Origin of the sequence: Nostoc sp., from assembly GCF_036917155.1 — a bacterium.
Classification (GTDB): domain Bacteria; phylum Cyanobacteriota; class Cyanobacteriia; order Cyanobacteriales; family Nostocaceae; genus Nostoc.
In genome coordinates this window covers 1-57671 of sequence record NZ_JBALDZ010000202.1, presented here as the reverse complement: position 1 = coordinate 57671, position 57671 = coordinate 1, and the positions used below count along the sequence as shown (strand labels likewise).

54 protein-coding genes and 1 CRISPR repeat array (1 of these 55 running past the window's edge) are annotated in these 57671 nt (G+C 43.9%); of the genes, 20 read left to right on the top strand and 34 right to left on the bottom strand.

The features are described 5' to 3' along the window. A protein-coding gene (locus tag V7K67_RS26050) for a hypothetical protein (RefSeq protein WP_334731458.1) crosses the window boundary here: on the top strand, positions 1–180 show its 3' portion. It extends 243 nt beyond the left edge of the window; 180 of the gene's 423 nt are visible here — the last part of the coding sequence; its start codon lies off the left edge, out of view; the stop codon is at positions 178–180. 102 nt (positions 181–282) lie between these two features. Here V7K67_RS26050 and V7K67_RS26045 read toward each other — a convergent pair whose 3' ends face one another. The 3 genes from V7K67_RS26045 to apcB all read right to left on the bottom strand — a co-directional run bounded on the left by V7K67_RS26045 (position 283) and on the right by apcB (position 1746). Continuing rightward, the gene (locus V7K67_RS26045; RefSeq protein ID WP_334731459.1) at positions 283–618 is read right to left on the bottom strand and encodes a XisI protein; all 336 of its coding nucleotides are present in this window, start codon (positions 616–618) and stop codon (positions 283–285) included. Continuing rightward, positions 606–1025 (bottom strand): element excision factor XisH family protein, encoded by a 420-nt coding sequence (locus V7K67_RS26040; protein ID WP_334731460.1) that lies wholly within the window; start codon positions 1023–1025, stop codon positions 606–608. Before V7K67_RS26040 ends, V7K67_RS26045 begins: the two co-directional genes overlap by 13 nt. Positions 1026–1236: 211 nt before the next feature. Beyond that, positions 1237–1746, bottom strand: a complete 510-nt coding sequence (gene apcB / locus V7K67_RS26035) for an allophycocyanin subunit beta (RefSeq protein WP_179065502.1) — start codon at positions 1744–1746, stop codon at positions 1237–1239. Positions 1747–2103: 357 nt separating this feature from the next. Between apcB and glnA the strand changes: the two genes are divergently transcribed. Beyond that, a complete protein-coding gene (glnA, locus tag V7K67_RS26030) occupies positions 2104–3528 on the top strand; it encodes a type I glutamate--ammonia ligase (RefSeq protein ID WP_334731461.1) in 1425 nt (474 codons plus the stop codon). 112 nt (positions 3529–3640) lie between these two features. Here glnA and V7K67_RS26025 read toward each other — a convergent pair whose 3' ends face one another. Beyond that, positions 3641–3841 carry a hypothetical protein gene (locus tag V7K67_RS26025; protein WP_179065504.1) on the bottom strand — a complete coding sequence of 67 codons (201 nt, stop codon included), beginning with the start codon at positions 3839–3841 and terminating at the stop codon, positions 3641–3643. A gap of 447 nt (positions 3842–4288) precedes the next feature. On the opposite strand from V7K67_RS26025, the gene V7K67_RS26020 reads away from it, so the two are divergent. Further along, positions 4289–4459, top strand: a complete 171-nt coding sequence (locus V7K67_RS26020) for a hypothetical protein (protein ID WP_334731467.1) — start codon at positions 4289–4291, stop codon at positions 4457–4459. Positions 4460–4519: 60 nt separating this feature from the next. Here the strand turns inward: V7K67_RS26020 and V7K67_RS26015 are convergent, their stop codons facing one another. From V7K67_RS26015 to V7K67_RS26005, 3 genes are all read right to left on the bottom strand, one after another. After that, positions 4520–4699, bottom strand: coding sequence for a hypothetical protein (locus V7K67_RS26015; protein ID WP_335168988.1), 180 nt, complete (start codon positions 4697–4699; stop codon positions 4520–4522). A 722-nt stretch (positions 4700–5421) separates the two neighbouring features. After that, positions 5422–5646 carry a heterocyst-inhibiting protein PatX gene (patX, locus tag V7K67_RS26010; protein ID WP_334710070.1) on the bottom strand — a complete coding sequence of 75 codons (225 nt, stop codon included), beginning with the start codon at positions 5644–5646 and terminating at the stop codon, positions 5422–5424. A gap of 107 nt (positions 5647–5753) precedes the next feature. Further along, entirely contained in the window at positions 5754–7589 is a 1836-nt protein-coding gene (locus V7K67_RS26005; protein ID WP_335168986.1) for an FAD-dependent oxidoreductase, read from the bottom strand. A gap of 212 nt (positions 7590–7801) precedes the next feature. Between V7K67_RS26005 and V7K67_RS26000 the strand changes: the two genes are divergently transcribed. From V7K67_RS26000 to V7K67_RS25985, 4 genes are all read left to right on the top strand, one after another. Then, positions 7802–8818 (top strand): Gfo/Idh/MocA family protein, encoded by a 1017-nt coding sequence (locus V7K67_RS26000; protein ID WP_334730983.1) that lies wholly within the window; start codon positions 7802–7804, stop codon positions 8816–8818. Then, complete coding sequence (gene map, locus V7K67_RS25995) at positions 8818–9594, top strand: type I methionyl aminopeptidase (RefSeq protein WP_334710073.1); 777 nt, start codon at positions 8818–8820, stop codon at positions 9592–9594. The genes V7K67_RS26000 and map overlap by 1 nt, the downstream gene beginning before the upstream one ends. A gap of 33 nt (positions 9595–9627) precedes the next feature. Then, the gene (locus tag V7K67_RS25990; protein ID WP_334730982.1) at positions 9628–10257 is read left to right on the top strand and encodes a restriction endonuclease subunit R; all 630 of its coding nucleotides are present in this window, start codon (positions 9628–9630) and stop codon (positions 10255–10257) included. Positions 10258–10326: 69 nt separating this feature from the next. Next, positions 10327–10941 (top strand): Uma2 family endonuclease, encoded by a 615-nt coding sequence (locus V7K67_RS25985; RefSeq protein WP_334730981.1) that lies wholly within the window; start codon positions 10327–10329, stop codon positions 10939–10941. A 59-nt stretch (positions 10942–11000) separates the two neighbouring features. Here V7K67_RS25985 and V7K67_RS25980 read toward each other — a convergent pair whose 3' ends face one another. The 3 genes from V7K67_RS25980 to chlP form a co-directional block, all read right to left on the bottom strand. Beyond that, positions 11001–12380 (bottom strand): pentapeptide repeat-containing protein, encoded by a 1380-nt coding sequence (locus V7K67_RS25980; protein WP_335168983.1) that lies wholly within the window; start codon positions 12378–12380, stop codon positions 11001–11003. Between the two features lie 233 nt (positions 12381–12613). Then, positions 12614–13978, bottom strand: coding sequence for a DUF3370 domain-containing protein (locus V7K67_RS25975; RefSeq protein ID WP_334730979.1), 1365 nt, complete (start codon positions 13976–13978; stop codon positions 12614–12616). Positions 13979–14578: 600 nt separating this feature from the next. Then, positions 14579–15799 (bottom strand): geranylgeranyl reductase, encoded by a 1221-nt coding sequence (gene chlP / locus V7K67_RS25970; protein WP_334710078.1) that lies wholly within the window; start codon positions 15797–15799, stop codon positions 14579–14581. Between the two features lie 352 nt (positions 15800–16151). Between chlP and yidD the strand changes: the two genes are divergently transcribed. Together yidD and V7K67_RS25960 are read left to right on the top strand one after the other, a co-directional pair. Next, on the top strand, positions 16152–16658 hold the full coding sequence (yidD, locus tag V7K67_RS25965) for a membrane protein insertion efficiency factor YidD (protein WP_334730978.1): 507 nt from the start codon (positions 16152–16154) through the stop codon (positions 16656–16658). 102 nt (positions 16659–16760) lie between these two features. Next, positions 16761–17777, top strand: a complete 1017-nt coding sequence (locus V7K67_RS25960; protein WP_334730977.1) for a sulfate/molybdate ABC transporter ATP-binding protein — start codon at positions 16761–16763, stop codon at positions 17775–17777. A 107-nt stretch (positions 17778–17884) separates the two neighbouring features. Here V7K67_RS25960 and V7K67_RS25955 read toward each other — a convergent pair whose 3' ends face one another. After that, positions 17885–20680, bottom strand: coding sequence for a pitrilysin family protein (locus V7K67_RS25955; RefSeq protein WP_334730976.1), 2796 nt, complete (start codon positions 20678–20680; stop codon positions 17885–17887). A gap of 249 nt (positions 20681–20929) precedes the next feature. On the opposite strand from V7K67_RS25955, the gene V7K67_RS25950 reads away from it, so the two are divergent. Continuing rightward, positions 20930–21145 (top strand): hypothetical protein, encoded by a 216-nt coding sequence (locus V7K67_RS25950; RefSeq protein WP_335168980.1) that lies wholly within the window; start codon positions 20930–20932, stop codon positions 21143–21145. On the opposite strand, the gene V7K67_RS25945 is transcribed toward V7K67_RS25950, so the two are convergent. Both V7K67_RS25945 and V7K67_RS25940 read right to left on the bottom strand, forming a co-directional pair. Further along, entirely contained in the window at positions 21142–21717 is a 576-nt protein-coding gene (locus V7K67_RS25945; RefSeq protein ID WP_335168978.1) for a 2'-5' RNA ligase family protein, read from the bottom strand. The genes V7K67_RS25950 and V7K67_RS25945 overlap by 4 nt on opposite strands. A gap of 159 nt (positions 21718–21876) precedes the next feature. Beyond that, the gene (locus V7K67_RS25940) at positions 21877–22401 is read right to left on the bottom strand and encodes a phosphoribosyltransferase (RefSeq protein WP_334730973.1); all 525 of its coding nucleotides are present in this window, start codon (positions 22399–22401) and stop codon (positions 21877–21879) included. A 178-nt stretch (positions 22402–22579) separates the two neighbouring features. Between V7K67_RS25940 and V7K67_RS25935 the strand changes: the two genes are divergently transcribed. Further along, positions 22580–24031 carry an MFS transporter gene (locus V7K67_RS25935; protein WP_334730972.1) on the top strand — a complete coding sequence of 484 codons (1452 nt, stop codon included), beginning with the start codon at positions 22580–22582 and terminating at the stop codon, positions 24029–24031. Between the two features lie 79 nt (positions 24032–24110). Here the strand turns inward: V7K67_RS25935 and V7K67_RS25930 are convergent, their stop codons facing one another. Together V7K67_RS25930 and V7K67_RS25925 are read right to left on the bottom strand one after the other, a co-directional pair. After that, positions 24111–24923: a class I SAM-dependent methyltransferase gene (locus V7K67_RS25930; protein WP_334710087.1), complete on the bottom strand. Its 813-nt coding sequence runs from the start codon at positions 24921–24923 to the stop codon at positions 24111–24113. Between the two features lie 576 nt (positions 24924–25499). Next, positions 25500–25715 carry a hypothetical protein gene (locus V7K67_RS25925; protein WP_335168975.1) on the bottom strand — a complete coding sequence of 72 codons (216 nt, stop codon included), beginning with the start codon at positions 25713–25715 and terminating at the stop codon, positions 25500–25502. A gap of 10 nt (positions 25716–25725) precedes the next feature. Here V7K67_RS25925 and V7K67_RS25920 point away from each other — a divergent pair, with 10 nt between their 5' ends. After that, positions 25726–27576 carry a hypothetical protein gene (locus V7K67_RS25920; RefSeq protein ID WP_335168973.1) on the top strand — a complete coding sequence of 617 codons (1851 nt, stop codon included), beginning with the start codon at positions 25726–25728 and terminating at the stop codon, positions 27574–27576. 352 nt (positions 27577–27928) lie between these two features. On the opposite strand, the gene rtcA is transcribed toward V7K67_RS25920, so the two are convergent. The 4 genes from rtcA to V7K67_RS25900 form a co-directional block, all read right to left on the bottom strand. Continuing rightward, on the bottom strand, positions 27929–28975 hold the full coding sequence (gene rtcA / locus V7K67_RS25915) for an RNA 3'-terminal phosphate cyclase (RefSeq protein ID WP_334730959.1): 1047 nt from the start codon (positions 28973–28975) through the stop codon (positions 27929–27931). A gap of 144 nt (positions 28976–29119) precedes the next feature. Beyond that, positions 29120–30466: an FAD-binding oxidoreductase gene (locus tag V7K67_RS25910; RefSeq protein ID WP_334730958.1), complete on the bottom strand. Its 1347-nt coding sequence runs from the start codon at positions 30464–30466 to the stop codon at positions 29120–29122. 106 nt (positions 30467–30572) lie between these two features. Then, positions 30573–30959 carry an ABC transporter permease gene (locus tag V7K67_RS25905; RefSeq protein WP_335168992.1) on the bottom strand — a complete coding sequence of 129 codons (387 nt, stop codon included), beginning with the start codon at positions 30957–30959 and terminating at the stop codon, positions 30573–30575. Between the two features lie 32 nt (positions 30960–30991). After that, positions 30992–31405 carry an ABC transporter permease gene (locus V7K67_RS25900; protein WP_335168971.1) on the bottom strand — a complete coding sequence of 138 codons (414 nt, stop codon included), beginning with the start codon at positions 31403–31405 and terminating at the stop codon, positions 30992–30994. Between the two features lie 105 nt (positions 31406–31510). Here V7K67_RS25900 and V7K67_RS25895 point away from each other — a divergent pair, with 105 nt between their 5' ends. Further along, positions 31511–32740, top strand: a complete 1230-nt coding sequence (locus V7K67_RS25895; RefSeq protein ID WP_334730956.1) for an ABC transporter substrate-binding protein — start codon at positions 31511–31513, stop codon at positions 32738–32740. A gap of 13 nt (positions 32741–32753) precedes the next feature. Here V7K67_RS25895 and V7K67_RS25890 read toward each other — a convergent pair whose 3' ends face one another. Both V7K67_RS25890 and V7K67_RS25885 read right to left on the bottom strand, forming a co-directional pair. After that, positions 32754–33521 (bottom strand): ABC transporter ATP-binding protein, encoded by a 768-nt coding sequence (locus tag V7K67_RS25890; protein ID WP_335168969.1) that lies wholly within the window; start codon positions 33519–33521, stop codon positions 32754–32756. 159 nt (positions 33522–33680) lie between these two features. Beyond that, positions 33681–34475 carry an ABC transporter substrate-binding protein gene (locus V7K67_RS25885; protein WP_335168967.1) on the bottom strand — a complete coding sequence of 265 codons (795 nt, stop codon included), beginning with the start codon at positions 34473–34475 and terminating at the stop codon, positions 33681–33683. Between the two features lie 42 nt (positions 34476–34517). On the opposite strand from V7K67_RS25885, the gene V7K67_RS25880 reads away from it, so the two are divergent. Then, positions 34518–36527: a serine/threonine-protein kinase gene (locus V7K67_RS25880; RefSeq protein ID WP_335168965.1), complete on the top strand. Its 2010-nt coding sequence runs from the start codon at positions 34518–34520 to the stop codon at positions 36525–36527. On the opposite strand, the gene V7K67_RS25875 is transcribed toward V7K67_RS25880, so the two are convergent. Together V7K67_RS25875 and V7K67_RS25870 are read right to left on the bottom strand one after the other, a co-directional pair. Beyond that, positions 36524–37591: an ABC transporter substrate-binding protein gene (locus V7K67_RS25875; protein WP_335168963.1), complete on the bottom strand. Its 1068-nt coding sequence runs from the start codon at positions 37589–37591 to the stop codon at positions 36524–36526. The two genes, V7K67_RS25880 and V7K67_RS25875, sit on opposite strands and share 4 nt — an antisense overlap. A gap of 21 nt (positions 37592–37612) precedes the next feature. Next, on the bottom strand, positions 37613–38095 hold the full coding sequence (locus V7K67_RS25870; RefSeq protein WP_334707378.1) for a tetratricopeptide repeat protein: 483 nt from the start codon (positions 38093–38095) through the stop codon (positions 37613–37615). 1662 nt (positions 38096–39757) lie between these two features. Between V7K67_RS25870 and V7K67_RS25865 the strand changes: the two genes are divergently transcribed. Then, positions 39758–40159 (top strand): DUF2294 domain-containing protein, encoded by a 402-nt coding sequence (locus V7K67_RS25865; protein ID WP_335168961.1) that lies wholly within the window; start codon positions 39758–39760, stop codon positions 40157–40159. Here the strand turns inward: V7K67_RS25865 and V7K67_RS25860 are convergent. Further along, positions 40144–40527, bottom strand: coding sequence for a response regulator (locus tag V7K67_RS25860; protein WP_335168959.1), 384 nt, complete (start codon positions 40525–40527; stop codon positions 40144–40146). The two genes, V7K67_RS25865 and V7K67_RS25860, sit on opposite strands and share 16 nt — an antisense overlap. 292 nt (positions 40528–40819) lie before the next feature. Then, entirely contained in the window at positions 40820–42136 is a 1317-nt protein-coding gene (locus V7K67_RS25855) for a CCA tRNA nucleotidyltransferase (RefSeq protein WP_334734019.1), read from the bottom strand. 86 nt (positions 42137–42222) lie between these two features. Between V7K67_RS25855 and V7K67_RS25850 the strand changes: the two genes are divergently transcribed. The 3 genes from V7K67_RS25850 (at position 42223) to V7K67_RS25840 (ending at position 45594) form a co-directional block, all read left to right on the top strand. Beyond that, a complete protein-coding gene (locus V7K67_RS25850; protein ID WP_334707373.1) occupies positions 42223–42471 on the top strand; it encodes a Ycf34 family protein in 249 nt (82 codons plus the stop codon). A gap of 310 nt (positions 42472–42781) precedes the next feature. Continuing rightward, a CRISPR array of direct repeats spans positions 42782–43110; the repeat unit is 35 nt; unit sequence GTTTTAATTCCTTTACCCCTCACGGGGATGGAAAC. Between the two features lie 221 nt (positions 43111–43331). Further along, the gene (locus V7K67_RS25845; protein WP_334707372.1) at positions 43332–44762 is read left to right on the top strand and encodes an esterase-like activity of phytase family protein; all 1431 of its coding nucleotides are present in this window, start codon (positions 43332–43334) and stop codon (positions 44760–44762) included. A 646-nt stretch (positions 44763–45408) separates the two neighbouring features. Then, positions 45409–45594: a hypothetical protein gene (locus V7K67_RS25840; RefSeq protein ID WP_334734018.1), complete on the top strand. Its 186-nt coding sequence runs from the start codon at positions 45409–45411 to the stop codon at positions 45592–45594. Between the two features lie 160 nt (positions 45595–45754). Here V7K67_RS25840 and V7K67_RS25835 read toward each other — a convergent pair whose 3' ends face one another. Further along, positions 45755–46744 (bottom strand): glycosyltransferase, encoded by a 990-nt coding sequence (locus V7K67_RS25835; protein WP_334729071.1) that lies wholly within the window; start codon positions 46742–46744, stop codon positions 45755–45757. Positions 46745–46886: 142 nt separating this feature from the next. Further along, positions 46887–48227, bottom strand: coding sequence for a carboxyl-terminal processing protease CtpB (gene ctpB, locus V7K67_RS25830; RefSeq protein ID WP_334729070.1), 1341 nt, complete (start codon positions 48225–48227; stop codon positions 46887–46889). Between the two features lie 311 nt (positions 48228–48538). On the opposite strand from ctpB, the gene V7K67_RS25825 reads away from it, so the two are divergent. Then, on the top strand, positions 48539–49237 hold the full coding sequence (locus tag V7K67_RS25825) for a YdcF family protein (RefSeq protein WP_334710599.1): 699 nt from the start codon (positions 48539–48541) through the stop codon (positions 49235–49237). Positions 49238–49609: 372 nt separating this feature from the next. Here V7K67_RS25825 and V7K67_RS25820 read toward each other — a convergent pair whose 3' ends face one another. The 7 genes from V7K67_RS25820 to V7K67_RS25790 form a co-directional block, all read right to left on the bottom strand. Then, positions 49610–49867 (bottom strand): hypothetical protein, encoded by a 258-nt coding sequence (locus tag V7K67_RS25820; protein WP_335168956.1) that lies wholly within the window; start codon positions 49865–49867, stop codon positions 49610–49612. A 402-nt stretch (positions 49868–50269) separates the two neighbouring features. Next, a complete protein-coding gene (locus V7K67_RS25815) occupies positions 50270–51277 on the bottom strand; it encodes an aldo/keto reductase (protein ID WP_334730565.1) in 1008 nt (335 codons plus the stop codon). Between the two features lie 455 nt (positions 51278–51732). Then, positions 51733–52569, bottom strand: coding sequence for an SDR family oxidoreductase (locus V7K67_RS25810; RefSeq protein WP_335168954.1), 837 nt, complete (start codon positions 52567–52569; stop codon positions 51733–51735). Positions 52570–52741: 172 nt separating this feature from the next. Then, positions 52742–53521 (bottom strand): carboxymuconolactone decarboxylase family protein, encoded by a 780-nt coding sequence (locus tag V7K67_RS25805; protein WP_334729495.1) that lies wholly within the window; start codon positions 53519–53521, stop codon positions 52742–52744. Between the two features lie 344 nt (positions 53522–53865). Further along, positions 53866–54849, bottom strand: coding sequence for an aldo/keto reductase (locus V7K67_RS25800; protein WP_334729746.1), 984 nt, complete (start codon positions 54847–54849; stop codon positions 53866–53868). 27 nt (positions 54850–54876) lie between these two features. After that, positions 54877–55935, bottom strand: coding sequence for an NAD(P)-dependent alcohol dehydrogenase (locus tag V7K67_RS25795; RefSeq protein WP_335168951.1), 1059 nt, complete (start codon positions 55933–55935; stop codon positions 54877–54879). A 12-nt stretch (positions 55936–55947) separates the two neighbouring features. After that, the gene (locus V7K67_RS25790) at positions 55948–56385 is read right to left on the bottom strand and encodes a (R)-mandelonitrile lyase (RefSeq protein WP_334710605.1); all 438 of its coding nucleotides are present in this window, start codon (positions 56383–56385) and stop codon (positions 55948–55950) included. 182 nt (positions 56386–56567) lie between these two features. On the opposite strand from V7K67_RS25790, the gene V7K67_RS25785 reads away from it, so the two are divergent. Then, complete coding sequence (locus V7K67_RS25785) at positions 56568–57551, top strand: AraC family transcriptional regulator (RefSeq protein ID WP_334729750.1); 984 nt, start codon at positions 56568–56570, stop codon at positions 57549–57551. Positions 57552–57671: the final 120 nt, after the last annotated feature.

The following is a 57671-nucleotide window of genomic DNA, read 5'->3' as shown; positions in this document are numbered from 1 at the left end:
GCTCGTGCCAGTGTTACTCTCTATGGTGTTAATGGTAAACCTTTAAGTCCAGTTTTCGCTGGTGCTGACGGTGAAGGTAAAAGTTTTCGCCTGCGTCTTTCTAACACAGGTGATTACTATATTGTAGGCGGTTCTGGGCCGAGTAATCATTTATACAATTTCACAATTTCCATTAAATAACAACACTACGGCAAAACCTTTTGGGCATCGAAGAGTGCAGATCATCAGTGGTTAAAACGATTTGCCTCTTTTATTCTTTGGGAATGCACGACATCAAGATAATTAAGATACAGCAAAATCAGTGTATTGCCGTAGTTCAACGGGATGGAAACCCAAGACAATATCTTCGCGCAAGATACCCGCTTCTAATAATGCGTCTGCTACTGGCTGGGAAGTACCATCATATTGAATCCACACTTTATCACCAATAATATCTATATGCACCACCGAACCGTGTACGCGGCGCACTCCATCCCAACCGACGTGTAATACTTCGTAATGATCTCGTTCCGAGTCAATGACGGCTTCTGTCTCTATTTGACCGTTAGCAGGCTTATGAGTAGCATAGTCAAATATCAACTGACGAATAATTTCACGATATCGAGCTAGCTTATCCATCTGATAATCCTCTCTAGTTGCTCGTCAAAAACAATTAGGTTTATTCCTATACTATTAAGAATTAGCTGACCAAAGCGTTCGGAAAATATACCTTCGTAAACCCGCTTGGGAACTGCTAAATAAAGTTGGCGTTTTGGTTGTAGTTCTTTAAGCACGCTGCGATAAATTTCATACTGTCCTACAGCTTCCTGGAGGTCATTCACGGGAGAAGGACTCAGAAAACTTTTGATTTCAACTGCTATTTTTTGATTATCCCTCTCAGCAGCAATGGTAACTCTTTCTGCTCCAATATCTACGTAAAGTTCTCTACCCCCATAAGCGAGGTATAATGGGTCGCTGGTTATTGTCCAACCATCTGCTGTAAGTGCTTTAATGACTGCGGCGTGGTAGATGTCTCTGGCTGGCATTAGTCGAAAGATAGCTCCAAAAACACAGCTTTAATCTAGCAAAACTATTTTACAGAGGCGCGATATTCCCCTTTGGCGGCTAAAACTTGGACAAAGCCCTTTTCAACGCCTGATAGGGTTAATAAAAAAGCGATCGCTCTTTCCCAACACAGACGAAAGTGCGATCGCTATTTATAATTCTTGTGGGGCAGACACCTTGCCCACCTAAAATCTAAATATCAATCTCACTCAACTCGCGTGTGATGTGATCAAATGGTTCGTCCACAAAAGCAGTATTAAGCACACCTGCGGCTGCTACTTGTTCCTTAATCAGATCCTTAAGAATTTGGATACCGCGAACCGTAGGCCCAATAGGTACTCCTAGAGAATTGTAAGTTTCCCGCAGCCCTTGCAGCACACGTTCATCCAATACATTCGTGTTCCCTGCAACCAGTGCATAGGTGGCGTAGCGCAAGTAGTAGTCTAAATCCCGTAGACAAGCCGCATAACGACGAGTCGTATAAGAATTTCCACCAGGACGAATTAATTCTGGTAGTTCTTCATATAACTTTAAACCAGCTTGCTTGACAAGTGCAGCCGCATTAGAATTGATTGCTGCCGCCGCTTGTACTCTTGCTGTACCACTGTCAAAGTAAGACTTCAGGCTATCGATCGCATTCCGGTCAAAATACCGACCAGCTAAGTCATAATTCTTAATTAAACTTGTTACCGCATCGCGCATTCCTTCTTCTCCCAATCCTTGCTATTTATGGTTTGATATTTATTTGGCTGCACTTGGGCACCAGTAAATTTTTGTGCTATTTAAAATAGATTTGGCACAAAAACAATTTATCCACTATTTAAGGATTTTATGCCAAAGTTGACCCCTATGTGATGAACTTTCCAGTTTTGTACAGATGATCGCGGAAAGGTTAATATAACCTGTAATCCAGATATCTGTAGCACAGACTACAAAATCCGCTAATGTCTAGTATTTAAGATATTTCAGGTGTGTCACGGCTGGATTGAGATCAGCAGGGTTAGGATGCTTTGGAAGATTCTGGTATTACTTTAGGAAATTGGTAGAGAAGGAGTAACAATGACAACACCGCAAGAACTCTTGAAGAGAATTCAAGATGAAAAAATTCAGCTGATTGATCTCAAATTCATCGATACAGTAGGGACTTGGCAGCATCTCACGCTGTACCAAAACCAAATCGATGAGACTGCATTCACTGATGGCGTACCTTTTGACGGTTCTAGTATCCGGGGTTGGAAAGCAATCAACGAATCGGACATGACGATGGTACTTGACCCCAACACTGCTTGGATCGACCCATTCATGGAAGTGCCAACGCTAAGTATAATTTGTAGTATTAAGGAACCCCGTACAGGCGAATGGTACAACCGTTGCCCACGCGTTATTGCTCAAAAAGCAGTAGATTACCTGATTTCCACTGGTATTGGTGATACAGTCTTCTTTGGCCCTGAAGCTGAGTTCTTTATCTTTGACAATGCTAGGTTTGCCCAAACCGCTAACGAAGGCTACTACTTCTTAGACTCCGCAGAAGGTGCTTGGAATTCTGGTAAAGCGGGTACAGATGAAAAACCCAACTTAGGTTACAAACCACGCTTCAAAGAAGGTTACTTCCCAGTTTCACCAACGGATTCTTTTCAAGATATCCGTACAGAGATGCTGTTGACAATGGCGCAATTAGGTGTTCCCATTGAAAAGCATCACCACGAGGTTGCGACTGGTGGTCAGTGCGAACTAGGTTTCAAGTTTGGCAAGTTGATCGAAGCGGCGGACTGGTTGATGATTTACAAATATGTCATCAAGAACGTTGCCAAAAAACACGGCAAAACCGTCACCTTCATGCCAAAACCAATTTTTGGCGATAACGGTTCGGGAATGCACTGTCACCAGTCCATCTGGAAAGATGGTCAACCTCTGTTTGCAGGTGATAAGTATGCTGGTTTGAGTGAAACAGCATTATATTACATTGGTGGTCTGCTCAAACACGCACCAGCCCTGTTGGCCATTACCAACCCCAGTACCAACTCATACAAACGCCTAGTACCTGGTTATGAAGCACCCGTTAACTTGGCTTACTCCCAAGGGAACCGTTCTGCTTCTATCCGTATTCCCCTATCTGGTACTAACCCCAAAGCCAAGCGTTTGGAATTCCGTTGTCCAGATGCTACATCTAACCCCTACTTAGCATTTGCTGCAATGCTTTCTGCTGGTATCGATGGCATCAAGAACAAAATCCATCCTGGTGAACCCTTAGATAAGAACATCTATGAACTCTCTCCAGAAGAACTAGCGAAGGTTCCTTCAACACCAGGTTCCTTAGAATTGGCGTTGCAAGCACTGGAAAAAGATCACGCCTTCTTGACAGAATCAGGCGTCTTCACAGAAGACTTTATCGGAAATTGGATTGATTACAAGCTAGGCAACGAAGTCAAGCAGTTGCAGCTACGTCCTCATCCCTACGAGTTTTACCTCTACTACGATGCTTAATTAAGTACCGTATCTCACTAAGTTTATAAGTTTTGCCACCCTAGATTAGAGGGTGGCTTTTTTTTCCAGAGTTGTCAGTTGAGACATTCACTCAAAAAATCAACCTTAAAACTTAGCTCATGGAAGCATGACTGGGCCCATAAATCATCCGAGCGTTAGCATCTACCTTCCCTTGAATCGGGTTCCAGTTGTGGGATGCTTCTTCAGGAAGACCAAGTTCTTGTGCAGCCCGCATCAGTATTGATTGTTGGCGATTCTTGACTTGCTGGTGTTCACGCGCCATTAACGCACGAGATTTATCTGCGATAGACATAACCATAGCCCTCTCTATTTGGTGAATATATAATTTTTGTTTTCTTACGAGACTAATATAACAAAAATTCTGTAGCATAAGCTACTTTTTACAAAAGTTAATATATTCAACTCAAGTAATTAATTTTTGTAACTTTTACTCTTTTTTTCGTGAAGCGGCACAAAAACAGCAGTTGCAAAAACTAAGTTATCATTAAATAAAGATTTACATAATCTATTAGGACTAGTATTTGATTTTTGAAATACACGTAGTGGACTGTCTAGGCTAAAATAGTGCATTAGACGTAGGTTGGGTGGAGCGGAGCGCAACCCAACATATATCAGGATGTTGGCTTTGGCAAAGCCTCCACCCAACCTACAATTTTTTTGCTGCCGAGATTTTTTCAGAAATCAAATATGATTCCTATACATATACTTAGATTTTTTCAGAAATCAAATAGGATTCCTAATGGAACGCTTACCCCAAACATTGCTAGCGCCTGAGTTGCAATTTACTAGGATTCAGGCTGCACAAAAAGCTTGGCAGCGCGATCCACAAACGTTTATCGAGAAGTTTGTGCCAATGTTCCTCAACGGCATCCAGGGAAGAGAAAATAACCGTAAGAAAACAATGGTGTAAAAGGGCATTGGGCATGGGGCATTGGGCATTGGAAAGAAACTTGTTCAATAATTCTCCCTTCTACTCCCAGTCCCCAGTCCCCAGTCCCCAGTCCCTAGTCCCTAGTCCCCAGTCCCCAGTCCCCAGTCCCCAGTCCCCAGTCCCCAGTCCCCAGTCCCCAGTCCCCAGTCCCCAGTCCCCAGTCCCCAGTCCCCAGTCCCTTTTCTTTAAGTAAAATTCATCAAAAAAAACCAAATGCAAAATTTTGCATCTGGCCTTGGGTGTAGAATAATAACAATGACTAAGATGATCTGGCAGACACTGCTTAAATATTTATTTCATCGCGAGCCATCTGCGAGGAGAACGAAGCAGGGAGCAAGAGTAAGTCAAGAATAGTAAGATTTGTTAGCAAGTGCAATAAACCTATACTACTTCTACGAATCCATGTGCTAGATAAGCAAGAGATGAAACGAAAGAGATTTTATGCTTCGGCAAAGGACGCTAAACAAGCGTCGGAGCAAAGATCAATTTCTAGCTGATGTAGATAACCAGCTACTCAATGTATGAGAAGAAAATCTATTGGGGAATAAAGTGAAGTTGCCTTAAGACTGTTTCCTCAACAAGTAAAATGTCTGAATTGGATGTGCTTTAGATTAACTAATAGCCTAAGTAACATCTATGTCTAGAGCCGTTGAGAATTGAGACGCAAAGCTTCCCAGAAATATGAGCAACAGTTGTGTAGCTTTTGAGGAGTTGGTAATGCTGTTGATCAAGGCACTGAATTTGATTTGCGTTTTGATCGGCAGGATTGATGCCAACTATATATATAAAGCTTGCAGTTGAAATACTAAGCGATCGCTGAAGATTTTCGTGTGTCAACTGTATATATTTTTGCCAGAAAAGCTGTGCAAAAGATGTTAGTACAACATCCTGTTTTCTGGTAATTCTGTTCCTTTGGGAAAAGAGGCATTACCCTACAGTAGTTAAACCGCAGCATAGATATTTCTGAGTTTTTGTGTCACTTCTCTACGCCCACTACCGCGATGACGTGGCGCATCATCTGTACTTTGTTCAGATGCCACCAGCCACTGTTCTGAAACAGGCTTAGAAGACAGCCCTGTTGATAAGTGATTGACCATTGCTTGGCGGTTAAAAGCTAAGGGGCCGAACACCAGACTCGATATTAAAAGTGAAATGGCAGCACGCATAGCAAATGTCTATTTTGGAACTCTCCACTTCACTGATACTTAGCTTTTTGATGAATATCCGGATAATTAATCAAAAAGTATTCTGTTTTACTGAAAATAAACTCCTCTTATCCTCCGTTTAAATGTTCGACTAATAACCAATTGCCAGAGTGATTGTAACGACCCCACAATGTAACTAATTGTTCGTGGGGATAGGCGCGTAATTGCTCGTCAATGTGCGATCGCAAAGTCACAAGCTGCCAATTTTGCCCTTGATATGCGGCTGGTGTTGTGACAGTGAATCTGTATTCCTGCTGTGACAAGCGGTAAAAAATGCCTGTAAAACAGTTACTTTCCGGAATTAATGCCTTCCCCGATGGGCAAGGGCAATCGCCACTAACTGGATAGGCTTGTGGGTTCTCTAAGTAATACAGTTGCCAGTGCCGCCAATCCGAATGATTGGGGGGAAGATTAAACAAAGGAATAATTAACGCTTTTGAGCGATTATCTTCTAATAAAGCCGTTTGTAGCGTTCTAACAGGTAAATCCCTCGGCTGGCAGTTTAACTCAACACATATCGCCGCAGCCATGCCCGCTGCTTGACCAATGCCCATAACCATAGGTTGTAATCTGGTAGCGCCATTGGCAATGTGGGAGACAGAAATATTCTTCTCACAGACCAAGAAACCATCTGTTGTAGCTGGAATTAAACAACTGTAGGGAATTGTAAAAGGAGTTCCAGTCCAACGTCCTCCCCAGCGGATCGATTTAGGTTGCAGCGGGAATTGAACACCAGGATAATGATGGTCATTGGCGTAATTACCAACTGCGATTGCTTCTCCTGTCGGAGACACTCCGCGTAGCTTGCTTCCACGAAGTGGTACGCAAACGCCTGCCGTAGGATGCCCGAAGGGCTGTAGGGCGATCGCATCATTAAATATAGATGCAACTCTACCTCTGGCGATCGGCAAAATATCCTGTTCGCGAACAGTAGTTAGCCCCACTAAGCGGCGGCTTTCCCGGTAATAAGGATGCAGTGCAAAAGCTGTAGAGGTGTGAGGAAATACTTTTTCTGCTAAACCATAGCGACTACCAAGCTGATTTTGGATAAAATGGGCAAAATTTTGGCTGTGCCAGCGAGATTCTTGGATGAATTCACCTCTGGATACATCTGACTCTATCAACCTCCCTACCCCTTCGCCGTAGTCATTGCCACAGATTGGCCAATTCATCATAAATAGACCACCAGGCAAACGTCCATAATTTAAAAATGTCTCTGCTCCATAGCCATCCCAAGCACCTGTAAACTGGGATGGATTATAGTTAGGTGCAGCCGGAATTTCTGGGGCAACGGCTTCACCAAAGTCCTTCATGATGACTACATAAGTGGGCGCTTGCACAGGATATCTTTGGGTTAAAGAGTTAAAAGTCACTGGGGCGCTGGGTTCTCCCCACTCCGATTGCAATTCCCAACCCCAACGGTAAGGTATGTCAGCTAAAGCTAATAAATCTCCTAACTCTGTGCCATCGAGAATAATCTTGGCTGTGACAGCAAAATCAGCAAAGCGCACACCAGTAATCGAATCACCTTGTCGGAAGACTTCTAAAGGTACTTGTCCCGAAATCCAGTGCAAATTGGGCAATTCCTGCACCCAATCTGCAAAAATCTTTGCCCCAATCCGGGGATCGTAACTAAAAAAGCTTACCCAGCTGTTATCTAATCCTCCCGGCTGTCGTTGTCGCAATTCCTGCAAAAAGGCACCCCATAAACCCGTTTGAAAGGCTTCTAATTCATTGCCATCAGGTACAGACACTCCAGCCGAAGTCAGCATTCCCCCCAACCAAGGAAATTCACTCACCAAAATAGTTTTCGCTCCCCGTCGCGCCGCTTGGATAGCAGCCGCGATGCCTCCGGTTCCACCGCCAACAACTAAGACATCAGCCGTGTATGTCTGATTAACCATCACTTAACCTCACTGGAGTTCCGACATCTTCTCTCCAGATAGCTTGGCATCAGACAAGAGAATTTATGTAAGTTTGCAAGAATAGCACCAGAAGGTGGTCGATACTTTGAGGGTTCGGACGAATGTTGTAGAGTCTAGACTGGTGAACCCCATGAAGAGAGAATCTTACCACTAGAAGCGTGAGACGATCAAAAACAGAACTAGTGAGGATCATGTATAATTCAGAAGCAGCTTCGGAAAAAGCAAAAGTGCGTGTAGGTTTGGTAGGTACTGGGTATGCGGCAAAGTTTCGGGCTGAAGCATTGCTCCACGATGAGCGATCGCATTTAGTCGCAGTTGTTGGTCATACAAGAGAAAAAACCGAAAACTTTGCTAGAGAGTACCAGATTGAAACATTGAGTTCTTGGCAAGAGCTAGTAGAACGTGGAGATATAGACCTAGTTGCGATCTCTACAATTAATCGAGATCATGGTGCGATCGCTCGTGCAGCGCTGACCAACGGAAAACATGTGATTGTAGAGTATCCTCTTTCGTTGGATGTAGTCGAAGCTGAGGAACTGATTGCTTTAGCCAAAGCAAAACAAAAACTCCTGCACGTAGAACACCTGGAACTTTTGGGTGGTTTGCATCAAGCCTTGAAGCAAAACTTAGCCAAAATTGGTGAAGTGTTTTATGTTCGCTACAGCACCATCAATCCCCAAAATCCTGCACCCCGCAAATGGACTTATAACCACGAGTTTTTCGGCTTTCCCCTAATTGGTGCCCTGTCTCGCCTACATCGTCTCACAGATTTATTTGGTAAAGTATTTACAGTTAATTGTCACCAGCGATATTGGGAAATAGAACCGGAATATTATCAAACCTGTTTCTGCACTAGTCAAATTTGTTTTAACAGTGGACTTTTAGCCCAAGTAATTTATGGCAAAGGTGAAACTATTTGGCAATCAGAACGCAAGTTTGAAGTTCACGGTGAAAAAGGTGGTTTAATTTTTGATGGTGACACAGGATTTCTGATCCAACCAGAGGAGACAACACCTATAGAGGTTGGTCCTCGCCGGGGTTTATTCGCCAAAGACACGAGTATGGTGTTAGATCATCTTTTTGATGGCACTCCTTTGTACGTTACCCCAGAGGAGAGCTTGTATACCCTAAAGGTTGCTGATGCTGCCCAAAGAGCCGCACAGACAGGGTTAACTATGTTTATGAAAGATACTTTAGATAAAAATTAATGAAAACTGAACTAATTGTTATTTTATCCCAACGAGAATTAGACAAAATGCGTCAAGCTGGACGTTTAGCAGCCAAACTTCTCCAGCATCTAGAACCATTTGTGAAGCCAGGGGTTAGCACTCTTGAACTAAATGATGAAGCCGAACGTTGGACACAAGCGCATGGAGCCAAAAGTGCACCTCTTGGCTATAAAGGTTATCCGAAATCGATTTGCACTAGTGTAAATGAAGTAATCTGTCATGGCATTCCCAACGCCAAACAAATACTCAAGGAAGGTGACATCATTAATATTGATGTCACGCCCATTGTTGAAGGTTATCACGGCGATACATCCAAGACATTCTTTGTCGGTACTCCTTCCCCAAAAACGAGAAAGTTGGTGGAGGTGACAGAAGAGTGTTTACGCCTGGGTATTGCTGAAGTTAAACCTGGGGGACGCATTGGCGATATTGGGGCAGCCATTCAAGAGTATGCTGAAGCACAAGGCTTTTCTGTAGTACGAGATTTCGTTGGTCATGGCATCAGTAATATTTTTCACACTGCGCCGGATGTACCCCATTATGGCACTCGCGGTAAAGGCAAGCGCCTTAGACCGGGGATGGTTTTTACTATTGAGCCAATGATTAACGAAGGTACTTACGAAGTCGAGGTTCTGGGCGATAAATGGACTGCGGTCACGCGCGATCGCAAGCTTTCTGCTCAATGTGAGCATACCTTAGCTGTAACTGAAGATGGCGTTGAAATCCTCACCCTACCTGAAGGCGAGAATTACTAAGCTGGTAGATTTTTCTACTACTTGATTAACATTATGGTTCAAACTCTTGCTGCGGAAAATGTCACACTTGAACAACTAATATTGCTCTATGGATTAGAGTTAGTTGACTCAGAAGAATTCTTTCAAGAGTGGCAAGATGACCTACCAGAACTGACAAGCGTAGAAAAGCAGCTATTGGATCAAATAAAGGCAGGTTACATAAATTTGCGAAACTATCCGCCTTTATTAGAAAATACAGTTAACACGATTGTTTTATCGCCACTGCTATTCATTGGCAAGTTTTATTTACCTCCCTTTCACCTCAAATTAGAGAAATCTATCGAGATTGAAACACAAGACAAGCAAACTATTATCAAAGGACGAATTGACTTCTTACTTCTAAATCAAAAATTTTGGGTAACAGTTATTGAGTCTAAACAGGTTGCTTATTCGGTAGAAGCAGGACTAGACCAAATTCTGGCATATATGCTGGCTGCTCCCCAGTCACAAGATGTAGTATTTGGTATGATTACTTCTGGTGGCAGTTTTATGTTCATTAAACTGCTCAAAGGTTATCCTCCTCGCTATGCCACTTCGGATATTTTTGATGTCCGTAACCGTGGCAATGAGTTATATAATGTACTCCAGATTTTGAAGCGTATTAGTCAATTGACTTTTGCCTAATGAAAGCTAGTTAAAATAATTAAGAGCAGTATTGCTGCTCTAGTTCTGAACCTGGAAGGACAAATCTCTATGGTTTCAGCCACTATTAATACATCTACTCTTAGTTCTGAGGCATTCATTGCTGGCTATCTGGATGATGTACGCTACGAGTTAATGGACGGAGAACTAATCGACTTGGAACCCACTGGACTTCATGAACAGGTAGCTGGGTTAATTAATCGTAAGCTCAACGTAGCAATTGATCTGCTTAATTTGCCGTGGTTTATTCCCATGAAATGCCTGATTAAACCATTAGGTCAAAATTCAGCTTTTAGACCCGATGTTGTGATTCTTGATCAGATGAGTTTGGCGAATGAACCATTATGGAGGACTGAGCCAGTGATTACACTAGGCAATTCTGTAAAATTGGTCGTAGAGGTTGTCAGCACCAATTGGCAGAATGACTATGCTAGGAAAGTGGAAGACTACGAAGCTTTAGGTATTGGGGAGTATTGGATCGTAGATTATCTAGGGTTAGGAGGCAAACGCTACATTGGCTTATCCAAACAACCGGTAATCACAATTTATCAGTTAGTTGATGGAACTTATCAAGGACAACAGTTTAGGGGAACAGAACGCCTCATCTCCCAAACATTTCCAGACCTGAATTTGACCGCAGAACAGATATTTGTTGCGGGCCACTAGAGTTAGAGATTGGGGAATATATAACGCTCTTTGGGGAAAAGTATTTAAACTTGGTATAACTATCTTCCCAACTTATTAGGAATACTTTCACAACCACCAGGAATAGTACCTCTAGTTTTTTCGCCACCCCAAGTGCAACAGTAGTGACGTATAGACTCAGACATACGTTGCACATTCGTCAAATCGACATTTTCCACCACAGCGCCAGTTTGTTCGCCGGTTTCATAATCTGGTGGTTCAGTGCGACTGCGGGGTGATGCTTTATCTACTACACCGTAAAATAGACGAATCCCATTGATGTCAGCACCACTGAGATTAGCGTTATATAAAATTGTACGAGAAAGGTTGGCTTTTACTAAATCACAACCGGCCAGGTTAGCGCGGACAAGATTAGCTTCGCTGAGGTCAGTCCAACGTAAATCGGTACCAGAAAGGTCGGCGGCGGCTAGCATTACGCCTAAATCGATGACGCGCACACCTTCGAGGCGGTCTTCTGCGTATCCGCCAGTACCGTCGAGAATGGCTCTACCTAATAGGCGATCGCGTTTTAAAGGCGACAGCAACTTAGAACGTGAGAGAAAACGGAGAATTTTCGCTTTCCCACTACCATCAACACTACTTAAAATTGCCGCTGTACGTCCTTCAGCGATCGCTCTTTCTTGAGGCCAATCTTCTAATAATCCTTCTTCATCTAATACCAAGTCGGAAACGCCTTGGAAATAGGAATCAATGGTCTGTTGCTGGGTGATAATATTTTGCTGAACTGTTAGCATATTTTGCTGAATTGTCAAGTCTTTAGAAATGACATATTGTCGCCAGGCTACGTAAACGGCAATGATGGCGATGAGAATTTGCCCCAAAGCGCCAAACCATTCTGCTAGGGTTCCAGAAACGTCCCAGTTAATTTGGCGTCCTAAAACAAGTAAGCGATCGCCTACACCTGTAAATCTGATCAAGCCAATAATGGCTACTATTAGTCCCAAAAAGGCCACAAACAGGGTACGTTCTTGAGGTGAAAACCACTCGTCCAAAACTTCTTGGAACCAAGGTAATAATATCGCTAGGGATAACACCAAAGCCATCAGCGTTCCGATAATGCCGACGATCCAGTTATTGAGGATAATTCCAATAAAGGTGATGGCGATCGCGATTAGAGTAATCAGCAATGCCCTAGGCTTAACTGTGAATTGTTTGGTAGTGGGTTGCTTGAACTCAGAATGGGCTTGTTGTAAAGCAGTTGTATGCTGCGGAGATTGCAAAGATGCGTAGACGTTTAGCGGCTTGTCGTTAGACATCGCCGCTAATGCTTGTTGTGTTGCTAGCGTTTCTGATCTGAGGTTTTTCTCATTTGCATTATCGTCAAAGTCATCCGACTGCAAATCGTTTTCGGGGCCTGGTTCTGGGGTTGGTAGATTAGAGGAATTGGATTCAATCGTCATGTTTTCTATTTTGCCCCAGCAAACTCAGAACAACATCTGTTTTATCAGAAATTGCACTAAAGCCAAGACGTATATTCCCTGAGATTGAGAAATGCTTGCCCTCTGCCTTGAAAGTGCTGAGTGCTGTACATGGATAGCGGGGCGTTTAGCCCGTGCTGAGTAAAAATACCAGTCCCCAGTCCCCAGTTATTCTTTCATTCAAGGCTTTTGAAACTTGTTTCATCGGGACTGCCTTATGTTTGGTCTACAGTTTGAACTGTCAACATTTGAGGGGGCGTAGCATCAGGTGGGTAGAGAAAATCCACTTCTACCAGTCGCCGCTGGCCAGGAGATATTTTTAATTGAGCAAGCGGTTCTCCCATCTGTCCCCGTTGTTGAACTAAATGCCAGTATTTGGTTCTGGGTAAGCCATTATCGTCATTGTAGCGAATACGAACAGTGCCACGGAAAAAGACAGATGGTTCAGGTGGTGAAAAAAAGCGCAGCCCTGGTTTAGTTAACTCATCTTCTTTAATAGGCGTTTGGAAAAGCACATTTATAGTTTGCGGCTTATCTGTATTATTGAATAATGGTAGAGAGATATTGTATTCAATGCCGTAGTTGCCGTGAGCTTCGTAAGCACTACCAGGATAACGCGCCACTAGTTTCGCAGTTTGGTTTTGTCCAGTACCCATTTTGCCTGCTAAAAGGGTACTTAAACCGTAGGAAAAAGCCTGTCCTGATTTGGGAATTGTCAGGTACGAACTATTAGAGTCGGTAACTTGTGCTTGCCAACGAGAGCCAATAGCTACCCCTGCTACTCGTCCGTAAATTTCTGTTGCCCCTGCAAGCTGATCTGGAGGACTGGGGGCAGGTTCACGGGGCCCTGCAAAATCACCATTTTCTAACAAATTCTCCCATTCTTCTAAAGTGGGCGCTCGTTCACTACCATCGGGATTGGGTTTGGCAAACATGGCTAGGTTAGCTAGATAAACTGGATTATCACTATACAAATGCAACAAAGTAGAACGTCCATTCAATGGCGGGGTTAAAGGACGTACTGGAATGGGATGATTCATTAACATCCGGCTTTGTTTTGGTGGAATTACCAACTGGGCTGGCCATCCTGACTGCCGTCTGAGTCGCAGCATATCATTCATCACGCGATCGCCTGGCCCAGCATAAATGTTTCCCGAATTATTGTCCTGTATGGGGGGAAGCTTGATAAAAGGTGCATCAGGTTGACTAACATAACTAGCTGCTTGCAATATATTGACAGTTGCAGGGCGATCGCTGGGATTGTAAACAATCACCCCCAAATAAAGAGTCCGCAAATCATTTGGAGTCTCAATTGCTCTAGCAATATGGTGAGAAAATAAATCAAAGCGTCCTTGAAATGGAAAGTTCAGGTGGGCGCTGGGCACTTTTTTGCCTTGAGGAGGAAATGTAGATAGCAGAATTCCTTCACTCTGAACTACTTCTGGGTTATTACTGTTAAATACCGGTACTTCGTCAAGATGTCCTGTTAAAGGTCTTGTTTGTTGGGGGACGAAAATTTCCTGCGGTGCAGGAGAAGGCGATGCTTGAGCCAAAAACAAATAGGAAATAAAATTAAGCATTTATTCAAAAAGCAATTTATCGCTGAAGTTCAGAATACAGCATACCTAACCTCCACCCAAGCATGACAAGTTAGAGGAGCAAAACTAAATAGCCAAATTGTTATCCAACATGCATCAAAGTTCATCAGTTTGATCAACTTTAGTTTGCACCCATGTTTCAATCACTTCCCTCAACTCATTCGTCCATTGAGGGATGCCCCTCTCGAAAAAATACGCTTGGCTTGAGCGAAATTTACGCCTCTGGACAAGAAGTAGCCGACTACCTTGGTTGAAGGAGGAAGAAATCTCTATTCTTAGCTTTGACTAAGTTTAGGTAAGTATTTTAGAGCAGGTTTGCCAAAACTTACGCATTGACAGAAAAGACTAAATATTATGTGAAAAACTATGTCTTAGGGGCAATAACCTGTGGGTAATCCGTTGGAGAACTCGTAGAGTAGCCGCAACTCTTGGAGACGCTCTTGTGTTTGTGTCTACATACATCAAATGATAAAAATATATTGTGGGGTGGGCATCTTGCACCCTGATTAATCAGCGTGCAAGATATCCACCCCACAAAATTGAGTAATTTATTTGTTGGAATTCCCAGTCCTTTGCCCTCTATTAAGGTGCAAGGGCATTACCCCGAATTAGACTACCAATGGTTTTGGCAGTAATTTTCAGTTGGGTGATGGGATTAGCAGGGACAACCGTTTTATACAAATAGCTATCGAATGTTAGCCGCTGCACATCAAGGTCATCACACATTTCCACAAAGGCCTCGCGGGTAGCGTTAGAACGATAGAACACGGTTTGCAGAATGTCCAGTACCTTGTAAGTGAGTCCATATCTTTTATCCCAACGCTTCAGGTAAACCTTGAGGTCGCCTTCTGTAGGAATCCGGCTACCACCATTAGATGTTTCCACAATGGTTTCGGCACACATCCGCCCAGATTTAGCGGCAAAATAAATACCCTCACCAGAGGACTTGGTAACATAACCAGCAGCATCTCCCACCAAAGCGATGCGACCAACAACACGACGGGGACGGGGATGTTCAGGAATGGGGTGGGCTTCGACTTTGATGATTTTACCGCCTGCTAGCTTCTCGGATGCACGGGCGCGGATACCAGCTTGTAACTGTTTGATGCTGGCTTTATTGATGTGCATCGTGCCAGTACCGACAGCTACGTGGTCATATTTGGGGAAAACCCAAGCGTAGAAATCGGTAGAAACGTCATCACCGACATACATTTCGGCGAGGTCGTTATAGTAGGCCATTTTGTCTTCGGGTAAGCGAATTCGCTCTTGGAAGGCGATCGCATAATTGTAATCCCCAGCGTCCATTTCTTTGGCAACGCGGGAATTAGCCCCATCTGCCCCAATAATTAGATCCACCTTCAGAGTTTTAGCAATCCCCTGTGATATGCCTTCTGTATGGTCAATGTAATGGATGGTATAGGGGTCAGTATTGTTTCCTGGTATATCGAGTTTATGAACAGTGGCATTAATTAAATTTGCGCCTACTTTTGCCGCGCGATCGCGCAAAAAGCCATCCAGCACTTCCCGGCGGCACATTCCTATATATTCATCTTCATTTACCAAATTGATATCAACCTCGCGATTGGAAGGCGAAATCATTTTCATCTTCCGTACCCGGCGATCAATTATCTCTGGTGGTAAGTCAAATTCACTCACCATACACAGGGGAATTGCACCCCCACAAGGCTTTGCATTGTCTAGCTTCCGCTCAAACAGGTAGGTTTCAATCCCAGAGGCTGCCAGTGTTTCAGCGGCAGATGAACCAGCAGGGCCTGACCCAATAACAGCAACCCGTAGTGTCAAAGGTCTTTCTCCCAATCTTCACATTTACCGAGAGCATACTACCACGGTCTTTCGGGTGATTTGGCGGTTTACCTTCAGGTTTCTGCACAAATGCAATATTCCTTAATGTTTCGATACGAATTGGATGGGGCATTGGGCATTAGGTATTGGGTATTGGGTATTTGGCATTGAGTATTGGGAAGAATGAAAAACAGGACTTACGCAAAATCATGAAAAACGAACCGCATAGATGCGGAGCGGCTTCCCGCAGGGTAGAACGCAAATAAATAAGAGTTTCAGAGAGCTTTTGCGTAAGTACTAAAGAATATTGGTTAGTGCCAATGCCCAATGCCCAATGCCCCAGTTATAAAATATGCAGATTTCCTTATTCGATTCTTTTACTAGACAAGTTGGTACTGCCGCAATTACTGGATATCAAAAACACATTTCCCCACACAAAGGTTTTGCTTGTGCCCACAGAATACTATATGGCGGCGAATCTTGTTCTCAATACATCAAGCGGGTAGTTGCTAAGGAAGGATTAAAAGCAGCTTTTGTCAATTCCCGTGAACGATTTCAAGCTTGCAAGCAAGCTAACCAAATTTTGCGAGCACAAACCGATAACTCAGAAGAATCCACAGAGGAGGAAACAGACACGCCGCAACGACAAGCATCTGGTAAAGTTGCTCAAAAATCCTTATTTATTAGCAATAGCAATACTAACTGTCTTGATTGTGCCGATTTGGGCTGCAATTGTGCTGAAATGGCTACCGTGATTCCTGATTGTGCTTCCCTAGATTGTGGTGCTGCTGATTGCAGTTCCCTAGATTGCAGTGGTGTTGATTGTAGCTTCCTCGATTGCGGCAGTTGCGGTAGCTAAATCTTGTTCTCTTGTTCATCTATAAATAACGATGTATGGTATATGTAAGGCACAGTAATCCTACCAAGGATCTGTAGATTTAGTTGCAGAGGTACAGCGGCAGTGGGCATAGTAGTTGAGAACGTCTCCAAACAATTCGGGAGTTTCAAGGCAGTTGATGAGGTCAGCCTGGAAATAAAGAGTGGTTCGCTAGTTGCGTTACTCGGGCCATCGGGATCAGGTAAATCTACGCTATTACGGTTGATTTCCGGTTTAGAAATGCCAGATAGCGGCAAAATCCTGCTGACCGGTAAGGACGCTACATACCAAAGCGTGCAAGAGCGAAATATTGGGTTTGTGTTTCAGCACTATGCCCTATTCAAGCATCTAACTGTCAAGCAAAATATTGCCTTTGGCTTAGAAATTCGTAAGGCACAGCCAAAGAAGATTAAAGGGCGGGTAGAACAGTTACTCGAATTGGTGCAATTGACTGGATTAGGCGATCGCTATCCATCACAACTTTCTGGTGGTCAAAGACAACGGGTAGCATTAGCTAGGGCACTAGCAGTGGAACCGGAAGTCTTATTGCTAGATGAACCCTTCGGCGCACTTGATGCGAAAGTCCGCAAAGACTTACGGGCATGGTTACGCCGCCTCCATGATGAGGTTCATGTTACCACAGTTTTCGTCACCCACGACCAAGAGGAAGCAATGGAAGTCTCTGATGAGGTTGTGGTCATGAATAAAGGGCGTGTGGAACAGGTGGGGACACCATCTGAAATTTACGATGACCCGGCTACCGCTTTTGTGATGAGCTTCATTGGCCCGGTGAACGTATTACCCAGTAGTTCAAAGATTTTTAAAAGTAGCGGATTTGATGCACCACACCCACAAGTGTTTTTGCGTCCGCAAGATGTAATTTTTGAAACTAGCGCCAACGATGCCACTACACCCGCTACTGTGAGTCGGTTAGTACATTTGGGTTGGGAAATTCAGGTGGAATTAACTTTTGATGATGGGCAAGTATTGACGGCGCATTTAACACGCGATCGCTTTAATGACTTAGAGTTAGAAGCAAAACAGCGAGTGTATGTGAAGCCAAAGGATGCAAAATCCTTCCCAGTGTCTTATTCAATTTAAACTTCTGCCAATTTGCTAAAGAATATCCCCGACTTCTCTAAGAAGTCGGGGATATTCAGCTTGGCGATTTTTACAAATAAAATCCCATTGTTATCTATCTGAGATAATTAGCCACCCTTGGTTACAGTATTTCCTGGGCCAGCGGTAACAATCACTAGATTTTCTGGCTTAATTAAATCTTCAATTGCCTTTTGGATATCAGCCATAGTTACTGCTTGAATCTGTTGAGGAAACTCTCGGATTTCCGATCGTGAAAGCCCCAAGACAGCATTATCCAAAATGATACTTGATACATCACTAGGATTAGCTAAATCTACGGGGTAGCTATTGGTAATTGAGCGTTTTGCTGTGTTAAATTCAGCCTCAGTCACTCCTTGTTCGCGCAACTGTTTGAGTAAAGCGAGAGTACTGGCGATCGCTTTTTGGGCATCTCCAGGAGCAGTTTGCATTTGAATCAAGAATGGGCCGGGATTGATGCCAGCGGCAAAAGCACTGTATATACCGTAAGTTAAACCTTGGCGATCGCGCACTTCCGTACCCAGGCGGCTCGATAAGGTATCACCACCCAAAATTTGATTTAGCACCAGTGCCGCATAATAACGTGGATCTTTCCGAGAGATGCCACTATAGCCGATGTAAGTCACAGCCTCAGATTTACCAGGAATTACTTTGTTTAGACGTGTCAAAGTTTGCGGTAATGGTACGGACTGTATTTTGAGAATAGGTGGCTTACCTGCGGCTTGCCATTTACCAAACACTTGATTTAGCAAAGCTTTTACCTTAGCTTGCTCAAAGTCTCCAACTATTGCGATCGTCGTGGTATCTGGCCGGTAATGGGTCTGGTAGAAACCAAGCAAATCATCACGATTAATGCTCTTTAAACTCTCGGCTGTCGGAAAGCTGTGAAATGGATGATTTTCAGGGTAAATTGCCTGCTGGAATACTTGTCTTCCCAGACCTCTAGGGTCATCTAGCTGGACTTTTAGACTTGTTAACGCTCTTTGGCGACTTAGTTCTAACTGCTCGGCGGGGAAAGTGGCATTTTCTAACACATCTGCCAGAGTTTGAATCAATATTGGCAGATTTGCAGAAAGTCCCTCACCGCTAAAATTAGTTCCTTCACGGCTAGCACTGAAACTCAAATCGGCTCCTCGATCTTCCAAGGTTTTTGCTAGAGTCAGAGCATTTTTAGTCTGCGTCCCATTCATTAAGTTGTTTGCAGTTAGATTCGCTAATCCAGCTTTTTGATTGCCGTCAAATTCAGTACCAGCGTTAATTTGTCCACTCAGGTTAATAGTGGGAAGGTTGCGATCACGCAAGAGCAAAACCTTCAAACCATTATTTAAGGTAAACTCTTCTGGTAGCGATTGTTTAGCTGAATCTGTAGCTGATGTCGCAGGTGGCAGATATTTCGCCAGTTCTGCCGGATCTACAGGCTTACCAGGGCTGAAATTTTCCACTGTGCGACTAGAACCAGCGCTAGAAGTCCCTGGTTTACCATCAGGTTGAGTCGGCTCAAAGAAACCGATGGTTTCTTGTGCCGGATTGAGGTAAGTTTTCGCTGCTTGCTGCACTTGAGCTGGGGTAACTTTCGCGATCGCAGCCAGATATTTTTCAATAAAACGATAATCCCCTGCGGTCGTTTGATTATACCCCAGTTGATTAGCTTGACTAGTAATATCTTGGTTCCCCAAAATATACGAGGCTTGCAGCTGCGTCTTTGCTCGGTTCAACTCTTCTAAGGTGACAGGCTGCTGTTGCAATTTTGCTAAAGATTCCTGGAGTACCTGGGCAATTTTCCCCAACTCTTGACCTGGAGCCGCCGTAGCATCAATTTGATACCAACCCGGTTCGATGAGTTCGGCTGCACCACCACTCGCTGAACTGGCAAGTCCAGATTCCACCAAAGCCTGATAAAGCCGAGAACTACGCCCACCTGTGAGAATAGCATCCATCACATCAATTGCTGGCACATCAGGATGTTTGATATCTGGCAGAGGATACACTGCTTGCAATAGTGCTGCACTTCCAGGTTGCTTGAGGACAATCGGTGCTTTTTTAGCAACAGAGGTAGACGGAGAGACTTCGGTGAGGGCAGAAGATGCCGAAGCATCATGGAGTACCGTGTCCTTTTTTGCTCGTTGCGATAACTTACCAAAAGTTTCTTTCACAACCTTGAGTGCTGGTTCTGTGGCAAAATCTCCAGTAATCACTAACGTGGCATTTTCTGGGTTGTAGTAGGTTTGGTAATAATTCCGCACCTGTTCCACCGTGAATTTCTCGACATCAGCTTTTGTGCCTCCCACCGATAAGCCATAAGCTCGATTCGGGAAAGCAGCTCGCATAACTGCGCGACTCAGACGATAGCCTGGTGAATTTTCATACCCCTGTAACTCGGAGATCACTACCCGCTTTTCACTTGTGAGTTGCTCAGGACCAACTAAGGAATTTTCCATGCGATCGGCTTCCAGTGTCAGTAGTGCTTCCAACTTATCTCGCTGCACCGTGCCAAAGTAAACTGTTTCGTCATAACTAGTAAAAGCATTGAACTGGCTACCCAAAGCACTAAACAACCGTCCAAACTGTACTGGACGGTCAGTTGTACCTTTGAACATTAAATGTTCTAGCTGGTGAGAAATACCATTCTCTCCCTTAACCTCGTTGCGTGAACCAACCTTATACCAAACTTGCACACTCACCACTGGAGCAGTATGAACTTCCTTCGTTAATACTGTTAAACCATTGTCCAATAAGGTTTTTTGCACCCCTTGGGTGAATGAGAGAGCAGATGCAGGTGTGACTGCTGTTGGTGTTGCAGCATTGGTAAAATTGCCCGAAAAAGGCACGATAGTTAAGAGAAGGCTGAGAAAAAATCCTATAAGCATGTATGAGCGCCGTTTCATAAGCAATGCAAAATTTCCTATTTTTAAATAAAACCCCAAAGGGTATTTCAACATCTAAATCTAACTCAAGTTACTCGTACACTGTGGCGGAAGTTTGCCTACCTTGAACAAGTTGCTTGAGCAAGTTGTCTAGTTAATTGAGATGGTAGCTGGATTTATGCCGTTAAATCTACTGAAGATCATGAGGTTAGCTGATAAAACTTTTACGGAACCTCAGAAATTATTGTAAGTATATTAACAACCTTTACAATGTATTCCATCCGTCACACAGTAGATACTGGCAATACTTTGTTTACTTTGATTATACCCCGTGTAAACCTTGGAAACAGCCAATCAGCCACAGTTGAAACTAAGGGAATCACAACAACAAACCGCTTTTCTGTGATCCCTAAATTTAACCAGGGGCAAACACAAACCTATACGATAATCAATTTGACTGGTACAGCCCAAGCTGTTGCCTTTTAACTACACAAGGAATTCTGTCTTGGTGAACCATAATCAGCAAAAGCAAACTCCGATTTAATATTCCAGCGCCTACCGTCATGAAGCAGTAGCGTTAATTTATCGGTAGTAAACTCAAAATGCAACTGACGCTTTTCAAATTCTGGCCAAGCAGCTTTAAAATTCTGCTTTGTTAAATCCCGAAACGCAACCGTTATATGGGGCGCAAAAAGACGGCTTTTGGAAACCTTGTCAACAACTCCCAAGTTGCTTTCTGTATAAGCCATTAAATCAGCTTGCAAAGTTAAAAGCTCTTGACTTTTGACTACATTTATGTATATTACATGAGGTGCAAAGGCATCAAACCCTTTGAGTGTAATTGCTACTGGCTGTTGTCCACTAGCAAACTCTTTCAAAGATGCTTCTAGCAGTGGCAGGTTAGCATATGCCCATTCAAAGGGTGGTTGCAGGGTCATATGAGGCGGAGACTTTAGCGCTCCTCTACTAGTATAGCGATCGGCAAAGTACTGCTTAATCTGGTTGGCGTAATCTTGAATGTCTTGCGGTGGTAAAAGGGCGACAAAAAAACGGCTCATATCAAGTTCGGCTAATTAGTTTTAATTCCCGAATCTATGCAGAAAGTCCAAAAGCCGCTCTCCTCTGCTCCTTTGCACCCCTGCTGCCTTAATAATAAGTCTTTAACCAGACATGATATCATTGGGGTTACTCAGCACTGGCTCAACCTTAGCTATCCGCTAACAGTACTCAGCACTCCTGAACTTAGCCGCTAGTTCTGCGGGGTTCATCTGCTCATAGTGTTCAAAGGGTTGATGAATCCAGGGGTTGTCAGGCAAGTAATCGACATAGTAATTGGGTTTTAGAACTGAACAGGCTTTATACCAAAGTACCGCAGTGCGAATTTCCTCAATGGGGAAATCACTATATTGCTTGAGCCAAGGTATAGTCTGTTCTAGTGTTACCCCAGAGTCTACTAAGTCATCCACTAGAAGAATGCGCGAACCTAACTTTTCAGTGGTCATTGTCAAGTGGCGGGAGAAAATTAAATTACTTCTATCTTGTTTACCAGGGCCTCTGTAAGATGATGTTGCTAAAATTGCCAGTGGTTGCTGATATATCCGAGAGAGAATATCTCCAACTCGTAGTCCTCCTCTAGCAAGACAGATAATCTGGTTAAATTTCCAACCGGATTCATAAATCTGAATAGCCAGTTGTTCAATTTTTTGGTGATAATCTGACCAAGAAACATAAAGGTATGGCATAAGTCTAACGGGAGTGGTAGATAGCTAGTAGCGCAAGGGGGGAAGTCAAAAGTCAAAAGTCAAAAGTTTTGTATATCAAGGCTTTTGCTTGTTTCAAATGGTAGCTTGATTTCCGCCGCGCTGTACTAGTATTGAAGGCGATTGCAAACTTTTTATTTTAGTATGAGTGCGAGTTATTATGAACGATTCTGCTGCTGATGGCGATGCCCAACGAGATCCTAAGAGTGAAAAACTCGACTTTAAAACAAAACTGGCTTACGGTGCAGGAGATTTAGGGCCAGCAATTACTGCAAACATCTCCGTCTTTTATCTGCTGTTTTTCTTTACCAATATCGCTGGTATCCCTGCGGGTTTAGCTGGCAGTATCTTGATGATTAGCAAAATCTGGGATGGGATAAATGATCCGCTTGTTGGGTTTTTGAGTGATAAAACGAAATCTCGTCGTTGGGGTCGTCGTCTTCCTTGGATGTTTTATGGGGCAATTCCCTTTGGAATTTTCTTTTTCTTGCAGTGGATTGTACCACAATTTAGTGCAAATCAGAGTGAGAATATTTGGCCGCTGTTCTGGTATTACGTAGCGATTGGGATTCTATCTCAGTCCTTTTACACGGTTGTGAATTTGCCTTATACGGCGATGACTCCAGAACTAACTCAAGATTACGACGAACGCACCAGCCTTAACAGCTTTCGCTTTACATTTTCTATTGGTGGTAGCATTCTATCGTTGATTTTAGCGGGAATTGTTTTTTCGCAGATTGCCGATCGCCAACAACGATATATCTTTTTAGCAGCAATTTGTACGGTAATTTCGATTTTAGGATTATATTGGTGCGTTTTTGGAGTCCGCGATCGCATCATGGCTTTTGAGGCCAAACGCATCCAAGCCGAGGAACCTGCATCTCTCTCCTTCTTGGAACAGCTAAAAATTGTCTTCAGCAACCGACCTTTTCTATTTGTTATTGGTATATATCTTTTTTCTTGGCTAGGTGTGCAAATTACAGCCAGTATTATTCCCTATTTTGTAGTAAATTGTATGGGTCTCAAAGAATCAGATGTCCCCATACTGCTGATTGCAGTGCAAGGAACTGCCCTACTAATGCTATTTGTCTGGGGGGCGCTGAGTAAAAAAGTCGGGAAAAAAGTTGTTTATTTTCTGGGAATGAGTTTATGGATTATAGCCGCCGCCGGACTATTTTTCTTACAGCCAGGTCAAATAGTTTTGATGTATGTGATGGCTGTCATGGCAGGTTTTGGCGTATCCACAGCTTATCTAATTCCCTGGTCAATGATTCCAGATGTGATTGAATTAGATGAACTCCAAACCGGACAACGCAGAGAAGGCATTTTTTATGGCTTCATGGTTTTGCTGCAAAAATTTGGTTTAGCTTTCGGGCTGTTTTTGGTAGGAAACGCTTTGCAAGTAGCCGGTTTCCAAGCATCTGTAGCTGGAAGTCCATCACCCATACAACCGGCATCGGCACTGTTTGCGATTCGTGTTGCCGTTGGTCCCATACCTACAGTTTGTTTGATTTTGGGCTTAGTTTTAACTTATTTTTACCCAATTACCCGCGAGATGCACGCAGAAATCATGCTGAAACTCAAAGAACGGCAAGAGAAGAGGGAGAGTTAAGGGAGCAGGGGGGAATTTTGGAAGTTGCTAAATAATCCCGCTTTCTCTGCAACCCCAGATTTTTTGTGTTATGGCAACCTCACCTTTCTAGCTTACGGCCAACCATATACCACAAACCCACGGCATAGGGAATGTAATGGAGTTCTGTAAAACCTGCTTTCGCAAACTCGTACTCAAAGTTGAAATGGATAAAGTCATCCAACCACGGTTCTTGAAAAGAAGCGCTCAGGGCGTATTCACCACGATAGGTGTCAGCGTATAGTACCCAACCTCCGGGTTTGGTAATCCGGTACATCTCTTTAAGAATCTTAGGCGTCCACTCTTTAGGAGTCTCGTGCAAGAGTAGCGATGACGTGACAAGATCAAAGGAGTTGTCAGGGTAGCCAGTGTGACGGGCGTCCACCTGCTCGAACGAAGCCCGCTCACTAAATCCAACCTTGTTAAACTTGTGCTGACTGATGACCAGCATATAAGGCGAAACATCAGTAACGCGAAAAGTGGACTGTGGAAACCGTCGTGCTAGGGCCAGCGCTCCACCAGCCGTACCTGCACCAAGCTCTAGAACCGTCTGAATTTGGGCGTCTTCAGGAATTAGTTCAGCCATTTTCTCGCGCAGCTGCTGGCAACTAACATTGTGGCTGAGGGGAATAATGGCATCCATCGCAGCATCCCACGCTAAACACGACTGAGGGTTAGTGTAGGAATCCGTTGTCCCATGAATGGGAGCGTGGATGTAGTCAGGGTAATATTCATGGTCGGTATGGTAGCCTTTGAGTTCCTCTTCCCAATTAATTGAGGCATATTCCTGCATTACTAAGGGCATCGCTGCGGTAATGCGTTGAATTACCTCGGTTCGATACGCTTGTTTCTCCTGTGCGCTCCATCTTGGCATAAATGAATATCTCCTACTTACACTCGTTGCTGGCGTTCCTAGACTCCAACTTGGAAACGAGAAATAAACTGCAAATACACTGATATTCTAGTTTCTTTTTTGTATGAGATGCAGATGATGCTTGGCAGATTGCCCCATGCCCAATAGACATCTCCAGAAATTAAATATGCGTTATCCAGAGTCCTTGTAGAGACGTAGCAGTGCTACGTCTCTACATTCATTTTCACCAGATGTCTAATTAGCAGTCTCTTATATTTGCGATCGCAAACTGACTTAACCTAAATATATGCCTTTAGGTAAATTTAAAGGCTATATTCGATTTTTAAATAAATAGTAAGTATCAGGAAGGACTTAACTCAGTCTTAACCATAAGATCCCCGACAACTTTTACGAAGTCGGGGATTTGAGTCTCTCGATTTTCACAACTCATTTAGGATTGCTATAGTAGATTTATTGTGGAAGTGCGATCGCTTTTGGGACAATACCCTTGCGTGAAGATAAGCAGAAACAAAAACCCTCTCCCGTTAACTTTTTGCTTCTCTTTCTATCTCCTCTGCTCGCCCGCCCCCACCTCCCCTAATCTTTCACCTCACTCACGGTAATCGAAAAGCCATCTCCCAACTTAACAGCTATCAAGTCATAGCATTTCTTTTTCATATCCGTTTCCCAAAAAAATTCTTGTTGGAGTGGTTCTCCTGTATATAAAAACTTTGCTTCCGAAGCAATAAAAGCTGGTGACTCAATAGATAATAATACTCTAGATATTTCAGTTGTTCCGAAACATTTGACCACATCAAGAAAATTGCAGCAACACTACTCACAGACATATTCAAATGCCAAAAACTTACCTGATGATTTCTTTGTGGCGGTAAGTTTTTATAATGATGAACCTAAATGCTATACCAATGAAAACGAGTGGAATTTACATTTAAGCAATAATTCGCTTGCTTTAAAGCATCAAAACTTAGAAGGATGGTTCAGTGATATTATCAAAGATATTTCAAACGCAGCTTCAGAAGTAGTTCATGAGATTGGTAGTGTGATTCAAGCTGTTGACAACTTTTTAGATAAAGTTGAACATTTTGTGATCAAAAAAGTGGAAGAAGGATTCCAACTTGTTATCAAGGTAGCTGGACAAGCTATTGATACCATTATTCATACTGTCGAACAAGCTTGGACAGTTATCTCTACATTTGTCAAGAAAGTTATTGATACTATTGAAAAGATTGTTGAATATTTAGGGTATTTGTTTAACTGGGACGACATACTGCTTATGCACGAATTTTTAAAGAATACTTTTTTAATTACTGCAAAGCAATATCAAATAGATATCAATAATCCCCAATCTAATCTCAATAGCTTTGTAGATCCTGTATTTGACAAAGCAATCTCTTATCTTGAAAGTTTAAAAAAGGAACGCCAACCAATTGATAATCCAGATACATCCTCTGGCTCCAATATTTTCTCAGGCTTATTAAACAATCCTGTGGTTAATTTTATTAATGATATTATTGGGCGGGGACTGTCGCTGCTTGATGGAGATGGCGGACAAGATAACCTGCCTGTGTTTGAGTTTTCAGGGCAAATAAGCAGCCGCATGGAAAAAATCGTAAATGATCTTATCAGCACGATTACTGGAAGTATTTCATCAATTTCTTTGAGCAATATCGGAGATAGTGTTAATACAATATTAGATAAAATTTTGGATGGAATACTAGATGTGGCTGAAGACTTACTTGCAACAGGGAGAGATTTGACCAAATATTTAATAAAATTTATTGGTGAGTTAATTGATTATATCTTGAGAATTATAAACGCCAGGATAAATATCCCTATTGTCACTTGGCTATACGAGAATATAATTGCCAAAGGAAGTACATTAACTTTATTAGATGTGGTTTCCTTAGTCATTTCTATCCCAACAACTATTATTACTAAATCCACTCATTGCTTTGATTCTAATTTATTACAGAAAACAAGCCAAGTATCTGATTACCAAAGTTTCTTTAAAACTATAGGTTTATCTGGTGTACAACAGCTTATTCCTTATACAGTAAATGACAGTAACCATCAAAACTTATTACAGGACTCAGTTTTATATGATAATGATAATGCTTTAAATGAGGATTCAAAAAAAGTTATTCTCATAGTGTCAACCATAACAGCAGTTGTTAATTTGGTCGGTGGAATTTTGGCTTTTTTTGTTAACAGAACTGAGAGATGGAAAGGAATATTGAAACTGTGTATACTTTGCATTGTTGGGATGGGGTTATTAGAAATTTTATTTACATTTATATATGGAATTATAGAGGGCATTGAAGGTTCAGCTTTGCTATTTATAATAACAAATTTTTATTTTGCTATTTACTTGATAGTGATGAATTGCTTAGGTGAACAAAGATTTATAGAATTGCGGGGCTGGTTCACCTTGATAGCAATAATAATAATCAGTATTATTTTTGGTGTGGGGTGGTTTAAGACAAAACCAAAACCATCAGATGAAGAAAAAATTACTCTTTTACTTTCATGGGGTCTTGGATTAGTAGAAATTTTCTATAGTCTTGCCTTGTCAATAGAAGAGGTGCCTATACAGAGTGTGATATTTATTGGTGTTGTTTATTGTAGTTTGGATTTATATTTGCTCTTTAGATAGTAGCTTTCTATGCAAATAACGGTACAACAGCAAGTGTGAGTGGAATTAGATCGCCAGATGCTCGTGGGCAAAGGACTTAAGCTCTTAAAATTCAGTCTTGGCTTTACCCCCTTGCCATTAACCACTTTGCACCCAAATCTACAGATAAACTTTTACCACCGGCTAAACGAAGGAGCAACAGGTTCCAAGAGCGATCGCCCATCTTTCATCAAAGCCATTTTCACCAAAGTGCGATCGCTCTCTCTAACAAACAAAGTAACTCGATCATAGCTCTTCCTGCATGATGGAATCGTAATCCTGCCCCGTAACGTCGCAATGATACTCTATCAGAAAGCACTACTAAACACTTATTTCATCTAGTCAAACTCTTTACTGACACTATTTTTTCAGCTTCATCTACCGTAATTTGCGCTAGCCCAAATTGTTCAATTACTGCTGCATTCGTCGTCAAATGTCTACTCACTTCAGCCACTCGATACTGACTTCCCTCTGAAGCTAAAGCAGCTGGCAATAATAACTGATCTGCTAAATGTTCATCCACTGCTGCGCCGGTGTAATGAAACTCAAGCAGTTGCTGACAAGCAATCTCTGCAACTGTCTCCGCCGACAACCGCAAACGCCCAAACCCACCAAAGCCGGTCAAACTGTTCTCATACTCAGCAGTGAGGAAAATACCCGCCCCAGGTGCCACACCTCTTTCTCGCAAAGTCTGTACAGCAACTTTTAAATGGGCTTCGCGTAATAAATTCTCGGCACGATTCGCCATCCGTTGGGGAATATGGGAAGGCAATTCCGTCACCACTGCTATTCCTCGCACCTGTTGTAAATCTCCCCGTTCCAACAAGTTGATCTCACCGAGTTTACCACTACCATCTACCTGTAATTCTACCTCTCCCCCACCTTGGGGATACCAACCCCAAGCGCCTAACTTGACTTGGGCTTCCACTCCCATACGTTGCAGTATCGGCAAATAAACTTGCTCAATATATGTCACTGTTGGGCTAAAGTTCACATGAGTTCCGCCCTTGAGTGTTACTTGAGAATTGCCGGATGCTAATGCCAAAGGTAAGAGAATTGTTTGTAAAACCAGAGCGATCGCACCCGCAGAACCACCAAGTTGTGCTTTACTAACATCAAAGGTATAAATTCCAGCTTGCACAGCACTACCTGGAATGAATTCTAGCAGCGTTGAACCCAAAGCATCACCCCGTAGTTGGGCATTACAAATTCTCGCCGCCGCCCGAACTGCTGTTAAGTGTTGTGCTGCTAATCCGGGCTTTTTGCGTCCAGCGCGAATGCCTGCAATCCGTATGGGTTCGCCGGTAATGGCGGCTAGACTTAAGGAAGTGCGAAGAACTTGTCCGCCTCCCTCTCCGTAGGAACCGTCAATTTCAATCATGGGCGATTTTGGGATGTTGGATTTTGGGTTATCCCCACAGCTTTTGAAATTAAACCAAAAATTATAAACGCCTAACAGCTAGCTTTTTGGAGGGAGGTTACACAAATATACAGAAAAAGTTCTGATATCTGTTTCCGTAGTTTGCTAATTTTGAACTTGGAATTGAAGAACCTTGCTTTTACCGGGATTCATCAACCCATAAGGATCAACAATTTCTTTAAATTTTAACTGCTCAGGATCAATAACTTTTCTACCGCCGTCTTCAATAATATATGTGTGGGGATTAGCAATACTCACACCCTGTTCTTCGTGATAATGGATAATCTCGTTAAGACGTTCTTCTGTGGTGTAACGCACAAGTTGTAAAGCACCAGGAACTACAACACCATTCACCCGAAAAAATTCTAAATGCATCATTACCTCATCGCCGAAGTGATGATACATTTGCTCTATTAGTTGCAAACTGTGCTTGCCAGGAAACATACTTTGTAAGTAGGTAATACCCGTATCTACACTCCGGGCAAGTAAGGTGGTATGGTTCCAGGCAAATTCTGCTAAATGTATACCTTTAGCCGCTTCCTCTGCTGGTTTTCTATATGTAATCTGGCCGCCGTATTGCTGCACCAAACCCGGTAAGAATTCCAAACTCGATTCAGCAATTATCAAAAATACTGGGTGAGTCCCTTCAGGAATGTACTCTTGTAGGGCATGAAAATATTGGGGAATTTGGGATGCAAAGACAGAAATCAACTTCTTAATCATGCCATCAGCATTGCCAAGAGCCTGACCAAATTTTGCTGCTGCCATCAACTCGTCAAATGTCACAATGACTTCTGCCCAGGGATAAGCTGGCCCTAAAGGAATTTCTACTTCAGTAATGATGCCGTTAATTCCCCAAGCATGATTCACTTTTTGCACATCGTCGCCGCGTAATTCGATCGCACGGGGTTGATCTTCTACAGTTACCACTCGCAATGCTAGGATATTACCGCGATCGCCTAATAACCCATATTGGATTGAGCCAATGCCCCCACTACCCCCAGCAATAAATCCGCCAATTGTCGCTGTGCGGTATGTGGAGGGTGCCATGCGGATTTCCCAGCCGATTTCTCGTGTTTTTTTATCCAAAGCCGCCAACTTCACCCCTGGTTCTACCCGCGCTACCCCCGGTTTTACCCAAAGAATCTCTTGCATCCGCGTCATATCTAAAATTACGCCACCGTGCAACGGTACGCATTGCCCATAATTCCCAGTACCAGCACCCCGTACAGTGATGGGTACGCGGTGTTTCGCACAGGCGGCTGCAACTTTTAAGACTTCTGCTTCATTGGCGGGACGCACTACGATATCCCCGACTTTTCCCTCTAGTTTCGGTACTAGCACTGGGCTAAAGGTGTGATAATCCTGGGATAATTTTGCGACTTGGGCGGAATCGGTGATGGTTTCTATGCCTTCTAGAGAATTAATTAGGGCATCTAATGTTGTCGTCATAATATATCCTTTTTTTTAACGCAGAGGGACGCTGAGGGAAGCGCAAAGGTTCGCAGAGAATTAACTCCTCTGCGTAAACCTTTGCTACCTGGTGCGTTTTAAAATCCTAGTTTTCTTGTTTCACAGCACTTTCATGCCACTTACTTAATATAAAGTCAGATAGGGCACTCAAGCTGACAAAAATTAATACACCCAACCCGGTTGTGAGAAATAATGCTGCAAACATCCGAGGAATTTGTAAGTTGTAGCTGGAGATTAAAATCCGGTAAGCAATACCAGATTTTGCCCCACCAGTACCAGCGACAAATTCGGCAACTACTGCACCAATTAATGCTAAACCACCGCTGATTTTTAAACCACCTAAGAAATAGGGCATGGCGCTGGGTAAACGGAGATACAGTAGTGTTTGCCAGCGAGAAGCTTTGTAAAGTTGAAATAGGTTGAGCAGGTTTCGGTCAACACTATTGAGTCCTAGTGTAGTGTTGGATACGATGGGGAAAAAGGCGACAATCCAGGCACAAACTACTAAGGTAAGGCCGCAAAAGTATTATTTTTTAGCCAGAGGATAATCAGGGGTGCGATCGCAACTATGGGAGTTGTTTGTAAAATTACTGCATAGGGAAATAAACTGCGTTCAATCCATTTGCTTTGGGTGAACAAAATCGCCATAAGTAAACCAGAAATAGCCGCAGCAAGAAAAGCAACAACTGTAATTTGCAATGTAATTAATAATGATGGAAAAAGCTCGTTCCAGTCAGTAATTAAAGTTTTAAATACTAATAAAGGTCCAGGGAGAATATAAGGAGGTAGATGTGTTATCCGCACAAACATATCCCATAACACTAATGCTAGAACACCAACTATTATTGGTGCTAAGATATCAGCCTTAAAAAACTTTTTCAGAATTTTTTGTGATTGACTACAACGGCTAAACAGCATATAAATTCACACTTAAATGTTAAAATAGTCGAAATATTACTATTGGATGTAATATACTACAATCCAGTATTATCCTAACAAACTCATGGTCACGCACACGCATCTATGAAAAAAGCGCCTACACGTCAAATTGCTTTACTATTTACATGCTCTATGCTGCTGGTAGCTTGTGGTAAAAGTGGCAGTAATGATGCAAATTCCGTAAATAATCCAACAGCGACAACAGATACAGCTAATGCTATTCCTATCGGTATCGCCTTTGCACAAACGAGCAATGTAGCATTACTTGGTCAAGAGGGAACTGATGGAGTAAAAATTGCTGAGAAGTATTTTAATAACAAAGGAGGTATCAATGGTAGACCAATTAAATTAATCTATCAAGATACTGGTGGCGATGAAGTTGGTGCTATTAATGCTTTTCAAACTTTAATTAGTAAAGATAAAGTTGTTGGCATTATTGGCCCTACCCTATCACAACAAGCTTTTAGCGCTGATCCCGTAGCACAACGCAATCAAGTTCCAGTTATTGGAGCATCAAATACTGCTAAAGGTATTCCCGAAATTGGTGATTATGTGGCTCGTGTTTCTTCGTCTGTTGCCGTTGTCGCTCCTTATTCGGTGAAAACTGCACTCAAACAAAATCCTAAAATCAAAAGAGTAGCTGTATTCTACGCTCAAAATGATGCTTTCAATAAGTCGGAAACAGAAATATTTCAGAAAACAGTTAAAAATTTAGGATTGGATTTAGTTACAGTCCAAAAGTTTCAAACTACAGATACCGACTTTCAAGCTCAAGCCAGCGACGCGATTAATTTAAAACCAGATTTAGTGATTATATCCGGGTTAGCTGTAGATGGAGGTAATTTAGTTAAACAATTACGAGAACTTGGTTATAAAGGAATAATTGTTGGTGGCAATGGTTTTAACACATCCCATATATTTTCTGTGTGCAGAGCGCTTTGTGATGGCGTGATTGTAGCTCAAGCTTATAGCCCTATCTACGCCAGTGAAATTAACACCGCATTTCGCAAAGCCTATCTTGAACAATATCATAGAGAACCACCCCAAGTAAGTGCCCAAGCTTTTGCTGCTTTACAGGTATATGTAGAATCTCTGCAATCTTTAGATAAAAAAAGCAACATTAACAAATTGAAACTGCCACAATTGCGTACAGAATTGAATAAAGAGTTACTAACAAAAAAGTTTCAAACTCCTCTCGGTGAAATTGCTTTTACACCAGTAGGTGATGTAATTCAAAAAGAGTTTTACGTTGCACAACTCAAGATGGAATCAAACGGTGTCAATGGTAAATTTTCTTTTTTAAGCATAAAATAGTAAATATTAGAAATCATCTCAGATTTGTACGGCTCATAGCTTCAGCAAGATGCTGAGAAACTTCCCGGCAATATTGGTTATAGAGCAATGATGTCCGAAAGTCATCGTCACGGGGATAGGGAGCATCAATTTCTATATCTGCTACAATTCGTCCGGGATTTATCCCCATGACTAGCACCCGATTTGATAAGTACACTGCTTCATAAATATTGTGGGTGACAAAAACCACCGTCCAGCAATGTTGATGCCATAAATCCAGTAAATCACCATTGAGTTTGCTACGAGTAATTTCATCTAACGCCCCAAATGGTTCATCCATCAACAGAATATTTGGCTGAGTAACTAATGCCCTAGCAATTGATACCCGCATCTTCATTCCACCTGATAACTCGCGGGGATAGTTCTCTTCAAAACCCTCTAATTCTACCAGTGCTAATGTCTGATGTACCAATTTTTGGCTATCTTTTTTAGACATTCTCGCCAACTTTAACGGTAGGCGCACATTCTCTCTGACGTTTGCCCAAGGCATGAGTGCAGCATCTTGGAAAACAAAAGCCAGATTTCTTGCTTGCTGAGTTACACCCCAATCAATACTACCAGAACTTATGCGCCCCAATCCGGCAATCACACGCAGAATTGTACTTTTACCACACCCTGAGGGACCAACTAAACTGACAAATTGCGACTCTGGAATTACTAAATTCAGGTCTTGCAGGGCAACAGTACCATTGGTGTAGACCTTGCTAATCTGATTGAGTGTGATAACGGGACGGTTACTCATTCATTCTCTAGATTAAAATTTGAAGTCAACCCTTAAAGGAGGCTTTTTTAGCATTGCGCCAAGCTGTTGAGTGTGTGGAAACCAACTCAGATGTTGAGACTGAATTGGATAGTCCACTTTGAAAGGTAGCTAAAAATCTGGAGAATAGCAAGCGATCGCTTACGTCTTATAATAGCTTACCCCTTTATTCACAAATTGCAAGGTGAAGGCATCTTTGTAATTAGTGTTGGCATCGAAAACACCTGTTTTAACCAAGTTGTCAAAAAAAGATTTCCAGCGTTCTTCTTTCATTGCACCGATACCCAATTGTTGAGCATCACCTCCAGTGATTATGGCATTTTCTTTCAGCTTCTCAAGGCTAAAGTTTAACTGCTCGTCAGTAATGTCTGGATTGTCTTTCTTAATCAACGTATTACCTGGAATTGGCTCATCAAGGTAGCTATACCAGCCTTTAATTGAGGCATCAACAAATCTCTGTACTAAATCTGGATTTCTTTCTACTAGTTTTTTTGTGGTTTCAATGGTAAAAGCATAGGCATTGTAACCATAATCTGCTAATAAGATCACTTGTGGTTCTACCCCTCCTTTCTTTTTAATCTCGAAGGGTTCAGCTGTTAAAAGACCTTGTTGAATAATATTTTTATCTTTCAGAAATGGTTGTACATCAAAGTTATAGGGGCGCTTTTGATCGTCTGTAAAACCGTACTTTGCCTTTAAAAATGGCCAGTATGTAGCTTCGCCACCAGAACCAACAAGAATCTGTTTTCCTTTAAGTTTTTCCAGCGAGTCGTTACCAGTACCGGGGTGAGTGATTAAAACTTGAGGATCTTTTTGGAAAATAGCGGCCACTGTAACTATGGGAACGTTATCTCTCGAAGCTCCAATTGCATCACCAGCATGTCCCATGATTAAATCAACAGATCCTCCCATCAACAATAAGGAAGGGGTTTCCACGGGACGAGGAATTTGATGTAAAAAAACTTATATGAAAAAACAATGAGCTTCTGCATTAATCCTCACTGCCCAAACCCGCAAAATCAAAACTCTACGTTATTTTGTCAGAGTTGTGGTTCGGAATTGTTGCTTGAAGGGCGCTATCGAGTAGTAAGTGTACTGGGTGGTGGTGGCTTTGGGAAGACTTATGAGGTAATTGAACGCAGTGGTACAACAAAAGTTTTGAAGGTTTTGCTACACAGTAACCCCAAGGCGGTATCGCTGTTTCAGCAAGAAGCTCAAGTCTTAAGTCAGCTGGATAATCCCGGAATTCCCAAGGGCAAAGGATACTTTAACTTTTTGCCCCAAAACAGTCAGGAGCCTCTGCACTGTCTGATTATGGAGAAAATCGAGGGACTAAATCTTGAACAATACCTGCAACAGCGTAATTACCGCCCGATTGATCAAGAGCTAGCACTTGAATGGCTGCTGGAATTATTTACCATTTTACATCAAGTGCATCAGCAAAACTTTTTCCATCGGGATATTAAGCCATCCAACATTATGCTTAAAGGCGATGGACAACTGGTATTAATTGACTTTGGGGCGGTGCGAGAAGTCACACAGACTTATATGCTAAAACAAGCTGCTGGACAGGTAACAGGTATAAATTCTCCTGGTTTCACGCCACCAGAGCAACTTAATGGTCAGGCGGTTTTAACATCAGATTTTTTTGCCATAGGTCGCACCTTTGTTTATTTACTGACGGGCAAGGTACCAACGGATCAAGATATTTACGATATCAATACTGATGAGGTGCGATGGCGTAATTATGCTTCTGGTATTTCGCCATTGTTAGCAGATTTAATTGATGATTTGATTAAGCGATCGCCTAGTCAACGTCCTCAAAGTACCAATGTAATTTTACAACGGTTAGCCGAAATTGAACGGGCACTGAAAAGACAACCCAATCGAGGCTCGCCCAAAAATTCATCAAAATCCAAAATAGGTTCACGGTTGCGCCGTCGCTTTGGCTTGAGTGTCGGTAACACATCTCCTTTGGTGATGGTAATTGGTGGAGCAATTGCCGCTAGTGCAGTAATTTTATTCATAATTCCGTATCTGATCCGTTCTGACTGGTTTTCTTTGATAAAACCTAACCCAGCCGAAGAATGGGCAAAAAATCTGACTTTGGTAAATACGTTAACTGGTCACTCTGACGCGATATCATCTGTAGCGATCGCACCTGATGGACAAACCATCGCCAGTGGTAGCCACGATCGAACAATCAAGTTATGGAATCCCCAAACAGGCAAACTAATCCGCACTATTTACGGACATTCACTACCAGTTTTATCAGTTGCAATCAGCCCCGATAGTCAAAACCTGGCTAGCGGTAGTCTCGATGAGACAATTAAGCAATGGAATCTTAGTAACGGTCAACAAATTCGCAGTATTAAGGCAGATGGTTATGTCGCTTGGAATAATGCCATAGCAATCAGCCCCGATAATCAGTTTATTGCCACTGGCAGTACAGATAAGACAATTCGGTTATGGAATTTTGCCACCGGTCAACGGCTACGTACCCTTTATGGGCATTCACTGCCAGTTTTATCGGTAGCCATCAGTCCCAATGGCCAGACCCTCGCCAGTGGTAGTACAGACAAAAGCATCCGGTTATGGAATCTCGGCACCGGACAACAACTTCATACCCTCTCCGGGCATACAAGTTGGGTGACTTGCCTCGCCATTAGCCCCGATAATCAGATCGTTGTCAGTGGCAGCCTTGACAAGACAATTAAGTTGTGGAATGTAAACACTGGTGAATTACTCCGCACCTTATCAGGGCATTCCTACTCAGTTTTAGCAGTTGCCATTAGTCCTGATGGTCAGATTATTGCCAGTGGTGGTTTAGATGGGGAAATTCGCCTGTGGAATCTGGAGACGGGAAAACTTCTGCACACAATTTCTGGACATACGAAACAAGTTGTTTCCCTTGCCATCAGCCAGGATAGACAGACCCTTGTCAGTGGTAGTGCAGACGACACAATCAAGATTTGGCGATCGCCCTAAGTCTTTTGATAAAATCCTACTCCTTTATTGACAAATCGCAAGGTGAAGGCATCTTTATAATTAACATTGGCTTGATAAATTCCAACATTAACCATACTGTCGAAAAATGATTTCCATCGTTCCTCACTCATCGCTCCAATACCTTGTTTTTCTGCTGTACCAGAAACGATAATTCCATATTTTTTCAGCTTTTGAATCCCATAATCAATTTGTTCATCCGTCATTTCTGGATTCTCTTTTTTAATCAGCTGATTACCTGGTTGGGGATTTTTTAAGTAGCTATACCAACCTTTAATTGACGCATCAACAAATCGCTGCACTAAATCGGGATTTCTTTCTACTAGTTCTTTTTTTGTTTCAATAGTAGTTGCATAGGTTTGATAACCATAATCTGCTAATAAAAATACTACTGGCTGAAACCCGCCCTGCCTTTCAATAGCGAAGGGTTCAGATGTGATATAACCTTGCTGCGCGGAGTTTTTGTCAGTTAAAAAGGGCGCAGGATTAAAGTTGTAAGGACGTTTTTGATCGTCGGTAAAACCGTACTTAGCTTTGAGAACAGGCCAATAGGTGATGTTAGCAGAAGCAGAGACATAAATTGGCCTACCTTTGAGATCGGCAAGAGTTTTAGTTGCTGTGTTTGGATGGGCGATGAGACACTGGGGATCTTTCTGGAAAATTGCTGCGACTGTGATTTTGGGAATACCTTGTGCTATGGCGTTCACGGCATCAATGCCATAACCCATAAAGAAATCTACCGCACCCCCCATCAACAATTGAGTACCACTGGGAACCTGAGGGCCACCCATTTTGATAGTGACATCTAAACCGTACTCTTGGTAAATACCAGTAGCTATCGCCTGGTAAAATCCGCCGTGTTCTGCTTCTGCTATCCAGTTTGTACCAAAGGTAACTTTATCCAACCGAGAACTGCTAGTTGACGGTTGGTTGCTGTTAGTACAAGCAGCAATAACGCTGCTACCAATGCAGATAGAACCGTATTGAAGAAAATTGCGGCGACTAAGGCGATGAATTGCTGTTGGTGAGGGTGATGACGGATTCATAAAACAGTATAATCCTCTCTCCTATCTGCCGTTGTAGCTGAATCTAAATGTACATTCTAGAATCAACTTTTGATTCACTAGTGAATAGGGCTGAATTTCTAAAGCGCGCTGAAAGGCCCGAATAGCCTGACTATACTCTCCTAGTGCGGCATAACACAAGCCCATACCATGAAGCGCACCGAAATGTATTGGATTTATCTGCACAACCATCTGACAATCTGCTAGAGATTTTTGATAATCACCAACACTGTAATAGAGGAAAGCCCGACGATTCCAGGCTTCAGCAAAGTCTGACTGGTCTTTAATTAGTGCCGTCAGCGCTGTTTCGGCTTCAGCAATTTCGCCTGCATCCAGTAACTTTTGACTGCGGTCAATTATTTCCAGCCCATAGATTCCCTTTTGCTGAAACCAGATCCGCCAGATTTTTCTGGTTGCTTTGTCCCGGACTGTGGCATCGGGGTTTTTTAACTCTTCAAGTAAGGAATTGATAGATAAAGAATCCATGAATTTGAAATCAGTGAATATACCTTTGTATTAACTTTCTCACAAAATATATCGATTAAATCATTTTTAAAGTCATCTTTAAATTTGCAGTGATTAATTGCTATTTATGAATTTTCTGTGTTCTTGACTGTATTCAGCAATGTGACTAATACCATGCTAGATATTTAGAGTCTTGAAGAAGAATTTAGAATTCAGAATCCAGGAATTCAGAATCAAGATGCTTACAGACTTGCTTTCTCGTGTCCGTGAACGTCTTGAAAATTTGGCTTAAACCCCAATCGTCATGAAATGAAGAACAGCCGACCATAGAGGTATTGTTACCGCCAATTGGGAGCATGACAGTGTATGTTATCGGATCGCTCACTGATCCCAAAAAACCTGTAGCTGTGTGAGTAGACAATCTATGCAACGGTTCTGACGTATTTGGCTGATGAAGTCACACAGAATTTACCGAGACAAGGAATTTTAGATGGATGCTGGAGTTGATGCTATAAGCATGGGTGGAGCATATTGGTTTATATCGCAGAGCTGATTCATTCCATTTCAAACAGTATTTGTCAAGATGGTTAGCAAGAAAATCGTAAGTAAGGGTGACTATTTTACTGATATTTAAGCACTTAAATATCAGTAAAATAGTTCATTTTGTCGGCACGCTGGTAACAAAATAACCAATTCTTAATCGCTAGAACCATTGATTTTTAAAGCTTTTTGTGGAATGAATCAGCCCTGGGTTTATACCGTGACCCGAAAACCCTAATCCCTGGGTTGGGAGATACAGGCAATGTCTAGGCTTATTTGGCAAAAAATAAGCTGATTGCCCATGAACAAATGATGAGCAATACAGTAATTAACCCAACACTACCCGAATCGTTGATTATTGAAGAAGAATTCAGGAGTCAGCAATCTTGACGCTCGTTCGCTCTTAGCGTCTCCCCTTCTCACATTGGGAGAGGCTAACGCCAAGGGAGAAGACTCGCTCTAAGCGTACTCCTACGGAGAAGCAAGCTACGCGTAGCGTGTCGCAGACAAGCCATGCCGTTGGCGTTCGCGTCAGCATCTCTGAAAGAGAAGCCTCTCGTTCGCGTTAGCGTCTCCGTTCGCGCAGCGTCTCCGACAGGAGAAGGAGAAGAGAAAGCTTTACGCTGCGCTATCAGTCGGAGATTCAGATCTGCAACTGATATCATGTCCGCTTGATTACTTACTAAACCCCAAGAACCCCACTCCGCCAAAGCTACGCTTTGTCTCCCCTCCCCGATGCCTTGGGGAGAGGTGGGTGCAATGACTGTGGGAATAATAACAAATTATCCAGACATGATATGATTGTTCGCCTTTGGCGTCTCCCTTCGGCAGACCCCCACCAAATTGAAAATTTGGTGGGGGTCTTAAGCCCGATTATTAATCCGCCAGTCATACATAATTCATTCTGTACATGGATAGCGGGGCGTTTAGCCCATTCTGACTCCTGAATTCTGTTCGATAACTTTTACCTTAATCAAATTTTGAAATTTTTTCAAATAAATCCATAGCAAATACATCAAGTTAGTCCACTAACTTAATATACAACATGAATTTATTTTCCCGGACAATTTCACGATCGTCTACTATAATATTGAGTACTTCAACTCAGAGACTTAAACAATAAATATTATATCATAGCTGCTAATGGTACAAGCTAATATTGAACAATTAGAAAAAGAAATATCACAGCAGATCGTCAAATTATATGATGATAGACTAGGTAAGTCTCCTAGCCAAATCATCTGCCATTTTTTTGATACAGAAATTGTAATTTCTTTAGAAAACTCTGTTACCCAAGCTGAACAAACTCTACTAAAGGGAGGTTATGCTAGTTTAGCTGAACAAGTACGATTATATTTAGAAAAAATAACTAACCCAGAATTGAAAAGCTTGATTGAGGAAATTATTGGTAAACCTGTGCTTGACCTCATGACAAACACAAATTTAGCAACAGGCCGTACTGGGATTATTGTGATTTTCAATCAATTACCTGAGGTTTGTAATCCTGAATCTATATCTCAAGGGAAATGTCAAGAATTTAGCTGAGTGATGTGGCGATTTATTACCACTTCTAATTGATTAAAATCATAGGGTTTAGTAATACAATCATCAAATCCTATGAGCATTGTAGAGTCATCATCTTGTGCTATTGTTAGAGGTGCTACTGCAATGATTCGAATAGTAGCAGTTTTTGAATCGTGTTTGAGGTCATCAATGACTTGATTAGCACTCAAATTAGATAGCATCATATCCAGCAAAATTAAATCTGGTTGATGAGTTTGTGCCAATATCACAGCTCTCACCCCTTGTTTGGTACAAATGCATGAGAAATTTAATATTCCTAAATGAGAATTAAGTAGCTCTAAATCATGTAGGCTCTGTTCCACAACTAAAATTAAAGGCTGTCCATTCATGTAGCCAACTAAGGCTTAATCTGGTCAGATGTGGGACTTTTTCAAGCCCCGTCCTTTAGGACTGGGGTTTCTGACAAGCAGTTAATCTTGTCCAAGAAAGGCTAGGCATAAAGACTCCATCCATCACGAAAATCTGGAGGTCTTTTTTTCTGATAAGTGCTTAAGTAAATGTACGATGGTGTATTCAGGCAACTAACTAAGGCATAAAATGAATAGGCTGGTGTATAATCCATTAGGTTGTTCATTTCCGCACTTTTTACAACTATTATCACCAGAAATTGATTAAGTCTATTTAACCATCAAGTAACTGACGTGCAAGAGCGATCGCTTCTGTTGGTGTTGAGACTTTCCCCTCAGCTTGTGCTACGGCAATTTCTCTCAACAGTTGGCCGATGATTGGCGAAGCTGGAATATCTAATGCAACAATCAACTCCTTCCCGCTCACTAGTGGAATGGGATGAGCGATCAGATCATCAGGGTTCAGGTAGCGGTTGATCAAAGATGCTAAGACTTGGCAGCGTTTTGCTTTGGTTTCCTCTGTTGTCGCGACTGCTGTGTGTAGTGGCTTGTCACCAGACATCGCCTCTACGAAATTATCAACTGCTACAGCTAGCACTACCGTAGCGGGAAAGACAATATCTGCATCATGGAATAAAAAGTATTGTTCTCGCAAGGACATATCGACTACTTGAAACTGCGGTAATAGTTTCAAAGCAGTGGTTACACCCCGGATTTCGGCACGACTATAAGTTAGTTCCTGTAGCTCTATTTCTGCTAATTCGGGATTTGGGTTGACTAGACTTGCAAGTTTGGCAATGTCTAGCCAAGTGGTTTTGATGCGATCGCGGACATACTCTTGCAATTGTGCCCCTAATTGTTGCCAATTTTCTGTAAGGAAGGCAGCTGCATTGTCAACTTCTGCCAGTTTGAGTAAGCTTTCACGGGTGGCGTTTTTGAAGAAAGGCGCGAGTAAACCATCTTCCCAAGCACTTGTAATCCAGGGAGTACCTTGAGAATTTGCCAGTAGATAACCAATTTCTACCCTGACTCGTTCGGCTGCAACTTTGCTGATATGTGATGCCAAAGAACGAATTGCGGCTTGGGTAGCTGGCTCAATAGTAAAACCTAGTTGGGCAGCTTGGCGATAACCTCGCATTAACCGTAAAGGATCATCTTCTAGGTTAGCGGGTGATACCATTCGCAAAATGCCCTGTTGTAAGTCTACACAACCTTGCAGAGGATCGATAATTTCTTGCCTATGGGGATTATAGGCGATCGCATTGACTGTAAAATCCCGTCTGTGCAAATCAACTTCTAAACTATCTCCTTCCTGTTGGGCAAAGTCTGCTGTGGCGTGGGGAAAAACCACACGGGCAATTTGTCGTTCGGCATCGAGTAGTACAAAACCAGCTTTATAATGATGAGCGATCGCTCTCGCTACCTTTACTGCCTTAGATGGGATAACAAAATCTAGATCCAGATATTCGCGAGTTCTGCCAAGGATGGCATCTCGGACAGCGCCACCTACCATGTAAGCAGGTTGTGGCAAAAATTCCAAGCTAAAAGGCCAATTTTCGGGAGCTAGGGTAGAAGGAACTGATTCGTGCATTGTAATAAAAATCAACCCAACAACTCATAAATAACAGTTGGGCTTAAGTTACATTAACAATAAAGGCCCCTGGAGTTGGTTCTATTATGTGTATTTGCGTGAACTGCCACTATGTAGACAGCTGTGTTACCTATCATGCCGTGGAAGGGCAGCACCAACAGCCTCACTTGACTGAAACACCAGATTTTGATCCGAATGAACCTTCAATCAATGTCAACATTCGGACTCAAGATGATGTAATTGAAATGGAATGGGATGTTGTTGGTTGTCTGAGCTTTAAGCAAGAAACGGGTAAGTGGTCGAAGTTGCGTCCTGGTGAATTAGTGCCGACTTGACAAGTCAACAGTAGTGTGTTAAGACTATACCCATTAATAACAGAACTTTGACAATTCAATCACAAGTTTCCTGGTGAAAGCAAAAGTATTTATTTTGACTTTGCACACGTAAGTTTTTCGCGGCGGTAGAGCGATCGCTCAAACCCTGATTCTTTCGTTGACCCTCGCGAAAATCTCTCTGGGTAAGCTTTTGAGAAAGTTCTACTAGGGCTAAATTCTCAATAAATGTAGCTTATTGACAGGTAAATTAGACCCCCCGCGAAAATGGGTATCTGTAACTCTGTCTGCATAAGGCTTCTAAATGGGTAGGGTTTTAATTCCTTTACCCCTCACGGGGATGGAAACCCAAATCGTATGCAGCGAAATATTTGAAAAGTTTCAAGTTTTAATTCCTTTACCCCTCACGGGGATGGAAACTGGAAATAAATACACCAAAATCGCAGCCAATATGGTCACGTTTTAATTCCTTTACCCCTCACGGGGATGGAAACAAGGTTCGAAGGGTTATGACGGGGAGCGAACTAGTCGTACAGTTTTAATTCCTTTACCCCTCACGGGGATGGAAACTGATCACGTTCAGCTGTGTTGAAAGCCTGAGAATAAAGTTTTAATTCCTTTACCCCTCACGGGGATGGAAACAGCTTTTGGTCAAAGAACCGTTTAACCTCTCCTGTCCAGGGTTTTTCAATCACTTCCCCTCATGGGGATGAAAACTTAATACTGGTAGGCATCAGTCATTCCTACATTAATCTTGACTTAATCTTTGCTTAAAAATAGCTTAATCATTAGGCATAGATAATGAAAAAGTGAAAAAAATACAATATCCGTAAGTAAATATTGTACCTAGTAGGAATACTGATATGCTCAAGAGAAATCTCTTTCTGTTCTTGTTAGCGTCATTTTTTATTGCCCCCGCAGCCAACGCAGATGTTAAGCTGATCGCAATTGGAAGCCTGAGTGGTAACATCAGCGATCGCTCCAAGAAAACCTCCGCTCCACTTGAAAATGGTGTTCCGGGAAACCTCCTTGGTGGTTTTGGGTCAGGACTGGCCTATGCGGGTCGTAACACCTTCATTGCAATCCCAGATCGAGGCCCCAATGCCAAGGCATACAATAGCGCCGTGGATGACACAACATCCTATATAAACCGCTTCCAAACTATCACTGTGGAACTCGAACCAAGTCGGTCTCCTTTAGGGTTGCCCTTTACTCTTACTCCTTGTTTAGTTGACACGACTCTGCTATCCAGCGATAAGCCTCTCTACTACGGTACTGGCGTAGGACTGGGAGTACCTAACGGTGCCCCTGCCCTGAATACCAAGAATACCTACTATTTCACTGGACGTTCAGACAACTTCGACCCCAATCAGATATCGACCTATCCCAATGATGCCCGCTTCGATCCTGAAGGCGTGCGTGTATCCAATGATGGTAAGTCCATCTTTATCTCTGATGAATACGGCCCTTATGTGTACCAATTCGATCGCAAGACAGGTGAGCGCATCAAGTTCTTTACACTCAACAGCAAGTTTGCTGTCAGCAATCTAAATCCTGTTGGTGCTACAGAGATTAGCGGTAACACATCTGGACGTGTTGCAAACAAGGGTATGGAAGGCCTGGCAATTACTCCTAATGGCAAAACCCTAGTCGGCATACTGCAAAGTCCGCTGATCCAGGACGGGGGTACTAATGGCGCTTACACCAGAATTGTTAAGATCGATATTGCAACAGGCGCTACTCAAGAATACGCCTATAAGCTAGATAATATCGGCACACCAGCTAAACCGAAGTACCCGACAGTAAGTGAAATTTTATCCATCAACGATCGCGAATTCCTAGTAGACGAACGAGATGGCAAGGGATTGGGTGATGGCTCTCAGGCTGTCTTTAAGAAGATATACCATATCGATCTGACCAATGCTCAAGAAGTAAGCAATGTCACCGGGGAAAGCAACCTCGCGGGTAAAGAAGTTAGCAAGACCCTCTTCCTTGATGTTGTAGCGACGCTGACTCAGAATGGGATCAAACCAGAGGATATACCTGCCAAGCTTGAAGGTTTGGCTTTCGGGCCAGATGTGTTTATCAACCACGCGATCAAGCATACGCTCTTTATCAGCAACGACAACGACTTCGTTGGTACCATAACGTCGGATGCTTTGCATCCATCGGGTATCGACAACCCAAACAAGTTTTTCGTCTTTGCAATTGATGCTACTGACATCCCAGGATTCGTATCCCAGAGGATTGAAGGAGAGCATAAATATCCGAGATTCGGGGAAAGAAGATGGTAGAATTTGCAAAATGGAAAAATAAAGTTTTCCAAATGCAACTCTCACCAAACAATTAAGAACAGCGATATGCCAATGGCACGAAGATAAGGCAGTCCCGATGAAACTAGTTTCAAAAGCCTTGGATGAAAGAATGACTGGGGATTGAGGATTGGGAACTGGTATTTTTACTCAGCACGGGCTAAACGCCCCGCTACCGCTAACAGTACTCAGTATTCAGCACTTTCAAGGCAGGCGGCAGAAGGGAAAGAGAAAGAAAAGTCCTAAAAGCTTGCGTTGCAAGGTTTTAAAATTCCTGCCTCCTGCTTCATCCCAACAAATAATTAAACTTAGCTTTCACGTCGTAAGCCCCGCACCATAACTGTACTCAGTTTGGTGTCGCGATTATAAGGAGAGGGATTGAGGGTGAGGTAAGCCAGGTACATAAATTGTATGTTATTTAATTCTTATTCCTTAGCCGATTAGTGACAAGTTAAGGTTTTTTAGGTTTTGTCAAGAGCCAGTAAGCTGCCACGCATCTAGTTTTTTAGCTGACTCTAGGCTATGGAAGGGTTTTAGACCCAAAATTATACAATTTAGATGCACGACAGCTTATAAGCGATTCAAAAAGCTGAGAAACTGGTCAGAATAAGTCTTCTGGCTCAAAGTAATGCCGACCAAAAAACCGAGAAACCCTGACCATGCTCGTCGTCGCAACACCCCACAAGCAGATAACGAAGCCATTAGCGAACATTTGCAAGACTTACTGAGTCCAGCAATATCCAAAGGCGAACGCGCTGCGCCACGACGCTCGTTCGCTCTTAGCGTCTCCCCGAATCACATTGGGAGAGGCTAACGCCAAGGGAGAAGACAAAGGCTTAGCTGCACTATCGTTATAAATGTTTTTATTTCATTCCATAAATAAATTTAGTTGCTTGTTACCATTTTTCTTTTTCTTTATGAGTGCCTTTTTACTTTTTACTTTTGCCTTGTTCGGTCAAAGACTACTAATATTGTCAAAGTCGATCAATTATCTTGGCATTCTCTGGCAGCTTGGCATCTCTTTGCCCAGCAGTACGCGCCCTAGCCGTGAACAAACCAATGGGAGTATTTAATAAATCTACAATGGTGGATTGACCCGCAATGCCTGCGGCGGTCTGTACCAACGCCTTTTTAATATCTCTTGGTATTTCTTTCAATAACCAACGTGTCAAACGATAGCCGTATTCTTTGGGTGTCATCTCTCGCATCAAATCTACACCGTGTAGTTCGTGTAGATAGCGATTTGAGCGTCCATAGCGCCGCCATTGACTTTGCAGTTCTTTAAGTGTAGCGCGGTGACGGTGCTGAACGATCGCATCGGCAGCAAATTCCAAACGCCCGATGTTTTCCCCCAAAATCCGCCAGCAAATATCGGCATCGCCACCAGTGGTAAGATAGGGGCGAAATAAACCCGCTTTTTCTAAGGCTATGCGTCGAATCGCCAAATTAGCCGTTTGACCATAGGGACGAAAGGAATGGTTCAGGGTGTGCTTTTGCGATAGAGTTTCCTGAAGTTCTGCGTGTCTTTCTAGTAGTGTTGTGCCTGATAGTGCCAAAATCTCACCAGCAACAATTACCACTTCTTTGTTGACAAAAGGTTTAATTAGTGCATCTAACCATTGCGGTTGTGGACGACAATCAGCATCAGTAAAAACGATAATTTCACCCGTAGCGGCGCGAATCCCAGTATTACGAGCAGCATAAGAGCTTTGAATTTGGTTTTCACTCAATGGGGAAATTGTAATTGGGCAATTTTCGGCAGATATTTTGAGGATGGTGAGAGTGCGATCGCTACTATTATTGTCCACCAACAAGTACTCTACCCGTTCTTTTGGGTAAGTTTGAGACAATAGGCAATTGATTAACTCTGGTAAATCCGCCTCACCGTTATAAATAGGAACAACCACCGACACCATTGGTAAAAAGCTGGTGGCGGTGGTTGCATCAACTGACTGATGATTCATAAATCTAAGATTTGGGAGATGGGATTACTAGCTAGTATGCCCAAATCTAAATCCTGGAACAATTAGAAGGAATCAGAATTCAGGAGTGGAGCCGGAGACGTTTCCGTTGCTCTGGTCAGAATTAATTAGTGAGGGATTGAAACTAAAATTTCAAGTTACCAGCGCGACTCATGGGTTGAGTGGATTGATTTGCCGGCGGCTGGGCAAAGTTGTTATTTGATAGAATTGCGATCGCACGGGCATATTGCGGATCGCTCTTAGTGCCGATTAAATCTGGATTAGAAGCCAACTGACGCTCTTGTGCCTCTGTCAAGTCTAGCTTGATATCTGGGGTAATGCCTTTATGGTTAATATCTGTTCCCGCAGGGGTGTAGTAATGGGCAATTGTGACAGCCAAACCGGAACCATCTGCGAGTTCATGAACTGACTGCACTAAGGCTTTACCAAAGGTTTGACCACCGACGACTACGGCCCGCTTATTATCCTTGAGTGCCCCTGTGAGGATTTCGCTAGCACTAGCTGAATTACCATCTACTAAGACCGCCAAAGGACGATTTGTCAAAGCAGTGCGATTGGCTTTAGTTTCTTCACTGCTGCCCACACGGTCTACGGTCTTGACAATTCCGCCATTATCGTACCACATCCGAGCAATTTCAATACTCGCCTGCAACAAACCGCCAGGATTTCCCCGCAAATCTAAGACATAAGAATCGACTTTCTTAGTATTCAAATCGCGGATGGCTCGTTGCATTTGGTCTGCGGCGTGGGCGCTAAATTCTCGCAAACGAATATAGCCAACGCGGCGATTCCCTTCTTGTCTGAGGGTATAGCGTACCGTTGGTACTTCAATACTTGCCCTTGTCAGTTTCAAATCAAAGGCATTTTGCCCCGCGCGTCCCAGTCGTAGTTTGATGGGAGTACCCGCTTTGCCACGGATTAGCTTAGAGGCATCATCCACCTTCATTTTAAGAGTGGGTTTGCCATCAATTGCCAAAATTTCATCGCCCGCTTTGATCCCAGCTTTCAGCGCTGGAGAATTTTCTATGGCTTCGACAACGGTGAGCCGTTGAGTTTTTTCGTTCACTTCCATCCGAACGCCAATGCCAGAGACTTCTCCAGATGTTTGGTTAGTCAGGGCTTCAAACTGTTGGGGGTCCATGAATCGAGTATAAGGATCTCCCAACTTTTGTAAAGCTTCGCGGATGGCGGTGTATGCTTCTTCGCGAGAAGAGTAGTCTTTGCTCAACAGGCTTTGCCTGGTTGCTTGCCAATCTTGTTGATTAAATTTACCGTCAACATATTCATGATTTACCAGTTGCCAAACTTGGTCAACTATCACTTTTGGGCTGTCTTGTAGGGCTAGAGCCGCGCGGACACCACGAGTCCAAGCGGGGCCGAATACAGACATCGTAGCAGTCGTGGCGATCGCTCCACCAATCAAGGCTACTTGGAGCGGTGAGTAACTTTTCGCAGATTGGTTCATGTATACTTAGCTGGAATAATTGTGTTGTTGACAGTTTAGCAATCAGGCTTTCCAGAAATTTTTAAGTTTTTATACCCCAAAATAAACTATGCTCCTCCATCATTTTTATGGTTAAATGATGCCAAAATACCGCATTAGTTATTAACAACCATTTCTCAGTTTGTTAGCCTTCTCCGGAAGGACATACTGAACTTATGACACTTTGATTAGCGTCATATTTGCATTCTCGATTACTTTTATAAGATAGCACTTTGCTCACTGAATTGCAGCACTGTTATACAGTCATTAAATCAGCTTTTCTTACCTAAGTCATGAAACGCAAATTTACCATCAAATCATTAATTTCTATTAAAAAAAAATCGGCTAATCTGTGGCAGTTGTTACAAAAACTAACTAGCGGATTGTACGTTATCCTGGGTGTTTGGCTGATTTTTACTACTATAACCTTAGTTTTTGCTTCCTTGCAGCCTGTAGATGCCTTCTTTGTGCTTGGTGGCAGTATTCGTCGAGAAACTTATGTTGCCCAACAAGCAAAACAATACCCGCAAACCCCGATTTTAATTTCTCATGGTTCCCCCGATCCCTGTATACGGTTAATTTTCCAGGCGGAATTGGCAGGGTTACAAAACGTTTGGTTAGAAAAGTGCGCCAATTCTACCTTTGAAAATTTTTATTATGGTATTCCAATTTTGCGGCGTTGGGGAGTGCATAAAGTCATGTTGATTACATCGCCGAGTCATTTACCTAGAGCCTTATGGATGGCACAGATTCTTTTGGGCGCTCATGGTATTTGGGTAGAGTCAGAGATTGTTCAGGAGTTGGGCGTCCCTGGTAATAATGAATCTTGGCTCAAAACGGGATTAGATATAACACGCAGCTTATTTTGGGCGATTTTAAGTCAAATTATTCAACCACAATGCTCAAATGTGATAAAGCTTACCGAAGTAGATATGCCAGCTTGGGAGCATCAAGGTTTTCATTGTGAACACCAAGGGGGTTTAAGGAGATAAGGTACAGGACTTACGCACGGGCTACGATTTTACGTCATAACGAAGAGGTCTCACTTAGTTGACAAATATATACACTCGTTGATCGAACAAGGCAAAAGCAAAAAGTAAAAAGGCACTCATAAAGAAAAAGGAAAATGGTAACAAGCAACTAAATTTATTTATGGAATGAAATAAAAACATTTATAACGATAGCGCAGCTAAGCCTTTGTCTTCTCCCTTGGCGTTAGCCTCTCCCAATGTGAGAAGGAGAGACGCTAAGAGCGAACGAGCGTCGTGGCGCAGCACGTTCGCATGATTGCGTCTCGTAGAGAGAAATAATACGTCCATGATTATTTCCCCTAAATTTATTTATGGGGATTATCTTTTTACTTTTTACTTTTTAAAAAGGGATTTTCTCTGTTGGCTGGCCATATTATCTACAGCTTGATCGCCATTTGTTGCCATCAACGTATTTAAACTGCTGAAATTAAAAGCAAAAGCAGGAGTTGCTTCCCATGAAAAGATAAGAGAGAACACGAGAGTAATTACAACTGCTAACTTAATAATTGTATTCTTCATAATCTTCTTTTTTACATCTCTTAAGTTTATGATCTTTGTGGCTGGTTTGATATCAAATTGCTGTAAATCCATGCGAAATCATCACAAGCGCTAGTTGCACAGGTGTCAGTAGCATTTGACATGAATTTTGATACATAACCTCAGTTCGGGAAAAGTCAGGTTTATTCACCTCTAACTAACTGAAACGACACAAGCACGTTAATATATCTATCCCAAAATTAAGCAACGGTGTAATCCCGCATTTCTCACAAGCTTGAAATGCAAGGGAGCAGGGGAGCAGGGGAGAGTTCAATGTGCCTTGTTCTTTCCCCTCTGCCCCTCTGCACAAGGTTTTGAGAGATGTGGTGAGAAATCTGGGTAATGAGGGTTTCAGCTTATCCCGAACTCAGGTTTTGATAGTTTTTTCTGGCTACTTTTTGTCTAAGTCCCATTAGTGAGCTACGAAATGCAACCAGAGAACACATTTTTTGCCGCTCAACGACCGGTCATTTGCTCCAGCTTTTCGGGGTATCTAGCCCCTTGCACCGTGATCTTGGAGGCGGCATCATCGATGTCACGCAGATCGTTAGGCGTGAGTTCGACTGAGACTGCCCCGATGTTTTCGTCCAAGCGATGCAGCTTCGTGGTGCCTGGGATCGGCACGATCCACGGCTTCTGGGCCAGCAGCCAGGCGATCGCAATCTGAGCCGGTGTCGCCTGCTTCTGTTCTCCGATGCTGCCGAGCAGATTAATCAAGGCCTGATTCACCTTGAGAGCCTCCGGCGTGAAGCGAGGCAGGGTGCTGCGGAAATCGGAGCTGTCGAAGGTTGTGCTTTCGTCGATCTTGCCAGTGAGAAAGCCCTTGCCCAGAGGGCTATACGGGACAAAGCCGATTCCGAGTTCCTCAAGGGTCGGTATCACTTCCTTCTCAGGAGTTCTCGTCCACAGCGAGTATTCGCTCTGGAGAGCAGTGACCGGCTGAACCGCGTGGGCGCGACGAATCGTTTGCACTCCTGCTTCCGAGAGTCCAAAGTGCTTCACCTTACCTGACTGAATCAGTTCCTTCACCGCTCCTGCCACGTCTTCGATCGGCACGTTTGGGTCAACCCGGTGCTGATAGAGCAGGTCTATTGTCTCGACCTTGAGGCGCTTGAGCGAACCCTCGACGGCCTGCTTGATGCGCTCCGGCCGACTATCCAATCCTGGCGCACCCTTCATCCCACGGGGATCGGAATTAGGACTCAGGTCGAATCCGAATTTGGTGGCAATGACCACTTGCCCACGGAAGGGAGCAAGGGCTTCCCCCACAAGCTCTTCGTTTGTGAACGGGCCGTAGACTTCGGCGGTGTCAAAGAATGTAACGCCGCGTTCGACGGCAGCCCGAAGAAGAGCGGTCATTTCCTGCGTGTCTTTGGGCGGGCCATAAGAAAAGCTCATTCCCATGCATCCAAGCCCGATAGTCGAGACTTCCAGATTACTGTTTCCAAGTTTGCGCTTTTGCATTTTTTGAACTCCTGTCTTTGATTTAAAGGTGAATTAAAGGTCGGAACTGTCCTACTCCATCGGTGAGAGGTTAAGATAATCTTACTTTTGTCAATTAGAAATTATGCTTAAAATTTGGAAAGAGCCGAGGTATGAAGTTAACTGTTGTACTGAAATTATGGGTTAAGAATAAATGATGCGTATCAAGATGACGCGTAGGCAAAGCCCAACCTAGGCATCGCCCAATCAAAAATTCTGTTTCTAACCCCGATTTCAGCAATATTTTAAGTACTATTGCTTATTGACAAATTGTATCTGACCTTAACCTCTCACAAATGGTCCTACTCCAAGATCAGGTCTGGTCTTGTTCGTCGCTGACCTGTTCCATTTAGTCCACAATCTTGCCGTCGATCTGTTGCTGAATGGCGATGTGCATCATGTCCGTGGATTTGATGATGATGCTTCTTGCGCGATCGCTAGAACGAACCGTCCGTTGATTTCGATAGCTCTTCATGGGCGCGCGTTGCCTGCAACCGTTCCTCGACAGCCGACGCGATCGCCGCAAGGGCGTCACTTCCGGCAACGAACAACTTCGGCGGATTCTCCATCCCGGCGATTTTGACCAGAGCATCGCCCAACTTTGCCGGGTCACCCTGCTGCGTGCCGTTGTAGGCCGACCACGTCTGCTGGACGTTGCCCTCAACGGCATAGTCTTCGATGGCGTTGCTAGGCCATCTGACATTCCGATCGTCCAGAAGATCCGTGCGGAAGAAGCCCGGTTCGACGAGCGTGATCTTGATGCCGAACCCCTCGACCTCGGCCGCGACCGACAGCGAGATGCCCTCAACCGCGAACTTCGATGCGGCGTAGGCAGCACAGTGCTTAAACCCGACAACGCCAGCAACGGAGCTAATGTTAATGATGTGACCTGACTGCTGCTGACGCATAACCGGCAGCACGGCGCGCATGATGTACACCACACCATAAAAGTTCGTCGCAAACTGGCGCTCTATGTCAGTCGTGGTCATCTCTTCAAAATTACCAAGCAGGCTGTAGCCCGCATTGTTAACCAAAACGTCGATGCGACCGAACCGCTTCACCGCCTCCTCGACGGCTGTTTTCGCCTCTACCTCGTCGGAAACGTCCAACTGGACAAATGCAAGATTCTCGCTTGCAACATCGCGCAAAGCATTACGCACTTTGTCGAGGTTTCGGCCAGTCGCGACTACACGGTCACCGGACTGCAATGCCGCCTTGGCGGTTCCGGCTCCGATGCCGCTGCCAGCGCCTGTGATCAACCAAACTTTGCTCATGATTATTCCCTTATTATTCAGATATTAATCAGGTCTTGTTTGTCGCTGACCTGTTCCATCCACTCGACTGTATTGCCGCAGCAGTCGTTGATCTCGCGTATGTAGTCTGCTACAGTGACCGAAATGTCAATGAGAGAACATATTCTTCGCTAGTCAATCGTGATCATCGACATTACTCCGTCGCCACTTCATTCAGGCATTTCAACGCATTCAGTGTTCGGGGATATCCCACCCAGGGCAACAATTGTGTAATCAGATCCAGCAGTATGTCTTTGCCGTTTCCGACATTCAGGTTGCCTTGAATGTGCCCCTTGATCTGTGATTCAACCCCGCCCAGAGCTATGAGGATAGACAGTGTGATCAGCTCCCTGACTTTGATGTCTACGCCATTGCGGGTGTAATAATCGCCAAAGCAATTGGCAGACAGAAACCTTTGAATGTGCAGTTGGTCTTTGGGCGATCGCTCATACATTTGATCGATCGTCTCGCCGAACACCGCTTTCTGTATTGCCAGCCCTTTGTCGTAGCGTGTTTCCGGGCTGGTGGTCGATTGCCCTTCTAAAGGTAATTGAATGCCCCTGCTGGACATCACTTCATTCGTGGCATGAACGAAATCAAATGCTTTCGCCATACCCACGTAGGGTACTGACTGATACAGGATCTCCTTGATTTCAATCGGCGTTACTCCGACATTGAGCGCAGCGCCCACCATAACCCTGTATTCACTTACTGCCTGGCTGCCGATGATAGATGCCAGAATCAGCACGACTCTTGTCTTTGTATCCAGCTTGCTCTCAGCAATTACTTCGTCGAAGGCGAAGTTGTCAAAGACTTCGATCAGTTCCGGGTCGGTTACTTTCAGGGTCGATTTGTGGTTTGGAAACAGTTCCTCATGGTTTTTATGTGCCGCTTCACTTATCCTTACAGAGTCCTGCTGCGGTGTATTTGTCATCCGCACCTCCTTCTTTTAATCACAGTTCTGTGTCCAGCGATTCCGTCTATAATCCAATACGCTTGGGTTAAGCATTTCTTTCTTTTCTCTGCGTCCTCTGCGTCTTCTCTACGAGACGCTACGCGTTCACGCAGTGTCTCGCAGAGAAGGCGGTAGCCTGCGGCAAGCCCTTCTCTACGAGAGGCTGCGCCAACGGGTTCGGGGGTGACGCTCCTAACGTCGCTAACGCTGCGCTAACGCAATCGACGGGAACCGCCAAGACTGCGACCCCCTCACCGCTTTGCGTCTACGTTAAAAATTTGACTTTGATAACAGAGTTTTAGCCTTAACCCAAGCGTATTGGTCTATAATCCCGTGCGCTTTTCCAGCTCTTCTGGATAGCGATCGCCTTCCACGGTAATTTGCGCCAATGCCGCGTCGATGCTCTTTAATTCGTCCTGCGTCAGATCGATGTCCCCTGCCGCAATGTTTTCTTCCAGGCGGCTCAATTTGGTCGTGCCGGGAATGGGCACAATCCACGGTTTTTGCGCCAGTATCCAGGACAGGGCGATTTGCGCTGCTGTGGCTTTCTTCTGGTTTGCTACCTCTTTCAACAAATCCACCAAGGACTGGTTGGCATCGAGAGCTTCCGGAGTAAACCGAGGAACGATGCTGCGGAAGTCGGATTTGTCGAATTTTGCGTCCTTGCTGATACTGCCCGTCAGGAAGCCTTTACCCAAAGGACTAAACGGCACAAAACCGATTCCCAGTTCTTCCAGGGCAGGCAACAAGGTTTCTTCCGGTCGCCGCCACCACAGGGAGTACTCACTCTGAACGGCAGTTACTGGTTGGACTGCGTGCGCCCGGCGAATGGTCTGTACACCCGCTTCTGAAAGCCCCCAATGTTTGATTTTGCCTTCACCGATCAAATCCTTGATGGTTCCGGCTACGTCTTCGATCGGCACTTGGGTATCCACGCGGTGCTGGTAGTACAAATCAATCACGTCGGTGTTTAATCGCTTCAGCGAACCTTCTACGGATTCCCTGATTGCTGATGGATGACTGTTCTGCACCTGCTTACCGTCCTGTACCTTGATGCCGAACTTCGTGGCAATGACGATGCGATCGCGGTAGGGTTTGAGCGCTTCGCCTACCAATTCTTCATTGGTGAATGGCCCATACATTTCGGCTGTATCAAAGAAGGTGACGCCACGCTCCACTGCGGCTTGGAGCAGAGAGATGCTTTCTTGCTTGCTGAGGGTATGGCTGTAGGCATGGTTCAGCCCCATACAGCCCAGCCCGATCGCCGAGACTTCCAAATTACTGTTTCCAAGTTTGCGCTTTTGCATTGTTATTCCTTCGAGGTTCCACCTCGGTTATGCAGATTTAAGGGATGCCATATCAATACAGAAGCGGTACTTCACATCGGACTTGAGCAGTCGCTCGTAGGCTTCGTTGACTTTCTGGATAGGAATGACTTCGACATCGGCGGTGATGTTATGCTTGCCGCAAAAGTCAAGCATCTCTTGGGTTTCGGCGATGCCGCCGATCATAGAGCCGGAAAGACTGCGGCGCGCCATGATGAGGCTGAATGCCGAGATGTCCAGGGGCTTTGCGGGTGCGCCAACAAGGGTGATGTTGCCGTCGTGGGTGAGCAGGTTGAGATAGGCGTTGATGTCGTGATCGGCGGAAATGGTGTCGAGGATGAAGTCGAAGCTGCCTGTGTGCTTCTGCATCTCGTCAGCGTTGCGGGAGACGACCACTTCATCGGCACCAAGGCGGAGTGCGTCTTCCTTCTTGTTAGGCGAGGTGGTGAAGACGACGACGTGGGCATCGAACGCACGAGCGAACTTCACGCCCATGTGGCCCAGCCCGCCAAGACCAACCACGCCGACCTTCTTGCCCTTGGTAACACCCCAGTGGCGCATGGGCGAGTATGTTGTAATTCCGGCGCAGAGGAGCGGCGCAGCTCCAGCAAGATCGAGGTTGGAGGGAACGCGCAGAACGAAGCGTTCATCGACGACGATGCTATCAGAGTAGCCACCATAGGTCACGCCTCCGAGTTGCTTGTCCGGGGAGTTAAAGGTTTGGGTCATGTTCGGGCAGAACTGCTCAAGACCACCCCTGCAATGCGGGCAGGTGCCATCCGAGTCAACCATGCAGCCGACTGCGGCGAGGTCGCCGGGCTTGTACTTCGTAACTGCCGAGCCGACCTTAGTGACACGGCCGACGATCTCATGACCGGGAACAATCGGATAGACTGTGGACATAATGCTGCTCCACTCGTTACGCACTGAATGGAGGTCGGAGTGGCAGATGCCGCAGAAGAGGATTTCAATCTGCACGTCGTGTTCAGTTGGATCGCGACGCTTGATCTTGGTAGAGGACAACGGTGATGTTGCACTGGCTGCGGAATAAGCTTTTGTGTTGTACATAAATTGATGCTCCTATTTGTCTACTTTTGGCGTCTGGTATTGTTCGTCGCTGACCTTTTCCATCCAGTCTACGGGCTTGCCGTCGAGCCATTCCTGAATGGCGATGTGCGTCATGGACGTGTTTGCTGTAGCACCGTGCCAATGCTTCTCACCCGGCGAGATCGAGATCGCGTCTCCCGGTCGAATTTCCTCGATCGAGCCACCCCAGCGTTGTACGAGGCCACAGCCAGCTGTCACGAGCAGGGTTTGCCCCAACGGGTGGGTGTGCCATGCTGTCCGAGCGCCAGGTTCAAATGTGACACTGGCACCAGACGTGCGTGCTGGATCGTGTGCCTCGAACAGGGGGTCAACGCGGACAGTGCCGGTAAAATACTCAGCCGGTCCTTTAGCGGAAGGCTGTGAGCCACTTCTTTTGATGTCCATTTTCTTAATTCCTTTACTTGATGCCATTTCGATGGCTAGTAGGCAAGTCTCTTGCCCAATCAAAACTGAGTTTTCTCTTGAATAAAAATCCAGAATGCTTATAAGAAGCCGAAATCATTTTTCATCACTTTAGCTTCATTCTACAAATCTTCAAGCGCAAGCAATAGGACGATCGTCTAAGATTGTTGTACAATCCTGCAAACTTAGAAATGAACGCTGCCAAAACGAGTGAAAAGTCCGATATCGATTTAATGAACAACCCCCAGGCAAAGCGCGAGGCAGACAGAGCGCAAGCCCACAGAGACGAACTGAAAGAGCGGATTGCACAGGCTATTCGTCATGATGGGACGATTGAGCCGCTGAAAGGATTGCACTTCAACCGCGCCTCCTCACCTTCGGAATGCCTTCATAGTGTCTCTATCCCTGCCTTTTGTGCGATCGCTCAGGGCAGCAAAGAAGTTCTTCTGGGTAGCGATCGCTATCAATACGATCCGATGCATTATCTGCTGGCTACGGTCGAACTGCCGATTGTCAGCCAAATTCTAGAAGCGTCAAAGGCGCAACCATACTTTAGCCTTCGCCTCGATCTCGACCCCACCATTGTTGGCTCAGTGATGGTTGAGGCAGGGTATCCATCATCGCGCAGCCGTGCTGATGTGAAAGCGATTGACGTAAGTCCGTTGAATGCAAATCTCTTGGACGCTGTGGTGCGGCTTGTCAGGCTTCTAGATTCCCCTGCTGAAGCTCATGTTCTCGCACCACTGATTAAGCGGGAAATCATTTACCGACTTCTGATGGGAGAGCAAGGTAATCGGCTCCGTCATATTGCAGTTCTGGGTGGCTACACCTACCACATTGCCAGAGCCGTCGAGCGACTTCGTAAAGACTTTAACGAGCCGCTTCGGATTGAAAACATCGCACGAGAGATGGGAATGAGTGTCTCAGGTTTTCACCATCACTTCAAGTCTGTTACTGCAATGAGTCCCTTACAGTTCCAAAAGCAATTGCGGCTCCAGGAGGCTCGCCGTCTGATGCTGGGGGAAAACCTTGATGCTACCAGTGCTGCCTACCGAGTGGGGTACGACGATGCCTCGCACTTCAATCGGGAGTACAAGCGGCTCTTTGGTGCCCCACCGATGCGCGATGTGGAGCGGCTGCGAGAAACTGCTAGGGAGACTGCTAGTTCAATATAATCAGAACCAGCCCTTTCAAGGTCTTTTGACATCCACCCCCGCCATTTATGGCGGGGATTCTAAGAAGTTGCCTTCTGAGGTTTTCTGCTTCTACGAGTCGGCTTGCTTGGAGGATTTGCA

Excerpts from the sequence above, each read along its gene's own strand:
- V7K67_RS25875 (WP_335168963.1), bottom strand. The coding sequence starts at position 37,591 with ATGAATCCGTCATCACCCTCACCAACAGCAATTCATCGCCTTAGTCGC.
- V7K67_RS26005 (WP_335168986.1), bottom strand. The coding sequence starts at position 7,589 with ATGGTTAATCAGACATACACGGCTGATGTCTTAGTTGTTGGCGGTGGA.
- V7K67_RS25820 (WP_335168956.1), bottom strand. The coding sequence starts at position 49,867 with ATGGATTTACAGCAATTTGATATCAAACCAGCCACAAAGATCATAAAC.
- patX (WP_334710070.1), bottom strand. The coding sequence starts at position 5,646 with ATGCGTGCTGCCATTTCACTTTTAATATCGAGTCTGGTGTTCGGCCCC.
- V7K67_RS25985 (WP_334730981.1), top strand. The coding sequence starts at position 10,327 with ATGGTTTCAGCCACTATTAATACATCTACTCTTAGTTCTGAGGCATTC.
- V7K67_RS25900 (WP_335168971.1), bottom strand. The coding sequence starts at position 31,405 with ATGCTGTTTAGCCGTTGTAGTCAATCACAAAAAATTCTGAAAAAGTTT.
- V7K67_RS26025 (WP_179065504.1), bottom strand. The coding sequence starts at position 3,841 with ATGTCTATCGCAGATAAATCTCGTGCGTTAATGGCGCGTGAACACCAG.
- map (WP_334710073.1), top strand. The coding sequence starts at position 8,818 with ATGAAAACTGAACTAATTGTTATTTTATCCCAACGAGAATTAGACAAA.
- V7K67_RS25825 (WP_334710599.1), top strand. The coding sequence starts at position 48,539 with ATGAAACGCAAATTTACCATCAAATCATTAATTTCTATTAAAAAAAAA.
- V7K67_RS25805 (WP_334729495.1), bottom strand. The coding sequence starts at position 53,521 with ATGACAAATACACCGCAGCAGGACTCTGTAAGGATAAGTGAAGCGGCA.
- V7K67_RS25895 (WP_334730956.1), top strand. The coding sequence starts at position 31,511 with ATGAAAAAAGCGCCTACACGTCAAATTGCTTTACTATTTACATGCTCT.
- V7K67_RS25990 (WP_334730982.1), top strand. The coding sequence starts at position 9,628 with ATGGTTCAAACTCTTGCTGCGGAAAATGTCACACTTGAACAACTAATA.
- V7K67_RS25865 (WP_335168961.1), top strand. The coding sequence starts at position 39,758 with ATGGTACAAGCTAATATTGAACAATTAGAAAAAGAAATATCACAGCAG.
- V7K67_RS25935 (WP_334730972.1), top strand. The coding sequence starts at position 22,580 with ATGAACGATTCTGCTGCTGATGGCGATGCCCAACGAGATCCTAAGAGT.
- V7K67_RS25850 (WP_334707373.1), top strand. The coding sequence starts at position 42,223 with ATGTGTATTTGCGTGAACTGCCACTATGTAGACAGCTGTGTTACCTAT.
- V7K67_RS25975 (WP_334730979.1), bottom strand. The coding sequence starts at position 13,978 with ATGCTTAATTTTATTTCCTATTTGTTTTTGGCTCAAGCATCGCCTTCT.
- V7K67_RS25870 (WP_334707378.1), bottom strand. The coding sequence starts at position 38,095 with ATGGATTCTTTATCTATCAATTCCTTACTTGAAGAGTTAAAAAACCCC.
- V7K67_RS25815 (WP_334730565.1), bottom strand. The coding sequence starts at position 51,277 with ATGCAAAAGCGCAAACTTGGAAACAGTAATCTGGAAGTCTCGACTATC.
- V7K67_RS25795 (WP_335168951.1), bottom strand. The coding sequence starts at position 55,935 with ATGTACAACACAAAAGCTTATTCCGCAGCCAGTGCAACATCACCGTTG.
- V7K67_RS25890 (WP_335168969.1), bottom strand. The coding sequence starts at position 33,521 with ATGAGTAACCGTCCCGTTATCACACTCAATCAGATTAGCAAGGTCTAC.
- V7K67_RS26000 (WP_334730983.1), top strand. The coding sequence starts at position 7,802 with ATGTATAATTCAGAAGCAGCTTCGGAAAAAGCAAAAGTGCGTGTAGGT.
- V7K67_RS25945 (WP_335168978.1), bottom strand. The coding sequence starts at position 21,717 with ATGAGCCGTTTTTTTGTCGCCCTTTTACCACCGCAAGACATTCAAGAT.
- V7K67_RS25955 (WP_334730976.1), bottom strand. The coding sequence starts at position 20,680 with ATGAAACGGCGCTCATACATGCTTATAGGATTTTTTCTCAGCCTTCTC.
- V7K67_RS25785 (WP_334729750.1), top strand. The coding sequence starts at position 56,568 with ATGAACGCTGCCAAAACGAGTGAAAAGTCCGATATCGATTTAATGAAC.
- V7K67_RS25845 (WP_334707372.1), top strand. The coding sequence starts at position 43,332 with ATGCTCAAGAGAAATCTCTTTCTGTTCTTGTTAGCGTCATTTTTTATT.
- V7K67_RS25790 (WP_334710605.1), bottom strand. The coding sequence starts at position 56,385 with ATGGCATCAAGTAAAGGAATTAAGAAAATGGACATCAAAAGAAGTGGC.
- V7K67_RS25840 (WP_334734018.1), top strand. The coding sequence starts at position 45,409 with ATGCCGACCAAAAAACCGAGAAACCCTGACCATGCTCGTCGTCGCAAC.
- yidD (WP_334730978.1), top strand. The coding sequence starts at position 16,152 with ATGCAGATTTCCTTATTCGATTCTTTTACTAGACAAGTTGGTACTGCC.
- V7K67_RS26040 (WP_334731460.1), bottom strand. The coding sequence starts at position 1,025 with ATGCCAGCCAGAGACATCTACCACGCCGCAGTCATTAAAGCACTTACA.
- V7K67_RS25950 (WP_335168980.1), top strand. The coding sequence starts at position 20,930 with ATGTATTCCATCCGTCACACAGTAGATACTGGCAATACTTTGTTTACT.
- V7K67_RS25860 (WP_335168959.1), bottom strand. The coding sequence starts at position 40,527 with ATGAATGGACAGCCTTTAATTTTAGTTGTGGAACAGAGCCTACATGAT.
- V7K67_RS25810 (WP_335168954.1), bottom strand. The coding sequence starts at position 52,569 with ATGAGCAAAGTTTGGTTGATCACAGGCGCTGGCAGCGGCATCGGAGCC.
- V7K67_RS25930 (WP_334710087.1), bottom strand. The coding sequence starts at position 24,923 with ATGCCAAGATGGAGCGCACAGGAGAAACAAGCGTATCGAACCGAGGTA.
- V7K67_RS25855 (WP_334734019.1), bottom strand. The coding sequence starts at position 42,136 with ATGCACGAATCAGTTCCTTCTACCCTAGCTCCCGAAAATTGGCCTTTT.
- apcB (WP_179065502.1), bottom strand. The coding sequence starts at position 1,746 with ATGCGCGATGCGGTAACAAGTTTAATTAAGAATTATGACTTAGCTGGT.
- glnA (WP_334731461.1), top strand. The coding sequence starts at position 2,104 with ATGACAACACCGCAAGAACTCTTGAAGAGAATTCAAGATGAAAAAATT.
- V7K67_RS25940 (WP_334730973.1), bottom strand. The coding sequence starts at position 22,401 with ATGCCATACCTTTATGTTTCTTGGTCAGATTATCACCAAAAAATTGAA.
- V7K67_RS26045 (WP_334731459.1), bottom strand. The coding sequence starts at position 618 with ATGGATAAGCTAGCTCGATATCGTGAAATTATTCGTCAGTTGATATTT.
- V7K67_RS26020 (WP_334731467.1), top strand. The coding sequence starts at position 4,289 with ATGGAACGCTTACCCCAAACATTGCTAGCGCCTGAGTTGCAATTTACT.
- V7K67_RS25800 (WP_334729746.1), bottom strand. The coding sequence starts at position 54,849 with ATGCAAAAGCGCAAACTTGGAAACAGTAATTTGGAAGTCTCGGCGATC.
- V7K67_RS25880 (WP_335168965.1), top strand. The coding sequence starts at position 34,518 with ATGAGCTTCTGCATTAATCCTCACTGCCCAAACCCGCAAAATCAAAAC.
- V7K67_RS25910 (WP_334730958.1), bottom strand. The coding sequence starts at position 30,466 with ATGACGACAACATTAGATGCCCTAATTAATTCTCTAGAAGGCATAGAA.
- V7K67_RS25835 (WP_334729071.1), bottom strand. The coding sequence starts at position 46,744 with ATGAATCATCAGTCAGTTGATGCAACCACCGCCACCAGCTTTTTACCA.
- rtcA (WP_334730959.1), bottom strand. The coding sequence starts at position 28,975 with ATGATTGAAATTGACGGTTCCTACGGAGAGGGAGGCGGACAAGTTCTT.
- V7K67_RS25980 (WP_335168983.1), bottom strand. The coding sequence starts at position 12,380 with ATGACGATTGAATCCAATTCCTCTAATCTACCAACCCCAGAACCAGGC.
- ctpB (WP_334729070.1), bottom strand. The coding sequence starts at position 48,227 with ATGAACCAATCTGCGAAAAGTTACTCACCGCTCCAAGTAGCCTTGATT.